Below are 57,671 nucleotides of genomic sequence, written 5' to 3' on the forward strand. Positions count from 1 at the left end.
ATAAATTAAAAGTGTATCTGTGGATATTTTCGTAGAACTACCGATATTCTTTCGTAATTTGCAAGTAAGTTGTTCATTGTAAATGTTTTGTACTTAAAACAATTTACTGATTTTCAATGAAATGAACAACTTTACTATTTAGTAATCAAAATGCACAACGGGTGTCTTATATCTTTTCTTACTACGGAAGTTTTGTTAGGATATCCAATTCTCTTCATAGTCTTATTTTTATAAAATAGGGTAACAAATCTGAACACTATTTTCTATAGAAAAAACGAATGATACATAATTAACATTTTATCCAAATAAGACATACATTGCTTTATTTTTATCAATTATCCATTATTAAATGATTAATAAATCTTTTTTTTATTTTTTTTTATAAAATTAAAATCGATACTCATTAACAGATAATTTTTATTTGAATTTTATACATTTCAGAATGTGAAATCACGTTAAAAAATGAAGAATATTTAGGAATTTATTAACCTAATAAAAACAAAAAAAGGCAACCAATTGGTTGCCTTAGATATTATAGTATTGAAACTGATTAATTAGTCAATTTTGATATTATCGATAACTAAATCATATGCCGATTTTGATCCTACTTTTAATGCAAAAACATCTTGACCTGATGTTTTCATTAAATCAACTCCTGTTAGATCAAGTGTAACTAAAACCCATTCTCCTTTCGTGTCAATAGTTCCTGTATAACTATTTGTACCATTATTACTACTATTTAAAGCAGCTTTTGTTAAAGTTACAGAAGAAGATAAATCTCCTACGTTGTACACATCATAACCTCCTGCAGCTCTATAAACATTTAAAGACAATGATTTCCCAGATGTTCCTTTTACATAAAATGTAATTTTCTTTGGAGTTGCAGGAATTGTATTATTTACAATAGTTGTAAATACGTAATCATTTGCTTTTGGTGTTCCTTTTAAAAGTAATGCATTTGTATTATCTCTACCAACCCCAACTCCGCTAGTTACATAGGTATCTTTCACTAAGCCATAAGAGTTAATAGAAGATAAAAAGTCAGCCCAAACATTGAAATCAGAACCTTTGAACAATAAATTTGCTGCTTCGGAATTATTGCCTCCACCTGGATTTTCTCCTCCTCCAATTTCAAAACGAGGTTGATCAAACTTCACATCATTTGTATCACGAATAAACATTTGATACTCTGAATTATATCTAGAAGCTACAATAGTTATCGAACCACTTTTTGTAGGCAATACATCGTTTGCAAAAGTTGCATAAAAACTATTCCTGATGTAAGTCGCATCTCCCTTTTTATCAATTATAGGAACATTTACTTGTGTTTGATTACCTATTGCTTTTTCTTTATTCGTATAAATCAAGTATTCCTCAGGATTTTCAAACTGCACTCCTTCAATTGTTACTAAAGTATTTAAATTAGTAGACTTAAGAGCTTCTTCAATAGAAGTAACAACTTTTGGTTTAATAACTTGTATTGGTTCACATGTTTTTACCATATACTTTGTCATAACTGTACTTGGGATACGCCCAATTGTATATTTCGGATCTACAGAACCTATTTTCATTACTCCACGATCATTCGCAACTATTAACCCTTTCAAATTAATTTGCACTTGCGCTCCTAATGGATAAGAATTATATAAATTACTTCCGTCAATTTCTATTTGGATACCTATTGTAGGGTTCTCAACTTTATCTTGTAAAGAAATCGTTTTGTAAAAATTCCCCGTTTCGTCACTAGATATCACATATGCTTGTACGATTAAATCTTCTGCTATTGCTTTATTAGCATCTAATTTTATAGATCCAGCAGTTACTTTAGAGACTAAGTCAGCCAAAGAAATATTAGGACTTGGTAAATTACATTCAATTGGAGGTGTTGCATAATCATCATCTTGCACACAAGATTGCGCTGTAAATAAACCTAAGCTTAAAACACCAGCTATTGTTAATTTTGATATTGTATTCATTTTAAATTGTGTTCGTTGTTAATAAAATTAAAATCTGAAATAAATGTTAGCGAAATAAGTTGTTCCCATTCCGTAGAACATTTTTGAACCAAACATACGTTGGTAGTTTTTATCAATTGCATTATTATAATTACCTGTACGCATTTGTTCAAAACCTCCTGTAACATAGTTTTTATTATTCAGTACATTGTTTACTGTTCCTGAAATCCCTGCTGAATATTTACCAATACGGAACGTTTTTCCTAAATTGATATTCAACATAAACTCATCACTAAACTTCTCTTGTTTCAAAACTTCTTTCAATCCTTCTTCTGTTACTCCATTAATTGGAACCCCATTTTGGGTAATAAAATTAATTGTTCTTCTAAAAGGAGCAGGATCTGCATAATTGTTCATTAAATAGTTTCCAGAAACACCAACCCACCAAAATTTAGGATCACGATACTCAGCACCTAAAGTAAATCCTGATTGAGGTCCAGAAGCAAGTTTATAGTTTTCTAAATAAGCAGTTCCATAATTTTTGTAAGGAATTCCATTAATTCCAAATTCATCAGAATATAGGTTATAATCAGGATTGTCTTTGTATACATATTGTCCAATAGCAGCTACGGCAGAAACTGTAAGAACTGGTAAAACTTGCGCTTCTACAGCCAACTCAGTTCCTAAATATTCTTTTCCAACACCTGTCATCACCTCAGAAACAAAAATTTGATCCGAAACACCATCAATATATCCAAAAGCCTTCTCTATCTCATCTTTTGTTCTAGTATAAAAAGCCGTCGCACGAGCTTTGATACGTGGAGCTCTTAAAATATAAGATAAATCACTTGAAAATATTTTAGCACTTTCAATTCCATTAACAGTTACATCATTAAGACGTGCATTTGGAAAAATCTCATCAGAAGTTGGTGCTTCTGTCTGATACATTACATTTGCTTGAATAAAGTTACGTCCATCTAATTTTACTAAAAAGTTAGATTTCACACCAAAGTCTACAAAATCATATGTTTTACTCTTTCCGTAAGAACTGTCTTTATACATTTCATTTTGGAACTTTCCATCACGGTAAAACTTCGTTAAAGCAGCTTTCATCCCAATAGTAACATCTAAGTATTTAGATTTAATTTTAGACTGCGCGAATAAATCTGCATAATCACGATTAATTTCGTAGTAATACTCTTGTTTATCTCCTTTCTTAGCTACATAATCGGGATCTAATAAGTTGAAATTATAAAAATGATTAACAGGTAAATTTGTCGTCACATTAAAATCATCTACATTTAATACATATTGTGCACCTAATAAATCTTGAATCTCACGATACAATTTAGATTTTGTATTTTGATAAGATGCTGCAATTGTTAAATCTATATTTGAAGTTAATTCTGTTTGAAAATTAGTATAAGCCGTAGCTGTTTTATCTTCATTAACATCTGCAGTTAACCAATAAGCCGCTCTTCCTGTCGTACTATTTTCATTCGCACGATACATACTTGCCCAATCTAACTGAGAGATTTGACCACTTCTCCATAATTGCTCTCTTTCTGCGATTGCATCAGCAGACGCTCCATTAAAAGCTAAGTAACTCGGCATATTACGGTAATATGTTGGTGAAGGATTATTTGCTTTAAACCAATCTAAACGAGATCCACTTTCTTTTCCAAATTGATACGAAATAGTTGTCGTTAATTTTGATTTATTATTAATATTCCAATGATGCGTCAACATATTAATAGGCTCAAAAGTTTTCTTTACACGTTCATTACGTTTTTCACCATCTTGCCATCCCCAATAAGAATTATAGTAAATACCTTTCAAATCAACAACTTCTTGCGTATTAGGTGAACCTGTAGAACGACGAGTTGGCGCACCAAAACTTGTAAAGTTTAAGGTATGTTTTTCATTAAACTTTTTCTCAACACCTAAATAGTAAGCATATGCATCATAAAAAGTACCTTCTATAATACCTTCATCTGCCCAACGTCTACTTCCTGAAACCATAAATGCCCAACCGTTATCCATTAATCCTGTATTGTATGTTGCCATTACACGATTTCTGTATGAACGATTTGTATTAGAATAAGCCAAACTTACTCCTTTACGCATTGTTGAAGGTCGAGTATCAAAATTTGTAACTCCTCCTAAATCTCCAAAAGCATAATTAGAAGGTTCGATTCCGTATGTTAACTCATCTGGACGACGAGTTACATCATTCAAACCTCCCCAGTTATTAAAAGTTGCACGACCATTATCCATTTTGTTCATACGAACCCCATTAAATAATACGTCATTATATTTGTTGTCTAAACCTCTTGGTTTAAACCAATACGAACCTAATTCGTACGCAGAAACGCGAGCAAAAACATCGCGTGAAGATTGTAAAAGTCCTGAATTTGAAGCTGTCGAACTTTCATCATCAGATAATTCATCATCTGTTAATGTAATAATTCCAACTTCTGCTGTATTTGGATTAAATGTTAATTTAATATCACCTAAGTCAAGCTCTTTTTGCCCTGCTACAGTGATTTCTTTTTCATATGGGTCATAGCCCACGCCATAAACTTGTAATTTGTACGTTCCATCCGGAATATCTACAAACTGAAAATAACCTATACGATCGGTGATAGCAGCATCGCTTACTGCTCCTCCGTCCAAACGTACAGTGAGGTTATAAACCTCTTCACCTGTAGCAGCATTTTTTGCTACCCCAGTAACCTTTGTTTGCGCCTGCGCCATAGCGACAGTTGCAGCAAAGACTGAAAGACTTAACAATAATTTGTTCATTCAAACGAATTTTTATTTATAAATTAGCTCTCTATTTCCTTCATCGAAAAAAATAGGACAACAAATTTAGTAAATTCATAATTAATAACATATGTTTAAAATTAATAAATCTTTAACTTTATTAATAATTTTTAATTTATTCTTAACGTTAAACGTTAAAGCTCAAAGCAAATATTCAAGTGCAACTGTAGCTTTTTATAATGTCGAGAATCTTTTTGACACCATAAAATCAGTTGGATATGTAAATGGAACTTTACCTTTTAATGACAAAAATTATCACATTCAGATTGCAGAATCTGACATATCGAAGTACGAAACAGAAGAATTCAAACAAAGTTATACGTACGAAAATATAAAAGGAAAGAAAATTATCCGTCCATTAATTCTTCAAGAAGAATTTTTACCAAACGGAAATAAAAGATGGAATACAGAAAAATATTTCCAAAAAGTCAATAATATTTCAAAAGTTATTAGCGAATTAGGCGCAGATATTACAGGCTCTGCTCCAGTAATCGTAGGTATTTGTGAGATCGAGACAAGAGAAACTTTAGAAGATTTAGCAAAAAGCTCTGCTTTGAAAAAATACGATTATGGTGTTGTTCATTTCAATTCGTTTGATGCTCGTGGAGTTGATACAGGTTTATTGTATCAAAAATCTCGTTTCAAGGTTATTGATGCAAGACCTCATCCAATTTTCAATTATGATGCTGAAGGTAAACGCAAATATACGCGTGATATTCTACAAGTTACAGGTTTATTAGACGGTGAAGAAATCACTTTTTTAGTGAATCATTGGCCTTCTCGTAGTGGTGGAGAAAAAGTTTCGATGCCAGCTCGTATGGAAGCAGCAAAGGTGATGAAAGGAATTTTTGATGAGTTAAAATCTAAAAATCCAAATGCAAAAGTAATTGCAATGGGTGATTTTAATGATGATCCTATTTCTCCAAGTATTAAAAACATATTTGATCCGGCTGGAGAAATTGCTAAAGTTTCGGATAACGGATATTACGATCCTATGTTACCTTTATATAAAAAAGGTGTTGGTACTTTAGCTTATCGTGATGCTTGGAATCTATTTGATCAATTTATCTCAACTTCATCATTGGTTACAAAAAATAAAGATTATTCAACGTATAAAATCTTCAAAACTGAAATTTACAACAAAGATTATTTAAAAGCGACAGAAGGTGCATATAAAGGCTTCCCTAACCGTATGTGGAGCGGCGATACTTATCGTGCAAACGGTTATTCTGACCACTTTCCAGTCTATACAATCTTATTAAAACAAGCAAAATAAAAATGAACAAATTAGAGCAATTATTTAGTCAAAAAAATAAAAACCTCATTACAATATACACAACAGCTGGGTATCCGAATTTATCGGATACCCTTGTTATTTTAAAAGAATTAGATCAAAATAATGTTGACATTATCGAAGTCGGTATTCCATATTCTGATCCTTTAGCTGATGGTCCAACAATACAAGCTACAAGTGAAAAAGCGTTAGCAAATGGAATGACATTGGACATTTTGTTTGAGCAATTAAAATCGGTTCAAAATCAAATATCTTCGCCAATTGTTTTGATGGGTTATTACAATCAAGTAATGACATTCGGATTAGAAAAATTCTTACAAAACTGTCAAGAAAGTGGAGTTTCAGGCTTGATTTTACCTGATATGCCGTACGAAATTTACTTGACGCAACACAAAGAATTATTTGAGAAATACGATCAAAAAGTTACATTTTTAATTACACCTTTAACAACAGAAAAACGCATTAAAGAGATTAATGATGCAACTTCTGGATTTGTTTATATCGTTTCGAGTTCAGCTACAACTGGTGCTACACAATCTAATTATAATGAAGATTTTTTGTCAAATGTTAAAAATTTAGGTTTAACAAAACCACATCAAATAGGATTTGGAATTTCGACAAAAGCTGATGTAGAAAAAGCTTGGAATTACGCAGATGGAGCAATTATCGGAAGTGCTTTTTTACGTGTTTTAGAAAATTCGAATGGAAATCTTTCTGGAGCAATTAAAGATTATCTTTCAGAATTGAGATAAAAAAATAGTTTTCAAACCAAAAAAGCAAGCTCTTCTAGCTTGCTTTTTTGGTTTGACTATTTTGTTTTTATTCAACCGAAATTTCATCAATAAATAACCACGCTTTATTTCCTGCCACAGCTTGTCCATCTGGAATTATTCCTAAATTCTCAATCACTAATTTAGGATATTTCGCTTGTTGTTTTTGTAAATCAATCTTCATTATTCCATTTGATTTTTCGATTTCAGAAGATGAAATAGTTTTAATTTCTTTAAAATCTTTTCCATTATCAGAAATCAAAACTTTGACAGATTTTGGGAGATAAATCCAACTTCCTTTGCGATCTAACGTAGAAATTGAATTGTAGAGAACTCCATTTTAGTTCCCACATCTATTGTCACAATCACATCTTTTCCAGAAAAACCTAACCACGATTTCCCATGATTTTTAAGACTTTCTTTTATTCCATCCACCAAAGTAGACGCTCCACCAACCGAATATGCCTCAGCAGGTTGATACTCTAATGTGATTTTTTTGGCTGTTGATTTCGTAATTACAAAATCCTGAGAAGTTGTTGCACTTACTTTTTTACCATCTTCAAAATAGGCTGATTTTACCGTTTGAGATTTCGTAATTTCTAATGGTTTTTGATATACATTCGAATTAATAATTGGCTCTGAACCATCTGTTGTAAAACGAATTCGTGAAGGTTCATTCGCCGAACTCAACTCATATTTTATTTTCCCATTTTGGTCAACAGAAGCCTTTCCATCAACCTCATAAATCGCCGTACTATGTTTGATTCCTTTTTCATCTAAAATCGCAAAATGACGGCAAAAGAGGTTTCTTTCAAGCGCTTCTTTGACACCTCATCATCTCTAATATGTACATTTACATATGGAAAAAGCGCAATTACCTCATCCATGACATCTTGCAAAAATTGAAACGTTTCTTCTTTTGGACAAAAAATATCTTCCGAAACTCCTCTTGTTTTCCATACTTCTAACTTCTCATCTGTAAAACCTAAATTAGGATAAGCTGCCAACGCAGCCTGCGCATGTCCAAGTATTTCGATTTCTGGAATAACATCTATATGCAATTTCGCTGCATACGCCACCACCTCTTTTATCTGCTCTTGCGAGTAAAATCCACCATATTTTTTATCATCAAATTTCATATCCGAATACGCACCAACCTGCGATCCATTTCGCCAAGCACCAACTTCTGTTAACTTTGGATATTTCTTAATCTCGATTATACAACCTTGATCATCAGTCAAATGCCAATGAAATTTATTGTATTTGTAAGCCGCCAAATAATTCAAATAATTTTAGACCACATCTAACGTAAAAAAATGACGAAAAAAGATCTAAATGCATTCCACGATACGTAAATTATAGTTCATCTTTTATTTTGAGATAAGGTAATTTGAGATCCTTTTTATGTTCTTCAATTAATTGTAAAAGTGTTTGTATTCCGAGAAAAATTCCTCGATTTGTAGGCGAAGCAATCAATATCCCGTTTTGATTAATATTCAACTCATAATATTCTTCGTTACTATTTTCTGGAGCAGCCAAGTAAATTATATTAATCGTATTGTCGAAATTGTTAGAAGTAGTTTTCGTTAGATTTTTTCCCGTAATTGATTTGAATTGTTTCATCAAATAATCTATTTCTGGAAAATTTGGATCTGGGTTAATCGTAATTTTATTTCCTAAAACCAAAGTTCCTTTCTTCAATTCTAATTGTTGAGGTTGAGGAATAAAACTATTTTGAGCAGAAACAAAAGTAGAAACAGCTAACTCAGCTAATAAAGAGAAAAACGGAAGATGTTTCATGTGTTATTTTTTGATAATGACTAAGATAAACTTGTTTTATCAAATAATTACGACGCAACGAGCAAAAACATTCAAAATAAAAAAGCAAGCTTAATTCAGCTTGCTTTCTATTTTGGAAATGTTTTATCTAAAAAATTATTCAACAATTAAGATGAAATAATTCTTTTTACCTTTTTGTAATAAAATGTATTTATCTGCGATTAAATTTTCTGTTGTCAACACAAATTCTTCCGCTACTTTTTCTTTGTTTACAGAAATTGCGTTTGCTTTCAATTCGCGACGCGCTTCTGAATTTGATTTTAAGAAACCTGATTTCTCTGCTAAAGCAGTAACAATATCCAATCCTGCTTCGATATCAGCTTTTGCAATTGTTGCTTGAGGTACACCTTCGAAAACTGATAAGAAAGTATCTCCATCTAATTCTTTTAAATCTTCTGAAGTTGATTTTCCGAATAAAACTTGAGATGCTTTTTCTGCTTTGCGTAATTCTTCAACACCATGAACTAAAATTGTAATTTCAGTTGCTAATTTACGTTGTAATTCGCGTAAATGTGGCTCTTGACGATGACGCTCGATTAAATCATCAATCGCTTCTTTTTCTAAAAACGTATAAATTTTGATGTAACGTTCTGCATCAGCATCTGCTTGATTCAACCAAAATTGGTAGAATTTATAAGGAGAAGTACGGTTTTTATCTAACCAAATATTTTCCCCACCTTCTGATTTTCCAAATTTAGTTCCGTCCGCTTTTGTTGTTAATGGACAAGTAAACGCAAACGCTTCTCCTTGAACTGTACGTCGAATTAATTCTGTTCCTGTCGTAATATTTCCCCATTGATCAGAACCTCCCATTTGCAATTTAACACCTAACTCTTTGTATAAATGCAAATAATCGTAACCTTGAATTAATTGGTACGTAAATTCTGTAAACGACATTCCGACATTAGACTCTGATGAAAGACGCGATTTTACTGAATCTTTCGCCATCATGTAGTTAACTGTAATATGTTTCCCTACGTTACGAGCAAAATCAATAAAAGAGAAATTTTTCATCCAATCGTAGTTATTCACCAATAAAGCTGAGTTACCATTGTTCGTATCAAAATCTAAGAAACGAGATAATTGCGCTTTAATTCCAGCTACATATTTATTTAATGTTTCTTCATCTAACAAACTTCTTTCTGCAGCTTTACCAGTAGGATCACCGATAAAACCAGTTGCACCACCAACCAAGGCGATTGGACGATGACCGTGACGTTGCAAATGAACCAATAAGAAAATAGGAACCAAACTTCCCACGTGAAGAGAATCTGCTGTAGGATCGAAACCTACATAACCAGAAGTCATTTCTTTATTTAGTTGTTCTTCTGTCCCTGGCATAATATTGTGAACCAATCCTCTCCAAGTCAATTCTTCAATTAATGGATTCATAGTATTTTAATATATTTTTTATCTAATTTTTACAAGATACAAAGTTATGATTTTTCAGTAGATAATAAATGATCTGCCAAAATAAAACTTATTTGATATATTTATTTAAAATTTGAATAAAAGGAATACATGCAAACACTTTTCGAGAACGAAAAATTTAAATGGATAAACTTACAAAATCCAACAAAAGTTGAGTTGAATGAAATTGCTACAAAATATTGTTTTCAGAAATTAACGATTGAAGATAGTTTGGAGCCTGGACATTTACCTAAATATGAATCAGATGATTCAAAAGTTTCGTTTTTGTTAATTCGTTTTTTTGATAAAGAACACCGTATGTTGAAAAACACTGTTCGAGAATTTAGTCACAAAATCAGTATTTACATCGGTGCAGATTTTATTGTGACTGTTCATCAAAAAGAAACGGATATTTTTGACAAAATTCATAAAAAGTATTTAGCTAATACTGATTCTTCTAAAATCTTAATCAAAGGTATTTTATATCGTATTATTTCCGAAACCATCAAAACTTACGAAGAGCCTGCATATCAAATGGACGAAGAAGTTAATCAACTCGAACATTTGATTTTTACGGATGATTTCAGAAAAATTAAACTTCCTACCTTATATAAAATCAAACGAGAAGCTACAGCTTGCAAAAAAATATTAGATTATACGCTTGAAGCACTGAAAGAATATCGCGCAGATAACAAAAAGACAAGTTCATCGCAGGATTTGTACGAAGAAAACGTAAAAATGTTACACTTACATTCACAAATTGTAGATGACGTACAAAGTTTGTTAACAATTTATCTTTCGTTAAATGGACAGAAATCTAACGAAATCATGCAAACGCTTACCGTTTTTTCTGCATTTTTCTTACCCTTAACCTTTATCGCTGGAATTTATGGAATGAATTTCGATTTCATGCCCGAGTTAAATTACAAATTAGGCTATCCAATTTGTTTACTTGTCATGTTATTAGTGGTAATTTTTATTTACTTTTGGTTCAAGAAAAAAAAATATTTATAATTCAGTATGATTTTCGTAACGGGAGGAACAGGTTTGGTTGGCGCGCATTTGTTGGTAGAATTGGCAAAAAAGCAACAACCTATTCGTGCCTTAAAACGACAAACATCGAACACAGAAGCCATCCAAAATTTCTTTGCGGAACAAAATGCTTCGCAATTTTATCAATTTATTCATTGGATTGATGGTGATTTGTTGGATGTAACTGAACTTCCGAATTTATTAGACGGAATCGAGACAATTTATCACGCTGCGGCTTTTGTTTCATTTGATGAACGTCAAGAAGAAGAAATTTTCAATACGAATATTTTAGGAACTGAATCTTTAGTAAATGAAGCGATTGATTCTGGCGTGAAAGAATTTTTTTTCATCAGTTCTATTGCTTCAATGGACGATTTGAATCCAGCAACTAAAATGATCGATGAGCGCTCTGGTTGGAACAATAGCTTGACGCATTCTTCTTATTCTATCTCAAAATTTAGAGCAGAAATGGAAGTTTGGCGTGCTTCACAAGAAGGGATTAAAGTCATTATTATTAACCCTGGCGTAATCATCGGAACTTTGGACACAAAACGTGCAAGCGAAAGTTTGTTTCAACAAAATTCGTCAAAAAGCGATTATGCTCCTTCGGGTGGAACAGGATTTGTAGATGTACGCGATGTGGTGAAGATTTTTTTAGAATTAATTAATCAACAAGTTTACAATCAAAAATTTGTGGTAATTTCTGAAAATAAAAGTTACCGAGAAGTCTTTGATTATGTTTCAATGAATAGCAAACGTTCAGTCAAAAATGTTTCGAATACAACCTTGAAAATTATTAAAAATCTATCTATTTTCAGTCGAATTTTTGGTGGAAAATATATGACAAAAGCGAATTATTATTCGTTGATAACTTATACCAAATACGACAATTCTAAAGTTAAAAATTTGCTTCAATACGAATTTATTCCAATCAAAGAAGCAATTGATTATCATTATAAACGTTTTCAAAAGCTGAATTCTACAAAATAGTTTACTTTTGTTTTATGGAACAACAATTCATTTCAACACTTTCAATAACTGCTTCGGAATTAAAATCAGGAAGCGTTTCTGCTAAAAGTCCATCAAATATTGCGTTGGTAAAATATTGGGGGAAAAAGAAAAATCAAATTCCAACCAATAGCTCTATCAGCTACACATTAACGAATAGCTACACAGAAACTGAATTAAAATTTTCACCAAAAACGTCGGATAATTTCGAAGTTGAAGTTTATTTGGAAGGTGAACTGAAAGAAAGTTTTGCTCCAAAAATCATTACTTTTTTCGAAAGAATTACAGCATATATTCCATTTTTGAATCAATTCAAATTTGAAGTTCACACACATAATTCGTTTCCACATAGTTCTGGAATTGCTTCTTCTGCTTCTGGAATGTCGGCAATGGCTTTGTGTTTAGTTCAAATTGAGAATATGTTAGGAGCTAATTTATCTGAAGAAGACGCCAAGAAAAAAGCTTCTTTTTTGGCTCGTTTAGGTTCTGGAAGTGCTTGCCGTTCAATTTACAAAGGTTTGGTTGAATGGGGAGAAAATGATTTTATCGAAGGAAGCTCAGATTTATTTGGAACAAAATATCCTGATACCGAAATTCATGATGTTTTCAAAACTTTTCACGACACCATTTTATTGATTCACGAAGGACAAAAATCGGTTTCTTCTACTGTTGGTCACAATTTGATGAACGGACATCCGTATGCAGAACGTCGTTTTGTGGACGCAAATGAAAACTTAAAAGCGTTATTGCCAATTTTAAAATCTGGCGATATCAAAGCGTTTGGAGAATTGGTAGAACATGAAGCATTGACATTACACGCCATGATGATGATGTCGAATCCTGCATTTATTTTGATGAAACCAAATACAGTTGCTGCTTTAGAAAAATTGTGGGAATTCCGCCGCGAAACAGGAAATCATTTGTATTTTACATTAGATGCTGGCGCAAATGTACATTTATTGTATCCTTCGCAAAATGCGGAAGCTATTGAAATCTTCATCGAAAATGAATTAAAACAATTCTGTCAAAACGGAAATTACATAAAAGATAAAGTGAGTTTTTAATCACTTCTAAAACTAAAAAAGCAAGCTACAAGAGCTTGCTTATTTAGTTTAACTATTTTTGTCATGTTGAATTCATTTCAACATCGCATATTTTATGAGAATCTGAAACAAGTTCAGATTGACAACGATGATATTTTCTAAAGAAATTTCGATTTCAAATAAAAAAGTCATCGAAAACTGAATGACTTTATGACTATTTTTAATATGTTTCTTCGATTGATTTTACCATATTATAAATGAACTCGTTGTAAGGTGTCGGAATATTATATTGCTTTCCTAAACTAATAATTTCGCCTGCAAATTCATCTACTTCAGAATATCGTTTTGCTTCTCGATCTTGTAACATCGAAGTTTTACCAAATTCATCCACAATTTTCATCGTTGATTTCATTCGATCCACTTCTTCTTGACCAATTGCAACTCCGTGTGCATTCCCAACCGCAAGAACTTCGTTAGAAATCATATCCATTAATATCTCAAGATGCTGATTGGTACTAAATTGTCCATATGGAAATTCCAACAAAAACGTCAATTGATTTCCGACAACATTTACCAAATATTTCGCCCACTGTGCTTTCTGAATATCATCCGATAATTGATTTGGAATTTCAGCAACATTCATCAATTCATGTAAATCGACTAATTTATCATGATTTATTGAATCCATTTTCCCAAAAATAATTTTTCCTATACTCGAAAACGTCACGCGATTATCAACTTTTACAGCATCCATATATGCAACTGCATTCACCACACGATCCCATCCAAAATGATCTGCCAAAACACGTTCAGAAGAAATTCCGTTCATCAAACTTACAATCATTGTATTTTCACCAACAAAAGGCTTCATATCTTCTATCGCTTGCTGTAAATGCGAACTTTTAACGACTAAAAATATATAATCTGGATAATTATTCTCCTCGATTTTTGTGACATAATTAAAATCATACGCTTTATCATTCACAAAAATTTGCGATTTTTCGTATCGATTTTTTCGCTCCTCATCTACAATTACACTTACAATTTCTGGATTATATTCATAAAAACTCGCTGCATATTTTGCTCCTAAAGCTCCCAATCCAAGAAAATAAATTGATTTCATTTTTTTGTTATTTAGAAGATAAATTTAAAATAAAATCTACAACATTTACGAATTTAAGTCTTTGAAAAAATTTAATATTTCGGTTATAATTAGTTTTGATAAACTTTTGACAATTCTTTTGGATTGAGATACAAATAATAAATCAAATTACGCAAATCATCAAGATTTGAGCTAGAATCTACAGCTATTTCATTCTCTTTTTGAAAATTCTTTTTCAACACATCATACAATTGATTTATTTTCTTCCAATTATCTTTTGCAGCAATTTTTTCAACAGATTTATTATTCGCAGATTTCGCTAATTGTGAGGGCGTTTTCTGAATCGCTTCAAATAAAACATATAGATTGTTGAAATGATTGATATAATTGTATGTTTCATTTACAACAAAATAATTCAGAAGAGTTTTCTCTTCATCCGAAATTTTCAAGCTAGAAATTAACTTCATCTCCTCGCCCAACCATTCGTAAGCCGACATTCCTATTTGAGAAGCATTTAGCGTTACAACCATTCTTGGAATTGGTTCTGCATTTGCAATTTTATTTAATGTAAATTCTGTTCTTTGATTCAAAATATTCAATCGATTATTTGCTGGAGCAAGACATTTCAAAGCATAATCGCAATTATATCCTAACGTAATTATCTCCTCAAGTTCAGAAAAAATATCGGCAGAAGTATCACTGTTGAAACTCTCAAAATTTTGCAAACAATTATCTTGGTATTTCTCTTTAAAATCATTCATAGAAGAATAATCTTTTTTCTCAATATCCCAAATAAGATTAAAATTATAAGCAAAAACATTCACAAATTGCATCGTTTTACTTTGAGGATTTTCATCAACAAATTTTTGATACACTTCTACTTTCGGAGATTCTGTATCGTAATCATCCATCAACGCAATTAAAAATCGTTCGTTAAGCGGAGTTTTCGTTCCAAATTTCTTTCCAACAGATTTTTTAAATTTCTCTTTATAATCAACAAAATATGATTTCTGATTATCATTCAACATAAAATAAACTTCGAGTTCAGAAAGAAGTCCAACTTTCTTACCTAATTCGATATTATTATCCAACAAATATTTTTCAAAAGTAGAATAATCAATTCCTTTTTCTTTCGTTTTTTCTAAAATCGTTTCATCAGGATAAGCTCTCGAACCAAAAGGCAAAGAATACAAAAAAGGTCCTTCTGCAAAAAGTTGAACAGAGGTAAATAGAGTCAATAGAAAAGTAAAAAGTAGTTTTTTCATAAGGTTGATTTTTATAAAATTAGAAATTTTATTGAATATTTTTTCAAGTTTTAGATGATTTAACATGAATAAAAAAGCGTTACAAATCATTTTCTTAATATTAATTCAAACAAGACAATTCTTCAAATTGTTCTTTTTAAAAATAGTTTTTACATATATTTAACAAATTAATACATCACACGTGAGTCAAATAAAAAATACCGAGGAAAAAGAATTGCAAAGAGGTCTTACAAACCGACATATTCAATTGATTGCTTTAGGTGGCGCGATTGGAACTGGTTTGTTTTTAGGAATTGGACCCGCTGCTGTTTTAGCTGGACCATCTGTTATTTTAGGTTATGCAATTGCAGGAATCATAGCCTTCTTCATCATGCGTCAATTAGGAGAAATGGTTGTAAACGAACCTGTTTCTGGAAGTTTCAGTCATTTTGCTTATAAATATTGGGGATCTTTTGCCGGATTTGCGTCTGGTTGGAATTATTGGATTCTTTATGTTTTGGTGAGTATGTCCGAGTTGACTGCAATCGGAATTTATGTACAATTTTGGTGGCCAGAAATCCCATTATGGGCATCAAGTTTATTCTTTTTTATTGTGATTAATGCATTGAACTTAGGCTCAGTAAAAATGTTTGGTGAAGCTGAATTTTGGTTTTCTATCATCAAAGTAATTGCAATTATTGCGATGATTATTTTTGGAGCTTACCTGTTGATAAGCGGAACTGGAGGTGAACAAGCAACAATACAAAACCTTTGGAACAATGGAGGTTTTTTCCCTAAAGGTTGGTTATCTGGTAATAGTGAAGGTGGTTTTAGCGGATTGTTTGCCGCAATGGCTCTTATTATGTTCTCTTTTGGAGGTTTAGAATTGATTGGAATTACTGCTGCTGAAGCTAAAAATCCTGAAAAAACAATTCCAAAAGCAACCAATCAAGTAATTTATAGAATTTTAATCTTCTATGTAGGAGCATTGATTATCTTATTTTCGTTAGCTCCGTGGGAAACGATTACGGACAAAAGTAGTCCTTTTGTAATGGTTTTTGAGAATTTGAATCATTTGAAACTAAATATTTTTGGTAACACAATTGATTTTTCAAAATTAATTGCAAACGCACTAAATATTATCGTTTTGACAGCCGCTTTATCAGTTTACAATAGCTCTGTTTACAGTAATAGTAGAATGTTGTATGGTTTAGCAGAACAAGGAAATGCGCCTAAATTCTTAAAAAAATTAAACAAAAATCATGTGCCTGTTATGGCGATTTTAGTTTCATCTTTTTTCGCTGCAATTTGTATTTTGATTAATAAAATAATTCCAGAAAACGCCTTCCATGTATTGATGTCTTTAGTGGTTTCTTCGTTGGTAATTAACTGGATTATGATTTCGATAACACATCTTAAATACAAAAAACAAAAGAATTTAGAGAACACAAAAACATTTTTTCCATCTTTCTTGTATCCTATCAGTAATTACATTTGTCTAATTTTCTTATTTGGAATTTTAGTAATTATGTGGTTTACAGGACTTAAAATTTCAGTAGAATTAATTCCAGTCTGGTTGATCTTCCTTTACATCGCTTATCGAATTGTAAAAGAAAATAAAAAGAAAAATTCTTTATAAGGAGAAACAAAAAATCCGCTCATTGAGCGGATTTTTTAATCGACTTTGGTTGCAAAGCAAACCTATTTTTAAATATATTTTTTGATTTCTGTAACCAATTGTTCTTTTGGTCGTGCTCCACTTTGTTTCCATAATAATTCACCATTTTTGAAAATGGCAAAAGTCGGAACTCCTTGCACTTGATACCGTGCAGCTAAATCTTGATATTTATCAACATCCACTTTTAGGATTTTGACATCATCTCCCAATTCTTCTTTCACTTGTTGCAAAACTGGGCCCATCATTTGACAAGGACCACACCAAGTTGCAAAAAAATCTAACAAAACTGGTTTATCTGAATTAATAATTTCTTCGAAAGTCATCGTTTTTGATTCTTCTTTGTTATTTGATTGATTTTTATTTCGGTTGAATAAATTTTTAAACATCTTTATTTTTTCTTCTTAAATATACTAAAAAAAGCACTTCCGAAGAAGTGCTTCATAATTAGCTTTACTAATTATTAACCTAACCTATGAAAAATTTATTCTACTGTTAGTGCTACTAACATTTAGATATGATCAAAACAAATACCAAGTTTAAAATACTAACAATCTGTTTTTTACATTTAACATAATTTAAGAAATAGGTTAACGTAAATATGTTTTATTTTAGAAATTCTACTATAATTCACACACAAATTTTGGATTAACTGACTTTATTTCAGCTATCACTGACATTATTTCTTCTTTAGCTGAATTATCTTCCAATCTTTTCAATTGTTCCGAATTCAAACCAATCATTTGTATAAATGTAACTTTTCCATGCGGCGTATCAATTTCATCTAAATCATCATCCTTGATAAAAGCCAAACCAACAATGTTCGTTTCCGAATCTGTACGAATTGGACCTCCTAAGGGTAAAAATTGGTATTCATCAAACCAAACTTTTGTTTCGTTCACGAATCGTCCCAAATTATTCATTAATTGAACCACCCAAAAAGGATCTTCACCATTATCATCTTTAACAGGTTTCACACGGAAAGAAAACTCAAATCCCCACTTACTAAAATCCGCTCCTACACTTTCCTCAGAATAGTATAAATGCGACATTCCGTAACTCACCAAATGATAATAACCATTGACATCAAAAACCGCAACTCCATCAATTGGATCATCTCCACCTTGAAAAGACATCACCTGCGGCGAATAAAAGCGCGGTTCTAAAGTCCCATAAACTTCTTTTAAGCGATTTTCGATCGCAATTGCACCAACCGCTTGATCTGATTTATATTGTTTTTTGTATTCTTCTAAATTCATGATGCAAAAATAGTTTATCCAATCTTAATTCTCAGTTAAAGACATAAAAAAAGAGAGCTTCTTGTTAGAAACTCTCTTTTAAAAAATTATTAATTTAATTAATAAACATTTCATTTGATAATTCTTCACCTTCATCATTCCTTATACTATCTAAGAAAAATGTATATCTACTTGAAGTATGTCGTGGTAAGTTTGAGAAATCAGTAATTTTTTTTGAAGTTACAATTATGTACATTGTATTCTTATCACTTTTATCTTTACTTGTTCCTAGTACAGAACAAAATCCTTCTGGAAATGATATAATTTCTTCTTTATGAGAGTTTAATTCGTATACTAAACTATAACCTATTTCTTCTAATAACTTTTCTTCAGAAATACCATTATGAAATTTTTCACCTACCAGAGCAGATAAATCAAAAAACTCTTCTGTTAATTGATATTGAAATTTTCGAGGTTCATATTCTTCTTTTAATACAAAACCCTTATTCCCAGATTCAAACAAAGTATAATAGTATTCATCTTTTTTAGGATTGTTATTTAACAAGTTGTCTGCCATTTGTTTACATATTGAAGCTATTCATATATAGTGAGTCTCAAAAAAAATAATCATTTGAAAAAACCTACCAACTTTTTCTATTTTTTCTTACACTTTTATAATTAATCATTTGGCTTTTAATATAATTAGTCATGATTATATTAAGAACTTCGGATTCTTCATCTTTATTCTCAAATAATAATTTAAGATTTATCCTAGAAGATTTGCTTAGATTTTTAGCATTTTCCAACATTAAAAAAGCAACTTCATCACAAATAGTAAAATCTTCTATTTCCTTAACACACCAACACAAATAACCAAAATCATTATCTAGTATATATTTAATATTTTTTCCGTTATATTTTCCAAAATTAACAGAACTATTTAATTGATACTCCATTCTAATCTAAATTCCAAAATACATCGTTCATAGTTTCAAAATCATTTGTACCTGAAACATCTCTCAACCAATCATTACGGTTGTAATGATCATTATCATCAAAACAATTTTCTTCTTCTATTGGTTTATTATATTCTTTTATATAATTGTATATATTCTTAAAATTTGCTTTATTAGAAAATACTATTTCGTAAGTTATTTCATCATTTAATAAATAATTCAAAAAAGAATCTTTTACTATGTTTTTAAATGTGAAGCAGTTTTCTTCAGAATTATACATAATATTAATTTTATCTAAATTTAGATTAAAGTATTCCTCTTCTAAATAATCACTAATTTTAATCTTCTCATCTAAATAATTATAATCAAACAAAAAATTTCTATAATTATTAGTAATCTCAATTGATTTAAATACTTTATATTGAGAATGGAAAAAAGAAGGAGGAAGTACAAACCAATTTAATTCCCGTAAAGCCCATTTTATATATTCAAAATCTATTTTATTTTTAACAATCTTAATCTTGTTTGAACCAAAAATAAAATTTGTTGATCTATCCACAGACTCATTTATATAATTTACATAATATTCAAAAACTCTTGCTGAAATTATATTATATAAATCATCTCCAAAGTTAAAATATATATAACCTGATCCATTAATAAAATTAATATCATTTGTTATTATTTCATGAATAGACCCTCCATTTTGAAAAAAATCAAAGGATGGTAATCCATTCTTAGAACTATATGATGATATTACCTCTTTTAATTCTTTAATTATTTTTTTTAACCACTTATCCTCAGTATTTAAATTAGGATTTTGTAAAAACGAAACTATTTCTTCTAATTTTGGAATGGAGTAACTTGGTACAATTTCATTCTTTTTAACAAAAAAAGTAGAACTTTCATCTACATAAATTGAAATAAATTTATTTTTTATAATCCCATTCTCAATTTTTATATTGAATTTAGAATATCTATCAATATAATCTGAAAAATATTGGCTATCACTGATTTTAAAAATTAGAATAGCATCAACCCAGTCAGCATAAATAATTTCATTATCATACTTAAAAAATAAATTATCATTAATTATCTCCCAATAATAATTTGTTACATTATTAATCGGTTGTAGTTCTTCATTCTGTAAATTGAGATCAATTCCTTTATATTTTACAAGCATTAATTAATCTTTTCTTTAAATATACAACTATAAGAAATCAAATACAATTAAATTCTTTATCTAAAAACTTAAAGTCTTTTTTAAATCAATTCTAAGTTAAAGACATAAAAAAAGAGAGCTTCTTATTAGAAACTCTCTTTTGTAGTAGCGAGGACCGGACTCGAACCGATGACCTTCGGGTTATGAGCCCGACGAGCTACCTACTGCTCCACCTCGCGATTTAGTAGCGAGAACAGGACTCGAACCTGTGACCTTCGGGTTATGAGCCCGACGAGCTACCTACTGCTCCATCTCGCGTTATTGGACTGCAAATATACGTTCATTATTTAAAATACCAAACATTATTCGAAATTATTTTATTTTATTCGGACAGAAAACAAATAAAAACTACATAAATCACTATAATAAAGTAATTTATGCAGTTTTAAATATTTTAAAATTATTTTTAATAATCTTCTAAAATAATTTTAAATCGCTTTGATTGGTGGATGATTTTCGATAAAATCAATTGCTAAATCAGCACTATCTGTTAAAAATAATAACTCTTTATATGGTCTTCCTGTTGCTAATTGATGCAAAACCGAATAAATCGCTGTATCTTCTACATATCTTTTCTTACTCAAAAAAATCATTGGACTGTAATATCCGGAAGTTCCATAATGATTTTGAGCTGCTTCCTGAAAAATTTCTTGTGTCGTTCCTGCACTTCCAGGCGCATAAACTAAACCAAATAAGCTAATTGTTAACAACATATCTTCACGAATACTATTAGAAAAATATTTCGCAATATTCGTGGCAAATAAATTACTCGGTTCGTGACCATAAAACCAAGTAGGAATAGCCAAACTTTCTGCACCATTTGGGTAAATCTCTAAAACCTTCTGTGCATTAGTCATATAATTTTTTGCCAAGTATTCGGTTCTTTGATCATCAATAAAATCTAAATCTGCTAAAATATTAATCGCATTCATCAAATCTTCATCTGCATAGTTTGCCATATAAGCACCTAAGTTTGCTGCTTCCATAATTCCAGGTCCTCCACCAGAAACAACAAAATAACCTTTTTCAGTTGCCAATTTCGCTGCTTTCGCCGTTTCATTATAAAACTCAGAATTGCGCGCAGTAGAATGTCCACCCATAAAACCAATCACTTTTTTCTTCGTCATTCCGTTTTCATCATATTCTAAAATTCGACGCAAACCATCATCAATAGACAAATCGTGTAAACGTTGCGCCAAAGCTTCTGAAACAGACGGATTATATTTATGTTTTTTGAAATGTTTATAAATTTTAAGATCGATACTTTGGTCATTATTTGGATCATAACCATCCATCAACTCTTGCCAAGTATACAATTTTCCACGATATGGATTATAGGGAACTGATTCAAATTTTGGATAAACGAATGCTCCTTTTTCGATTAAATAGATTGCTTCATATTGTTTAAACTTACAACCCAAAAACGATGTATTACATAAATTATACTCTTCCCAATTGATTTCTTGACGCAAAAAATTAACATCTTGAACTACTTTATCGGTTAAATCTTTGGTTTGAGAAACTAATTCATTCCATTCTGATAGATTATGAACTAAATCTTTGATTGGTTTTATTTTCATTCTTATTTCTTACTTCATTAAAAATTCGAAAAAATGAATTTACACGAATTATTCCATACCTACGAATTCGGGACAATAAATCTGCTAATTTTCATTTTTCTAATTTATATTTGCATCAAATTCGTGCTCAACTTAATGGGGAATCGTATGCAAATCACGAACTGTCGCGCAACTGTAAATCAATATTTTTGACAAGTCAGAATGCCACTAAATTGAGTTAATAATTAACCAAAAACTTTCGCGAAAAAAGTAAAATTATGTTCTATGAAATCATCAAACCACCACAAAAAAACATTATCAACTCAAAAATTAATGAAGAAAAGTAACGTGTAAATATATGATAATGGAAGTGGAAAAAACACCAAGAGAAGAGTTGATTGAACAACGTATCATCAATTCTGAAACTCGCATTTTCAAAGCTGTTTTTCCTGGAGATACAAACCACCACAACACAATGTTTGGAGGATCAGTAATGTATTTAATGGATGAAATTGCTTTTATGACAGCAACTCGTTTTTGTCGCAAACCTATTGTTACAGTAAGTAGTGACAAAATTGATTTTAAACACTCAATTCCTGCAGGAACTATCGTAGAAATGGTAGGGAAAGTGGTACGTGTAGGACGCTCAAGTTTGGATGTACAAATTGATGTTTTTATCGAAAGTATGTATCGTGACGGACGTGATAAAGCGATTTCGGGAACGTTTACATTAGTTGCAATTAACGAAAACAAACGACCAGTTCCTGTTATTGACTAACACGAGCTATAGAAAATTTTTAATCCTTTATCTTTTTGATAGAGGATTTTTTTATGATTTTCAATTAATAATTGATAATATTCTAAAGGTTTCTTAGTTTTACATTAAACACAAGAAAAATGGAATTACCTTTTGCCGAACCATTTCGCATAAAAATGGTCGAAGAAATTTATCAATCTACTCGAGAAGAACGCGAAAAGTGGATCGAAGAAAAAGATTACAACCTATTTAACCTAGAAAGCCACAAAGTATTTATTGATTTATTAACTGATTCGGGAACTGGAGCAATGTCCGACAAACAGTGGTCTGCAATGATGACTGGAGACGAAAGCTATGCTGGTTCTCAATCTTTCTTAAAACTGAAAGAAACCATTAATACCATTACTGGATTTGAGTTTCTTCTACCTACGCATCAAGGTCGTGCAGCGGAAAATGTATTGTTTTCAGCTCTTGTAAAAGAAGGTCATGTTGTTCCTGGAAATTCGCATTTTGATACGACAAAAGGTCACATCGAATTTAGAAAAGCGCACGCAATTGATTGTACTATTGATGAGGCTTTTGACAGCGAATTGATTCATCCTTTCAAAGGAAATATCGATTTACAAAAGTTAGAAAATGTCTACAAAGAATACGGAAAAGAACAAATTCCATTTACATTAATCACTGTTACATGTAATTCTTCTGGTGGCCAACCTGTATCAATCGAAAATATTCGTCAAGTTCGTGAATTGTCTAATCAATATGGAATTCCAGTCTTTTTTGATGGCGCTCGTTTTGCAGAAAACGCTTATTTCATCAAAGAAAGAGAAGAAGAATTCAAGACAAAAACGATTAAAGAAATTGTTTTAGAAATGTTTTCTTACGGTGATGGAATGACAATGTCTGCGAAAAAAGATGGTTTGGTAAATATTGGTGGATTTATTGCACTGAATAATGAAGAGCTATATAAAATTTGTGGAAATTTCGGAATTATTTACGAAGGATATTTAAGTTATGGCGGATTAGCTGGACGTGATTTAGCAGCTTTAGCACAAGGTTTACAAGAATCGACAGAATATTCTTATTTACAATCGCGCATCAAACAAATTGAATATTTAGGGAATAAATTAATTGAGTTTGGAATTCCAATTCAGCAACCAATTGGTGGACACGCCATCTTTGTTGATACTGTAAAGTTTTTACCAAATGTAACACGTGAAGAATTTCCTGCGCAAACATTGGGAATCGAATTGTACAAAGAAGCTGGAATTCGTGGTGTAGAAATCGGAACTATTTTGGCAGATCGTGATCCTGAAACACGAGAAAATCGTTATCCAAAATTAGAATTATTGCGTTTGGCAATTCCAAGAAGAACTTACTTCCAAAGTCATATGGATTATATTGCAGTAGCTTTGAAAAATATTTTTGATCGCAGAAACGAGATTAATTCAGGTTATGAAATTTCGTGGGAATCTGAAATTTTAAGACATTTCACCGTAAAATTGAAAAAGAAATAAATAAAAAATCCTTCAGAAATTCTGAAGGATTTTTTTGATATTACCATCTCCAATCGCCCGAAATACGAAGTGGAGTTTCTAAATTTCCTTTGATTAAGGCTTCTTTTATTTCTTGCTCGTTCCAACGTTTTGAAGGAATTTCTTTCAAATTACTCAAACTATACAACAAATACGTTTCTAAAATCACATTGTTTTTCAAACCAACTTCTTCCACATAATCAAATGTATCGCAATTTGCATGATAACAATTTAACGCTCCTTTTGTAAATTGACTATCCGAAAGCCCGATAATAGGCACGCCTTGCAACATAAACGGTTGATGATCTGAATGTAAATCTACACTCGCAAATGTTTTCAATTTAAAATCTGGAATCACTTTTTGAACATCATTCGCATAATCAGTTAAAATAGGCAAATTACTTTCCATTGTCGAGTAATACGACTTTGGATTTGTTGTCATATCCATATTCGACATTGCTTTGATTTGATTGATAGAACCATCTTTCAACGCTTGATTGACATAATATTTAGAACCTATCAAACCAACTTCTTCGCCCATAAATAAAACAAATTCTATTGTTCGATCATTTTGAAGATTTAACTTTTTATACGTTCTCGCAATATCCATTACAGAAAAACTTCCAACGCCGTTATCAATTGCTCCTGTAGCCAAATCCCAACTATCTAAATGTCCTCCAAGAACTATTTTTTCGTTTGGAAATTTAGAACCGATTTTCTTTGCAATAATGTTGCGACCTTTCATTTGTCCAACATCATTTTTCATTTCGATTTTAGCAATTTCTTTTCCTTTTGATAGATTTTCTTTAATTTTCAATCCATCTTCTAAACTAATATTAATCGCAGGAATTTTAATAATTTCTCCCGTTACAGAAGCCGTTCCTGTCAATAGAATTCCTCCAGCAGGGCGATTAAACAAGATAATTCCTTTCGCTCCGTACTTTTCTGCTAAAGCTGTTTTTTCGGAACGATGTAGATTTTCTATTTCTTTTGGCGTTCCATCCAACAAACCAAGCGCAGCAAAAACAATCTTTCCTTTTACTTTATCACCAATCTTTTTGTAATCTTCTTCAAGTCCATTTCCTAAATCAATCAATTCTCCCGAAAGACTAACATTTTCTGGCGAATGCGCCAAAGCAACGGCTTTTATAGGTTGATTATTGATTTTTAAATCTAAACTTCTACGATTCCATCCGCTAAATGTAAACTCTTGAAAAGACACATCATAACCATACGAACGCAACAAATTTGCTGCATATTCTTCTGCTATTCGTCCATTTTCTGTTCCTGTTGCACGATGTCCGATTGTTTCGGTTGCTTTTTTTAATTGTTGATAAGCTTCAGAATTTTGTTGTACTTCTTTGTTAATCAAGTCTAAAACTTGTTGATTAGTTTGAGCAGATAAACTCATGGTTGTAGAGATTAAACCTAGTGTTAATAAAAATTTCGATTTCATGTGTGAGTATTTCTATAAACTTAAAAATGTTTTTGGAAATAGTTGATAGAATGGGAGGAAAATTTAATCAAAAAAAATAGTCCTCAAAAAATGAGGACTATTTATATGAAATTATAAATTATTTCTTAATGAGCTGGTACGAAACGCTCTCTTGCATCTTGCAATAATTTTTCTGCTTCTGCTTTATCACCGTACCCTTCAATTGTTGTTGTTTTATTTTCTAAGTCTTTATAAACTCTGAAAAAGTGCTCAACTTCTTTCAATGTATGAGGATTCATATCAGTGATGTTTTCTAATTGGTTCCATGTTGGATCAGCAACTGGTACACAAATTAATTTTTCATCTTGTCCTTTGTCATCAGACATTTTAAGAACACCGATTGTTTTTACTTCGATTACACATCCAGGAACAGTAGGTTCTGTTAAGAAAACTAATACGTCAATTGGATCTCCGTCTAATCCTAATGTATTTTCTACGAAACCGTAATCAGCTGGGTAGAACATTGGAGAGTATAAAACACGATCAAAACGGATTCTTCCTGTTTCGTGATCCATTTCATATTTATTGCGAGATCCTCTTGGGATTTCAATGATTGCATCAAAAGTCATTGTAATATTCTTTTTTTTATTATGTATTTTCTAAAAATTCCAATCTAAACCGATTGTGATGCCAAATTTACGAACATCTGGCAAATTATTATAATTTCCGCGCCAATTAAAATCAACACGTATTGGTCTAATGTTTCCAAAACCAATGTTTTCGATCCCAAACCCGTATTCGTAGTAGATTTGTTGATTTGGTGCAAAATATTCTATTGTCGAACGATTAATAGCTTTACTTTTCTCCGAAATGTCTCCGTAAGCCGCTCTCAAGAATCCTACTTCTCTTAATTTTAATTTTTTGATTAACGGAACTTTGTTCAAAATCCAACCGTTAAAATGATGTTCCCAGTTCATCGTTACATATTCGTCTGTTACAAATTCATAATAATCTAATTGTGAAAATGTACCATAAACTTGTCCGTAACTCTCATTTCCAGGTAACGCACTCATTAATGATAAAGGAACACCTTGAAATGTTTTTCCTGCTTCTACAGTTACCAATGATTTACCAAAAGATCCAATCAAAATTGGTTGTGTATATAAAAATTGTAATTTATCATATTCAAAATCTGAATTAATAACGCCTTTCAATCCTTTTGTATAGCGCAACATTAACGTGGGTGCAAGTGTTGTCATTTCGTAACGATCAATCCCGTATTGCGAATATTTTGCACCTGGACGAGCAATTACCGAAACACTTACACTTGAGTTTGTTAAAGTTTCTTTAATCTGACCATTTTTTTCATAACCAATCGAGAAATGTTCTGTATCTGCTGGTTTGATTAATTGATAATTTCCATCAACACGAAACGTTACATTTTTCCAAGGTTCAATCGATGTATACACATTTGTCAAATTATTATTACTCAAAAATGTATTATCTCCTTGATTGATGATTGATGACGAAGCAAAACTACGGGTCATAATTCCATCAGAAGCCGTTAACGTTGCAGCCAATTGTTCTACATCACGTTTTGTTCCGATACCGACTTGAAAACGATTATATTTATTGAACATGTAACGAAAATCTGCTCCATATTTGAATTTATCATCTCGAAAACCATATGCCAAGAAACCTTGCGCACGCCACATATCATTTTGCGAAAAATATGTACGAGCTCCAGCTCTCAAACGGAATCCTTCGATTTGGTTGTATCCAAAAGATGAATATAAATTCCCGATATCAATTGCATTTCCGACATTGTAATATCCAGAACCAAAAATCTCGATTGCTTTCACAATATTATTGAATTTTGGTACTTTATTTAATTGCTCTAATGTTTCGTAAATACCTTCTTGATCTTTCGTTAAAGCTTCAGGACGATTTTCTGTCCAAAACTGATTATCTTTTTCGTTAAGCGCAGCTTTTGCTGGATCTAATTTCTCGTAATAAAAAGCTTCGGGATGTGTTGTATCGAAATCGTAATTGTAATAATTCACCGTTTTATGCGCAAAAATTCCTTTCGCACTTTCCTTTTTACTCAACAACGACATATCCAACATCGCATATTCTTTTTTCGGATAGAAAATAGAATCGTTTGGAATATCATATTCTAGATTCATGAAAATATTACGCACAAAATTCACGTTCATTTCTTTCGTCGTTTCCATCACAACCTCTTTCACCGCATAAGCATCTTTCGAAATATATAATTCTCCTTTAAATGTCAATTCACCTTCGCGACGTGGATAATATTTGATTCGATAAGATTCTATTCCATCTACATCAATAGTATCTTTCAATTCGTAATCATAAACCGCGAAACCATCTGTAGCAATTGGACTCACAAATTTAATATCTAAAATATTGACACGATTATCATAAATATCAATATCACGGAAAAGATTTTTTACCGTAGAAGCCACCACTTCATTTTTCTCGAAACCTGATGTTTTATTTGCAATTAATTCTCGACGTTCTTTTGTAGAAGGTTTATTAATTCCTGCAACATTGTAAATTGACTCATTCAAGAAAGCTGGTAAATATGTTTTTCCATTAATAGAAGAAGTATCTACTTTCTCGAAAACAAACTCCATTCCTTTAAAAATCTTACGTTTCATAAAAGTAGAATCGATATTACTAATATCAAATTGCAACTTTTCGTATTCATCATATTGGTAATGTGGTGCTAATTTTAGCCCATTTTTCTTTTTACGTTTCCATACTTCACGCAAAATAGCATAAGCTGGATTTTCTTTCTTTTTAAGACGTTTTTTCTTTGCTGAAACAACCGCAGTTTGTAAATCTACCGTTCCGTCATCTTCTTCTGAAGTATTGTCTTCTGCTAAAAATAATTGAGCAATAAAATTATAATCAATTTTATTTTCAATTACATAATCAGACGTTTCATATCCATTTTTTGATACGACAATTTTATTTGTATTCGAACTAGATTCGATATAAAAAGTGCCATCAGAGTTTGATGTTGCACTTACTTTAAGTTCTGGTAAACGAATATCTGCGTAAGGAATAGGCTTCTGAGTTTCAGAATCGATTACCTTTCCTTGAATTTTTACTTGCGCGTGCACAGACGCTAAAACAACTATAAAAAAAGCTGTTATATAACTTTTCATCAATAAGATTTGGTTAAAAAAAAATAAAGTCTAGCAAAATGTATGCTAGACTTTACAAATATAGTTTATAAATCTTAATTATTTATACATCACAGCTTTTACAGCTTCAACTACATCTTTTGCATTAGGAATCCAAGTCTCATACAAGTTTGGAGCATAAGGTGCTGATGTATCTTTTGTTGTGATACGTTTGATTGGTGCATCTAAATAATCGAATGCTTTTTGTTGAACCATATACGTAATTTCTGAAGCAACTGAAGCGAAAGGCCAAGCTTCTTCTAAAACTACTAAACGATTTGTTTTCTTAACAGATTTGAAAATTGTATCGTAATCTAATGGACGAACTGTACGTAAGTCAATTACTTCTACAGAAATTCCTTCTTTAGCTAATTCATCAGCAGCAATGTAAGCTTGCTTAATGATTTTCCCGAAAGAAACTAACGTTACATCTGTACCTTCACGTTTGATTTCTGCTTTACCAATTTCGATTGTGTATTCTTCATCTGGCATTTCCATTTTATCTCCATACATCTGTTCAGATTCCATGAAAATTACTGGATCGTTATCACGAATTGCAGATTTTAATAAACCTTTTGCATCATAAGGATTTGAAGGAACAATTACTTTAAGACCTGGTACATTTGCATACCAATTCTCAAAAGCTTGTGAGTGTGTTGCACCTAATTGTCCTGCAGAAGCAGTAGGTCCTCTAAATACAATTGGACAGTTGAATTGTCCTCCTGACATTTGATAAATTTTTGCAGCGTTATTGATAATTTGGTCAATAGACACTAATGAGAAGTTGAATGTCATGTATTCTACGATTGGGCGACATCCCGTCATTGTAGATCCAATTGCGATTCCAGAAAAACCAGCCTCTGCGATTGGTGCATCAATTACACGTTCTGCTCCAAATTCGTCTAACATTCCTTTCGAAGCTTTGTACGCTCCGTTGTATTCTGCTACTTCTTCTCCAATTAAAAATATAGATTCATCGCGACGCATTTCTTCACTCATTGCCTCTGCGATTACTTCTCTAAATGTTTTTATAGCCATTTTATGCGATTTCGTTCTTTATTATATTTTTTCCTAAAGCAAATGTAATAAAAAACTTGCGAATTATTTAAAACGAATTCATTCAATAAAAAATCCCAAAATAATCTAAAGTTATTTTGGGATCGAAAAATAGTTGAAAAAGAATGTAATCTCTGTTTTTAGAACCAGCCTTTGTGACCTTTTACATAAGTTTCATCAAACTCTTCATCAGATTTTGTTAAATACATAATTCCTTCGATTAATCCAATAAGTCCTCCTGCTCCACATGTCACAAGACCAATAATTAATTGAATAACACCTTCTTTAGTGTAGCCTAAATAAAATTTGTGAACTCCTAAAGTTCCTAATACTATCGCTAAAATTCCGGCAATAAGTTTTTTCTCTGATTTGTACGGTTGATTGTTTTCCATAATTTTTAAAGTTTAACTAAATAATTGTTTTTGTTGGTTACAAATTTAATTTGTCCATCTTTCTTAAAAATCACTAGATATAATGATTTTGAATATTGTACAAATAATATAAATCTGATCTTAATTTAAGGTTAACGATTTAACAATCTACTTTTTATAAAATCAATTGCTTTTCTTTACATTTGCATAAAATGGTGCTCAACGAGTGAGTTAAAAGGGAATTTGGTTCAATTCCAAAACTGTCCCCGCAACTGTAAATTCTAACATACTTTTTGTAAAAGAATAAGTCAGGAAACCTGCCATTGCTAACAAATTAATAGAAAATGTTTTCGGAGGAAAAACAGATTTTAATATGAAAAAACTTTTTCTTTGTTTTAATCTTATCGCTGGAATTGCTTTTGCACAGACGGATACCATCAATTTGAAACCTTTGATTTTGAACGATGCTTTTCTTAAAAATCATTACAAATCTCAAAGTATTATCAAACTTAATGATAGTATTTTAGAGCAAAATCCTAATCAACTGACGCAAGTTTTACAAGAGCAAACGCCAATTTATTTTAAAGAAAATGGACGAGGAATGGTTTCTTCACCTTCGTTTCGAGGAACTTTAGCTTCGCACACAGCCGTAATTTGGAACGGAATTAATGTCAATTCGCAAACAACAGGACAAACGGATTTTAATTTATTTGCAAGTAATTCGTTTGACGGAATTTTAGTGAAACCAGGCGGCGGAAGTATTGCGTATGGAACAGGTTCTATCGGCGGTACAATTCATTTGTTGAATAAATTTGAGTATGACAAAGGTTTACAGCAAAAAATAAATTTAGGATACGGAAGTTACGATACATGGTCGGGAAAATATCAATTGAAATATAGTACAGAAAAATTTAGTTCTTCAATCGATTACGAACGAAATCAATCTGATAATGATTATAAAATTCCGAATCACATGAAGAAGAATTTGAATGGAAAATATTATTTCAATACAATTAATGGAAATTTTGGCTATAAAATTAATCCTGAAAACGAATTGAAACTTTATTCAATGTTCAATTTTGGAAAGCGCGAATTTCCTTTGGTTGACATTGGTTCAACGCCTTCTGGATACGAAAATCAGGATTACCGTTTGATGACAGAATGGAATTTCAATCCAAATGAAAAGTGGCAATCGCAGTTAAAATTAGCTTATATCCGAGAAGAAAGCAGTTATTTCAACAATATTCACAAATCTTATTCGGACGATTTACAGGTGGATAATTATGTTTTAAAATATTATCTGAATCATCAATTGACTAATAATTTCGAGCTTTCATTTTTATCTGAAGCTAATTATAATCAAGGAAGTGGAAATAATTTGAATAAAAGCGATCAAAACTCAATCAATTTTGCCTTAATCGCGAAGCATAAATTATCAGATGTTTTGGAATACGAAGCGAGTATTCGTCAAGATTTTTCTGATACGTACCAAAATCCATTTATTTATTCATTGGGTTTTAATTTTCGTCCGATTCATTCGTATCAATTGAGAGGAAATGTTTCGAAAAATTTCAGAAATCCAACCTACAATGATTTATTTTGGAAAACTGGTGGAAATCCAGATTTGAAATCAGAATCAGCTTATCAATTTGAACTTGGAAATGATTTTATCAACAAAAATTTAAACATTCAAACCAATATTTTTTATAATAAGTTGAGTGATATGATTCAATGGATTCCGAGTTCGCAAAACACTTCTTATTGGGTTCCTGTGAACATCAACAAAGCTGAAACCTATGGTTTTGAAATAATTGGAAGCTACAAATGGAATGCATTTAGTTTCAATACAACTTATGCATACACCAAAACAAAAGATAAATTTAAAAATAAGGAATTGATGTATTCCCCAAATCATAAATGGACGGCGAGCGCACAATACACTTACAAACGTTTATCTGCTTTTGTACAAAATATTTATACAAGTAAAGTTTTTACCGATTCGGAAGAAGAAAGAACACTTGATGGTTTTTGGCTAACGAATTTAGGTTTAAATTATACGATTTCACCACTTTATAGCGTTTCTATGAGTGTGAATAATGTGTTTAACCAAGAATATCAAACGCAAGAAAATCGTTGGCAACCCGGCACAAATTATAACATACAAATACAAATAAAATTTTAAAAAACTATGACTAAATTTAAATCAATCGCACTTATAGCCTTGGCAGGAGTATTTTTACAATCTTGTTCAAATGACGATGATGGGCCAAATAATGATCCTGAAAAAGGAAACTACTCGAAAGGAGTTTTTATTTTGAATGAAGGAGGTTTCAATTCAGCTAACGCAGAAATCACTTATTTTGATCCAACAAAAGATGTAAGTACAACAAATCCTATTCAAGAAATTTTCAAGACTGCGAACGCTGGTGCACAATTGGGTTCTGTAGGACAAAGCATGTATTTCAAAGGAAACAAAGCTTATATTGTTCTTAATGTTTCTAATAAAGTAGAAGTTGTAGACAACACAACTTTCAAAAAAATTAGTACAATTCCATCATCAGATAATATGAGCAACCCTCGTTATATCGTTTCTGATGATCAATTTTTGTATATCTCAAACTGGGGAGATCCTAATGTAACGACAGATGATTTTATTGCAAAATACAAAATCAGTGATTTAACATTTGTAGAAAAATATAAAGTAGATGAAGGTCCAGAAAAAATGATTCTTGACAATAACAAACTTTATGTTGCACAAAAAGGTGGCTGGGGAACAGGTAAAACAGTTACAATTATTGACCTTAAAACAAATGATAAAAAAAGTATAAATGTTGGTGATGTTCCGACAGATTTAACAATTCAAAACGGAAATTTATTTGTGCTTTCTCAAGGTGTTAATTGGGGAACTACTACAAAAGGAAAATTGGTTCGTTATAATTTAACTTCAGAAGATAAATTAGAAATGAATTTTCCTGATGGACAACATCCTAATTTCTTAGTTGCGGAGAATAGTAAATTGTACTACATCGTTAATAATTCTGTTTATTCTATGGCTACAAATGCAACTGCATTACCTACAAAAGCAGATTATATAACAGGTGCTGATAATGTTTATGGATTTAATGTAAAAGGTGATACTTTTTACGTTTTAGATTCTAAAGATAATAAATCGAGTGGGCGATTATTAATTCAGAATGCACAAGGAGGTCTTAAAAATCCAGCAATTACAACTGGAGTTTCACCAAATTCTGTTTACATCAAATAATATTTCCTGAAAAATCAACATAAAAAATCTGAACTTTAAACTTCAGATTTTTTTATGTTTTTCATTTTGAAAATTGTTTGTGAATTAAACACTACAATCGCGAGTAAAATCAAACTATAACCGATCATTTGCATTGGAGAAACGGCTTCTTTGTAATAGAAAATTGCTAAAACAAAATTCATAATTGGATTCAAATAAATTAAAATTCCAACGGTTGAAGAGTCAATTCCTTTTAAAGCAAAATTGTTTAAGAACATTGGAATGATAGTGAACAAAATCACAATCATCATGATACATTGATAGAAAATTGTTTCGGTCGGAATTGGTCCTGAAAAGATGAAAACCAATGGTAACATCAGAATCGCTACAATTAATAATTGTGTCATCAACAAATTAAAACTATCATAAAAATTCAAGCTTCTCTGAATAATTATATAGAGTGCAAATGTACACGCTACAATCAAACTATAAACCAAGTCTATAAGATGACCTATAGAAAGAACCAAACATGCTAAAAAACTAATACCAACTGCAATCCATTTTATTTTGGTCAAATGTTCTTTCAGAATAATGAAAGCCAAAACGGTGGTGATAATCGGACAAACCAAGTATGACAGCGACGCAGCTTGCACACTAATATGATTCATCACGATAATAAACATCAACCAATTTGTCATCAAAACCAATGATCCGCCAACAATTAAACTTCCTAATTCTTTCTGTTTCTTTTTATCAAATGATTTAAACAAATCAAAATCAGCTTTCATCTTATTGCGTCGAAATCCAACATTAATGACCACTAAAAAGAAAACGGAAACGTACAATCTAAAAAATAGAATATCCAAAGGTGGATAACCAGCGATTGGTTTCAATCCGAAACTGAAAAATCCCCACATAAAGTAGGTTATAATGGCTGCTATGATATATTTTGATTGATTCATAAAAGAGGCGTCAATTTGTACAAATGTATCGAATATCCAATTTGGAAATGATTATTTTTGCCTTAAATTTTATAGAAATGGAAAATCTTTTTACAGACGAATATTTTATGCGAATCGCCTTTAACGAAGCAATTACAGCTTTCGAGCGAGACGAAATTCCAGTTGGAGCTGTGATTGTTTGCAACAACAAAATTATCGCGAAAGCACATAATCTAACGGAAACGTTGACTGATGTTACCGCGCACGCTGAAATGCAAGCGATTACGTCAGCAGCAAATTATTTGGGTGGAAAATACTTACAAGATTGTACATTGTATGTAACTTTAGAACCTTGTGTGATGTGCGGCGGAGCATTGTATTGGAGCCAAATCTCGAAAGTGGTTTATGGTGCTTCGGATGAAAAACGTGGTTTTAAAGCAAAAATTGGCGAGTTACATCCAAAAACTGAAATTGTTTCGGGAATTATGGAAGATGAATGTGGTCTATTAATGAAAGAATTTTTTCAACGCAAGCGTTAAATCGATTTCAAAATCGATAAAACTTCGTCATAATTTTCTATAAAAGCCATGTGTCCTCCATCAAATTTATACAAATGAATATTAGGTAAATCTGGAATTAAGGTTAAAAATAATTCAGGATTAACTGTTTCATCATTCATTCCAACAATAATATAAATTCCACCTTTGAAATCATACAAAATCGACGAACGATCTGGACGCTCTCGCATTCCTTTCAAAGCTGCACAAACGCCTTCGATTGGAGTTTCTAAAGCAATTTCTTTTACAAATTTCAACTCATCTTTGAATTGATCTCGATGATGCGCTGCAAATAAAGTAGGCATACTAAAACTCACCAACGCATTGAAATTTTTACGAGCAGTTTCACACGCTTTCAAACGTTGATTTTTCTTCGCTTCATCATCTGGTAAAGTCGAGGAGTTAATCAAAACAATATTTTCTACTCGTTCAGGAAAAAGATCAGCCAACGCACACGTCACATATCCTCCCATCGAATGTCCTACAAAAGCTACTTTTTCAAGATTTAATTCATCCAGAACTTCAATCACTTTTTCTGCCATTTCTTCCATCGTATTCACCTCTTGAAAATTTTCAGAATTTCCATGTCCAGGTAAATCAATTGTAATAATTTGATTGTGATGAAATAAATCATTCTGTAAACGATTCCATATTTTATGATTTTCCAAAAAACCATGTAAGAAAACTATAGGTTTCCCAACTCCAATACTTTCGTAGAACAACATATTTTGGTTCAGAATTTGTAATTAATTAAATACAAATTTACAATAATGAAAAAATATAATCCCATAATAATACTCACAATAGCTATTGGTGCTATTATCATTTATTGTATGACAAGTAATCAAACAATATCAATAGGAGAAACGACTCAAAAAGTAGTCAAAAAAGATTCTTCTATTCAAGAAATTGCTTTTGCTTCTCCAAAGACTATGAATAATTCTGAATTGAAATTAATTCAAGGAAAAGGCGAATTTGAGATTGAAAAAGAAGCGAAAGAACAACAAACTTTTAGTTTTAGGAATGATTCTTCTTCCTCTGTTTTTATTCAAATTATTCCTCAAAATAAACTCGGAAACATCAGAATTAATCAACTTATCTCTCCAAATAACGAGAAAGATGGTCCTTTTGGACAAGAAATCAATTATGATTTAACCGAAAAAGGCTTGTATCAAATCCGAATTGGCGAAAGTTTGATGCAAGGAGATACATTTGAAGGAAAATATACCTTGAAATTGCAGTTAAAATAGTTACTTTTACAACAGAATTTTTCTGTTATGAAATGGACTTTTATCGCTTTTATTACATTGATTACGCTTTATAATTGTGAAGACAAATCTACACCAACCATTTATCCAAGCAAGATTGGAGTTGATTCTGCGTACAAGGATTTGGTAAAAAAAGATAAACCAACAACAGAAGATGTAATGAAAGAAGAAGTGGTAAAAACAGCTTCTCCTCAGAAAAAAGTTGTGATAAAACCTCAGCAAAAAGTTATATCTAATACAGATAAAATTGTTCCTTTAAGCGCTAATAACACTACAGAGAATCTTGAAGTAAGTTATGCAAAAGCAAAAGCGGAACCGACTAAAATAGCGGGACAAACCAATACGTTTACGTTTAATGCAGATTCTGCAAAGAAAGTTTGGATCAAAATTTCTGCACAAGATTCTACAGCGAATATTAGAATTAATCACATCAAAGGACCTGCGGATTCTATAAAAGGTGGTCCTTTTGGCAAAGAAACCATTTTCGAATTACCTGCGCGTGGCGTGTATCAATTCTCGATTTCGGAGAAACCAACAACCCCAAAACCATACGCTGGGAAATATAAAGTTGAATTGAAATTATTGTGGAAATAAATCTATTTGTAATAGATTTTGTAGTTAAGTGAATGATTTTTCAAAATATCTTGTTTAATCATTTCACCATTAATTTCATTGTAATATTCGACTGATTTTTTTGTTACAATCAAATCAAAATAGCCATTTCCTTCGGGACAAAAAGGATTTTCGTAAGAAGTTTCTAAACCAATAAAATAGTTTTTGGCTTCGGAAGGTTTAAGTTTTAAATGAATCGGAAAAATATATTTTCCTTGATAATCTTTATCCACTTCAAACCATTTTTCTTCAATCAAACTTTGTTTATCCTCAATCGATTTTAGAATCATTGGTTTGAAATAATAATATTCGTTGCAATAATTTTTCTTTTTCACTTTTGATTCGAATAAAATTTCAATTGCGACAATTTCAATTTCTTTCTCGTTTGGAAGTAATAAATTCGAAAATATTTTAAGTCCGAAACTTGTGTTATCCGTTAATCGAACCACTTGTTTAAACTTTGGACGAAATTGTTTGTAATTGGAATAATTCATAACCTCAACTTGATTGAGATTAATCGTATCCAACTTTTGAGCAAAATTCATCACAGAAAGTAAGAAAAGAATTAGAAACTTCATTTTATAAAAATAGAAAAAAATTTCAGTAAATGATTTTCTCAATTCATCCTAAAAAATCAACAATTCGTAAACATATATTTATACAAGTCTTTTGATAACTATAGTTTTGATAAAAATTAACAACATGAAAACACTTATCAAAATCCTAAAAATCTTCTTTATAACTCTAATTTCAATAATTACACTTATTTTTTTATATTTATTTATTAGTAATAAAATTTTCTTAGCTTCTAAAAATGAAACAAATATTGGCTATCTAAAAAATAATAAAACAACAATTGACAGCAACTTTGATTCTCAGATTTTTGATAATAATTTCAACACTTCAAATGTTATTCTATTAGGTGAAATTCATGGTTTTGCTGACAATCAAAAATTAGATGAATTTATGTTTAAATATCTGAATAAGAATCTTGGATTCAACTATTACATTGCCGAAATGGACAGTTTAAATTCTAAAAAATTAAACACATTTCTAAGCTCCGATGTTAAAAATGAAAAATTATTAAAAGAAGTTGTTTTAGCTATTAAAAAAAGAATTCCTCAACAATCAAGTCAAGAGTTACTAAAAAAATGGAACAACTTGTATGATTACAATAAAACATTAAATAATTCATCTAAAATTGTTGTTTTGGGTATTGATACAAACTTTGATGATTCTAACAACAAAATTTCAAGAGATTCTGCAATGATTGAAAATTTTAATCATATCATTTCAAAGAATCATCTACAAAATGAAAAATTCTATGGATTATTTGGTCTTTTTCATACACTTCAAAAAAGTATGAATGATAAAGAAAAACCTTTTGCTGAAAGACTTTTAGACAATAAATATAACGTAACAAGCATCGTAAGTTATACATTGGATAGTGAGATGTATTTACCTAAAAATGATCAATTTCCTACTCCAGAAAATGAAAAAATAAACTGGATAAATGCTGATGGACCGATGATGTTAATAAAAGGTATCCTTGATTTTAAAGAACTTGCAAAGTCTAATTCTATTTCAATTTTTAATCTTAATGCGAAAAATTCACCATACAAATCTTCTCAAAATTTAATTCAAATAAAGTCAAGATTATTTGGAGAAAACATTACGCCAAAAGAAAATTTAAAAACAACTGATTATTTTCAATACGTTGCAATTCTTCGTAATTCTGAAGCATTAACTCCAATTCAATAAAAAAAACGGAATCTTATAGATTCCGTTTTTTTTATTTTCCTTATATCGATTAAATCAAATTCAAAACTTGTTCTAAATCTTCTAATAAGTCATCTATATCTTCGATACCAACAGACAAACGAATTAAATCATCTGTAATACCAATTTCAGCACGTTTCTCAGCAGGAATAGACGCATGTGTCATCGTAGCTGGGTGATTTGCTAATGATTCAACACCACCTAAAGATTCAGCCAAAGTGAAAACTTTTAAGTTTTCTAAAATTTTGAAAGCATCTTCTTTCTTCCCAGAAGTCAACGTAAACGTTACCATTCCTCCGAAATCTTTCATTTGTTTTTTCGCAATTTCGTGTTGTGGATGATTTTCTAAACCTGGATAATACGTGTGCGCAACTTTTGGATGAGCCTCTAAAAATTGTGCGATCTTCATTCCGTTTGAACAGTGACGATCCATACGAACAGCCAAAGTTTTGATTCCACGTAAAACTAAGTAAGAATCTTGTGGTCCTAAAATTCCTCCTGTTGCAAATAAATTGAAGTGAACATCAGTTGCCAATTGCTCTGAATTAACCACAATTGCTCCAGCAACTAAATCTGAGTGACCTCCTAAATATTTTGTTGCAGAATGCATCACTATATCTGCTCCCAACTCAATTGGTCGTTGTAAATAAGGCGAAGCAAATGTATTATCAACAGCGACTAAAATATCAGATTTTTTTGCTTTTACAGCATCATTTACAGCTTTGATATCAACCACTTTCATCAATGGATTTGTAGGTGTTTCAACCCAAACCATTTTTGTATTATCATTGATTAAAGCAACAACAGCCTCAACATTTGTCATATCTACGAAATGGAATTTCAACCCAAATTTTTCATAAACACGTGTAAACAAACGGTAAGAACCTCCATATAAATCGTCCATCGCGATGATTTCATCACCTGGTTTAAATAATTTTAATACACCATCGATTGCAGCCAAACCAGAACCAAATGCAAAACCTGCAATTCCTCCTTCGATAGATGCTAATGCATTTTCTAAAGCAGTTCTTGTTGGGTTTGCACCACGAGAATATTCGTATCCTTTGTAATCTCCTGGTGATTTTTGTGCGAATGTTGATGTTTGGTAAATTGGAGTCATTACAGCTCCTGTAGAAGGGTCATGTTGTTGACCTCCGTGTATAGCTTTTGTATTGAATTTCATTGTAAATGCTTTTAACTATAGCAAATATATGGAGTTTTATTTATTCTTTGTTTTAAAGATTTGTTAGAATTTATTTCAGGAGAATTTTGGATTCAATAAGAACATTCTCCACTATATAAATATCAAAAATAGAAGGTCTAACTTTTATAATTGCATGATTTTTTGTCAAACTAACTTTTTCAAGCTGTTGATATAAGTTTTTATCTAAATCTATTGTTTCTTTATTTCCTTTAAAATTAACTTTCAGCTTATAATAATCTCCACCTCTTCTATGTCTTCCTTTTTTAACTTCTAAAATTTCACAATTTTCTGTAATTATTTGATCTTTTGCTAAATCATTAACAATATGTTTCGATCCATAATAAAAAGATATTGAGAGAAAAATCGAGTAATAAATGGAAATTAAAACAATATCTTTCCAATATCCCGTTTCTACTAATTTACGTTTAAATATTGGTATATTTAATATTAAAAAAACGAAAATCAGTGAAAATATAAATAATACAATATAAGACCACCATCCTACATTAAATAATATTAATTCATCTTTCTTATAGAGGACAAATGCAATAACTAATAATACAATTGAAATAAAATTTGATGTCTTGGTAGAAACAAACTCTTTTTTTGTAGTATTTTTTGCTATATCTTTCTTTTTTGATTTTTTATTCTTTCTTCCCATTAACTAAACAATTCGTGTAAGACTTGTAATGATTTTGGCTTCTTGAAATTATTGGTATGAATTTGATAATACTTCACTAGAATCTCGAGTAAGAGAGAACGTTGTGATTGATTGAATGTATTTTTAGAATCTTCAGAAAAGTGTAATTCTAACAATTTTTTGAACAAAACAGTTTCATCTGCTTTCAACATATTGATGGATGAATTCGAATTCGTAAAAAAACCATTTTCTAAATCAAATAGATTTCCGTCAGTTTCTAAATTTGGATAAAAACCAAGAAAATGAGATAATTGAATCAAAAAAATCAAATGAAAATCTGCAAAATCGTCTTTCTTTTGATCAAATTCTTTTAGCGAATGTTCGATGTAAAAGTATAATTCAGGATTATCAGCTTCTTCTTTCAACACTAAATTTAAGATTTCAGCTAAGAAAAAAACAATCGCCGATTTGATGGGATGAAAATGCAACGATTCGTAATAATACGACGTTTGCACTGATTTTAAGAAAACCAATTGTTGCTCATTTGATTTCGGTTGAAAACTCAAATCTATTTCTGCTAGCGGAAAATACAACGAAGTATTTCGCTTTTTTTTGGAGAAAACTCCTTTTGCTATAAATGATTTTAAGCCAAAATCTTGTGTATAACAACGAATAATTAAACTCGTGTCACCATATTTTAAGCTTGAAAGTACAATGGCTTTGGTTTCTAAAATTTTCATTAACGGACAACTGCAATTTTCAATGTTTTGGTTTCTGTACCATCTGCATTTGTCATCAAAACTAAGTAAATTCCAGAAGCTACTGGCTTTCCTTTTGCATTATTTGTATTCCATTCTACAATTCCTCCTTCGGCTTTTTTCTCAAAAAGTAAATTTCCAACAATATCTGTAATCTTAACCAACGCACGATTTGGAAGATTTTTTATCGTAACATTCCCTTTATATTCTGGTCGATAAGGATTTGGATACGCAATTGCATTGTTAAAATTATTCGCTTCTGTCGACACATCTCCATTATACGAAACCACACCTTTTTCTGTTGCAAAATATACTTTTCCTGTCGATTCATCAATCGAAACATCGTACACAACATCCGAAGGTAAAGGTGAATTTTTAGACGTAAAATGTAATTTCGTCGTTTCTCCACTATCCGAAACATAATAAACTCCTGCCCCATTTGTTGCAATCCATTTATTATTTGCGTTATCTACTTTTATAGCGTAAATCCCAACATCAGTTAACAACGCTTCCGGAATTCCATCTTGAATAATAACAACAGGCTCGGCAATTATATTATTAGAACTTACAGCATTATCAGCTCCGTACAACACAACTAAACCTTGCCCTGTTCCGATCCAAAGATTTCCACTTTTATCAAGTGAAACTGTATGTACATCATCACTTGGTAAGTCTCCATTTGCAACTTTTATATTTACAATCTCTTTAAAATTTGAGTTATCCACAACAGAGATTCCACCATAACGTGCATTAGGAAAAAAAGTATATTGGCTACCTGCTATAGGTTTTACAGCAGTAGAAGCTATATTTTTTTCAGATCCAATAATTTCCCAAGAAGTATTTCCATTCTTTCTTCTTGCATAATAATTAAATTTTGAATCAGGATATCCAGCACCTGCCGCTTTATCTACAGGAAAAGAAGCTGCAACATATAGATTTCCTAAAAGATCGTAATTAAGACCTGCTATTCTTGAACTAGAAAAATCATTTTTTTGTAAAATTATTTTTGGCTCATCGTTATCTGCTAAATTAAACTCTAACACATCTCGTCGTCCATCTACATCTCTATCATAATAATTATAAGATCCTACTACAAATTTATTATCATCTAATGGATTCACTTCTACTTGTACTATATCTTTTGCTTTAATTTTTGAGAAAGAAAAATGTTTCCAATTTTTACTATCGTAATATGAAAAACCATCTACATTTTCAGCTGGAGTATTATAAACATCTCCCATTCCTCCTGGTGCAATCCAGACTTTACTCTTAGCTGTTGATACAGACCAAGCTTTATTATTGAAAGGTCCATCGGGATAAAATTCTTTATGATTAGATAAATTAATAATTCCATGATTTACTGAACCTCCATAAACAATATTATCAATTGAAATTGCAGTATTAAAATTAATTTCAGATTTAGAATAATCACCACTTCCTAAAACAGATATCTGATTATTTTGAGTAATGATTAATTTTTCATTTGATAATTTTAAATCTTCAATAAAATTAAAAGCTCCAGAAACAGGAGTTCCAGAAATTGTTTTTAATTCATTGTTTACTGAATAATAAATCTCATTGTTAAAAAGCTCTATATTCGAAACATTACCTGAAACTAATGTTGTCCATAATTTTATATTTGGATTATTTAATTTCTTGTCCGATAAATCGCTGGAATAAATACCTTTATCTGTAGCAATATATAAAACATCTTCTTTAATCCTTGCATCATTTACAACTTCAGAATTTATACGTGTTGTTTCTTTAAATTCTTCATCTTTAAGACTGTAGGAAACAATCCCAAAAGCACCAGAAATAAACGCAATTCCATCATTTATAAAAATATGATTGATTTTTTTAACTCCGTTAAATCCATTCCATTTAATATCCAGCACCATCGTCGATTCTCCAGATTTCAATAAATCTAAACCTCCATTTTCATACCCAACTAAAAACGAATCCGAATCTTTATCATAAGCCATTGCAGAAACCCCAACATTGTTCAAAAAATTGGTTTTATTTAGTTTAATCCAATCACTTGTTGGATTTAGAGGATTGAACAAGAAAATTCCGTTTTCAGTTCCACAATAAATCACACCATTTACTTCTTCCAACAATTTCACATTATTGTAAGAAAAAAGATCAGTCCAACGCACTTTATCATTTTGAGCGTTTAAACTTGTGAAAATCATGGTGATGAAAATGAACAATTTTGTCTTCATAATGCACAAAAATACTGTAATTTATAACAAAATAACTTGCTAAAAATTGTATTGCTTGTTACAATAAATCATAAAATTTACCTGGAAGAGTAGAAATTATTTGTTTCAATTCTAAATCTAATAAAACTGGCATCAATTCGTAGGATTTCAAATTTAAGTCAAAAGACATTTTATCAATATGTTGTTTTCCATTGGTTTTGAGATAATTTACAATTAAATTTTCATCATTAGAAAACTCAATAAACAAATCTATTTGTTTTGGTTTCTTCTTCGAATTGAAGTTAAAATAATCAATAATATCTTTCGAATTTTCGACCAAATAAGCCTGATGAGATTTTATCAAATAATTACACCCAATACTCAACGCATCCGTTGATTTCCCTGGCAAAGCAAACACTTCTCGATTATATTCATTTGCAAATTTTGCAGTCACCAAACTTCCACCTTTAAAAGCAGATTCTACCACAATTGTAACATCTGATAAGCCTGCAATAATCCGATTTCGTTGCAAAAAAGCTTCAGGTGTAGCAATTTTAAAACTTGGTTGCTCCGTTATCCAACCTCCTTTTTGTAAAATTTCAATCGCAATTTTTTTGTGAGTAGCAGGATAAATTCGTTCAAAATTTGTTCCCATTACCGACCATGTTGCAACATTATTTTTGAGCGCATTTGTATGTGCTTCTATATCGCAACCATACGCCAATCCACTCACAATTGTAACATCAAAATCTGCTAAACCTTCGATTAATTCAGTAATAAAATTTCGTCCATAATTAGTCATTTTTCGCGTACCAACAATCGAAATCTTTTTGTTATTGAATTGATTAAATTCTAAACTTCCTTTACAAAAAATCACCAAAGGTGCATCAATACATTCTTTTAAGAATTGTGGATAAGCTTCATCATAAAAAGTTAAAATATTGATTTGATTATTTTTACAATATTCTATTTCGTTAAAAGCTAAATCTAACCATTTTTTATTCCCAAAATCTTTGCTTATTTGCTGTCCAATCCCCGAAATTTGCAGCAAATCTTTTGGTTTACAATTCCAAGCAGCCTGTGCTGAACCAAAAAATTGAATAATTTTTCGAGCTGTGATATCGCCAATTCCTTTCTGAAAAGAAAGTGCTAAAATATATGGTAAATCGGTTTGCATTTTGTTAAATTACTAATATTAAACCAACTAAGCAGAATTTTAAGTATTTATTTTTTGCTAAATCTAAAAAAAATGTTAATTTCGTAGTATGAGGTTAGAAGAGCATATTAGTCAATTATTATTTCAGCACGATTGTGTAATCGTTCCAAACTTTGGAGCGTTTATCTCAAACAATGCTAATGTGGCGTTTGACGAGCAAACAAACACATTTATTCCACCAAGAAAAGAGCTTTCTTTCAATACAACTTTAACAAAAAGTGATGGTGTTTTGGTGAATAAAATTGTAGAAGATGAGCCAATGTCTTTTGAAAATGCGCAAACATTTTTGAATGAACAAGTTTATTTTTGGCAAGAACATTTGAAAAATGGAAAAGTTTTAACCTTACAAAATATCGGATCATTACAATTTAATGACACTGGAAAAATTGACTTCAAACCAGAAAATGCTCAAAATTATTTCATCGCCGCTTATGGTCTTTCAAATTTACAAGCCAATTACATTTTAGATTCGTCTAAAACTAAAACCTCTAACAAACACATGTCAAAATTTTTAGCCGCAGCCTCATTAATTCCCATTATTGTTGGTGGCTTCCTATATTTTAATACGCCGCAACCCGTACAAGAATTCGTAACAGAACAATGGAGCGGTTTGGTTTTACCAATGATTGGTAAAGATGACGCAACCAAAACTGAAAAACCTACAGTGCAATACGATGTGTATAATATGCCGCAAACGATTGCTGAGCCTTCTTTAGTTGAATATCAGATTGCCGAAACGGTAACGAAAACAGATACAATTGAAACGCCTAAAAAAGTTGAAATTACAGTTGTAAAGGAAACGAAACTGAATGAAACTGAAAAGGAGATTACGGCAATTGTAAAGGAAAAGCCTTCGACAAAAGAAATTGTAAAAACAGAAACAAAAAAATTAACGAAAGTTGAAGCTCCTAAAACAGCTGAAAAGAAAGTTGAGGACAAAAAAGAAGTTGCAACTAAAACAACTTCAAAATCTAACAATAAAAAATATCAAGTAATTGCGGCTTCGCTTAAACGTCAAGAAGATGCTGATCGTTTGGTTGGAGAATTGAAAAAACAAGGTTACAAAGATGCAGGAGTTTCTTATGTAAAAGGTCGCTATTATTATGTTACATATAGCAGCTTCAATAACATAGAAGACGCGCAAAAATATATGAATGATGTGAATAAAAAGTCTCCTGGAACTTGGGTTAGAACTGAAAATTAAATCATTTTTTAATACAATATAAATCGAAATAAGCTGCCCAAAAGGCAGCTTATTTCTTTGTTAGAATGAATATGAAAACTACTTCCAGCCACCACCTAAACTTTTGTATATAGCGACAACTGTACTTAATTGTTTTTCTTTTGTTTCGATTAATTCCATTTTTGCATCCAATAAATCACGTTGAGTTGTTAACACTTCTAGATAATCTGCACTATTATTTTTGAACAACTGATTCGCAATATCAATAGATTCTACAAGTGCTTTCGCCTGTTTATCTTTGTACGAATAACTTTGTTCTAAGTTATTAATCTTCGACATTTGATTTGACACTTCTAAATAAGCATTTAAAATCGTTTTATCATATTCGTACAACGCTTGTATTTGATGAGCATTTGCTGTATTAAACTCCGCTTTTATCGCACTTTTATTGATTAAAGGCGCAGCTAATTCTCCAGCCAACGAATATAAAATAGACTCTGGCATTTTTACCAAATAAGATGGTTTGAACGCATTTAGTCCTAAAGCCGCAGAAATATTAAGTGACGGATAAAACTCTGCACGAGCCACTTTCACATCTAAAGCAGAAGCTTTTAACTCTAATTCTGCTTGTTTGATATCAGGACGATTTGATAATAATTCAGAAGGAATTCCTGCATGTACTGTTTGTGGAATCAAATCCATAAATGACGAACCATCACGTTTTATCTTTTGCGGATATCTTCCCAATAAAGCATTAATCCTATTCTCGGTTTCCGTAATATCTTGTTTAATATTAAACTCTTCGCTTTCTGATTTTAATAATTCTGCTTCAAATTTCTTCACCGCTAATTCAGTTTCACGCGCTGCTTCCTTTTGAATTTTAACTACACGAAGTGATTCTTTCTGTAACTCAATATTTCGATGAATTAACTCCAATTGACTATCTAAAGACAATAATTCATAATAAGACGATGCGATCTCTGAAATTAAATTTGTCAAAACAAAATTCTTTCCTTCTACCGTTGATAAATATCGCGCAATCGAAGCATCTTTCGAATTACGTAATTTTTTCCAAATATCAACTTCCCAATCAGCGCTCAATCCAATCGCATAATCCATCAAAGGATCAGGCATTTCTTTCCCGGGTTTTATCTCAGTCGAAGCATCACCAGCACCTTGACTTGTATAACGACCAACTTTCTCAACTCCAATTCCTGCATTTGCTGAAACATTTGGCGATAATTTTCCGTTTTTGTACAACACTTCATTTTTAGAAATCTCAATTTCTTGAAGTGTAATCATCAATTCTTGGTTATTTTTTAACGCTTCTTCAATCAAAACGACCAAATTTGGATCAGTAAAAAATTGTTTCCAAGGCGTCAACCCAGAACTTGGTGCATCATCATTTTGCACATTTTGATAAGCTTCTGGAATTTTTGGTGCTTGATGATTTTCAATCTCTTTGCTTACCGCAGGAGCTTTACAGCTCCAAATCATCGGTCCAAAAAGACTTATTGCAATTATATTTTTTAAACTATTTTTATTCATCTTCCGTGATTTCTTCTGTTAAAGGATTTTCATCTTCATATTTCACCAATTGCATTTTATCCGCCAAAGCGCCAAACGCAACATATAAACCGGGTACAATAAACAACCCGAAAATAGTTCCGAACAACATTCCGCCTGCAGCAGCAGTACCAATTGTTCTATTTCCTACTGCTCCCGGACCAGAAGCAATAACCAACGGAATAAGACCTGCAATAAACGCAAATGATGTCATCAAAATTGGACGGAAACGAACACCCGCACCTTCAATCGCTGATTTTACAATTGATAAACCTTCGTTATGTTTTTGTACTGCAAACTCAATAATCAACACCGCATTTTTACCGAGAAGTCCAATCAACATCACCATTGCAACTTGTGCATAAATATTATTTTCTAATCCTAATAATTTCAAGAAGAAAAATGCTCCGAAAATCCCTGTTGGTAGTGAAATGATAACTGGTAAAGGCAAAATAAAACTTTCGTATTGTGCTGCTAAAATCATGTAAACGAAAATTAAACAAATGGCGAAAATAATCACCGCTTCATTTCCACGAGAAACCTCATCTTTCGAGATTCCTGCCCAATCAATTCCAAAGCCGCGAGGCAATGTATTTTTAGCTACTTCATTAATCGCTGCAATCGCTTGTCCACTACTATAACCTGGTGCTGGCGTACCACTAATTTCTGCTGCATTATACATATTGTGACGCGTAATTTCTGATAATCCATATACTTTTTCAATTTTCATGAAAGCTGAATATGGAACCATTTCACCTTGATCATTTTTCACATACAATTTCAATAAATCTTCTGGTAACGCACGATATTCTGGCGAAGCTTGTACCATCACTTTATAAGGTCGGTCAAATTTGATGAAACTTGTTTCGTAATTAGAACCAACTAATGTTGATAAATTATCCATCGCATTTTCGATCGAAACTCCTTTTTGTTCGGCAATATCATTGTCAATTTTCAAGACATATTGAGGGAAAGAAGCACTATAAAATGTAAATACAGAACTCAATTCTGGACGACGAGTTAATTCTTTTACAAAATCACGGCTCACTTCTTCCATTTTATGATAATCTCCACTACCCGCTTTATCTAACAATCTCAACTCGAAACCTCCTGCAGCACCATATCCAGGAACAGATGGTGGTTGAAAATATTCGATATTTGCACCATTAATATTCCCAGTTTTTTCTTCTAATTCTTTGATGATTTCTTCAGCAGATTTAGAACGTTCGTCCCAACTTTTCAAGTTAATCAAACAAGTTCCAGAGTTTGCTCCTGTTCCTTCTGTCAAAATCTCATAACCAGCCAAAGATGAAACTGATGAAACGCCATCAATTCCTTCCGCTATTTTTTGTAATTTTTGAGAAACTTCATTTGTTCTTTCTAACGTAGAACCTGGAGGTGTTTGAATAATCGCATAAAACATTCCTTGATCTTCGTTTGGAATAAATCCAGAAGGCAAACTATTATTCAAAAAGAAAACTCCAGCACAAAATGCTAGTAAAAATCCGAATGTAACAGTGCGTTTGTTAACTGTTTTGGTTAAAACTTTTTCATATTTAAAAGATCCTTTGTTGAACAAATTATTAAACTTCAACAAAAATTTATTTAGCATCGTTTTCTTTCTTGGTTGATTATGATTATTTTTCAAAATCATTGCACATAAAGCTGGTGTAAGCGTTAAGGCAACAATTCCTGATAAAATAATTGATGTCGCCATCGTAATCGAAAATTGACGATAAAAAATACCAACAGGGCCAGACATAAACGCAACTGGGATAAACACGGCTGCCATTACAAATGTTATTGCGATAATTGCTCCACTAATTTCACGCATTGCTTCTTCCGTCGCTCGTAAAGGCGAAAGATTTTTCTCTTCCATCTTCGCGTGAACAGCCTCTATCACCACAATCGCATCATCGACAACAACTCCAATCGCCATAACTAAAGCAAAGAGAGAAATCAAGTTTAATGTAATTCCAAAGAAACTCATTAAAGCAAAAGTTCCTATCAAAGAAACAGGAACCGCCAACGCAGGAATTAATGTAGAACGCCAGTCACCTAAGAATAAAAACACAACAATCCCAACTAAAACGAAAGCTTCAAAAAGTGTATGTACCACTTTTTCCATTGAAGCATCTAAGAATTTCGAAACGTCATATGAAATCTCGTAATCCATTCCTTTTGGCAAATTATTCTCTTTAAGATCAGCCATTAATTCTTTGATGTTTTTAATCACTTCACTCGCATTACTTCCGTACGATTGTTTTATCACAATTGCGGCAGAAGGTTTTCCGTTCAATGTTGAGTAAATATCATACATCGAACTTCCAAATTCTATATCAGCAACATCTTTTAAACGTAAGATTTCTCCATCAGGATTTGCTCTTAAAATGATGTTTCCATATTGCTCTTTTGTGTTGTATCGACCTGAATATTTTAATACATATTCAAAAGCTTCTGAACGTTTACCAGAACTTTCCCCTGTTTTCCCTGGCGAAGCTTCAATACTTTGTTCATCCAACGCTTTCATCACATCATCCGCAGAAATATTATAGGCTTGCATTCTATCTGGTTTCAACCACACACGCATTGCATATTCTCGGTTTCCTAAAATATCTGCATCTCCAACTCCATTTATACGTTTCAACTCAGATAAAATATTGATATCTGCATAATTATATAAAAATTGTTGATCTGCTTTTGGATCATTACTATACAAGTTAATGTACATCAACATATTTGATTCTTCTCGCGTAATTTTCACACCTTCTCGAACTACTAAAGGCGGAAGTTTATTGACAACCGAAGAAACACGGTTTTGCACATTTACAGCTGCAATATTTGGATCAGTTCCTAAATCAAAAATGACTTGAATAGACGCTTCACCATCATTTCCGGCATCAGATGTAATATATTTCATTCCAGGAACACCATTTAGCGCGCGTTCTAATGGAATTACAACCGACTTGATCAATAATTCATTATTCGCACCAGGATATTCTGCTGTAATATTCACCTTTGGAGGCGAAATTGATGGGAATTGCGTTACAGGTAATTTGACTAATGATAGAATTCCTAAGAAAACTATAATCAACGAAATGACAATCGAAAGAACGGGTCTTCGAATAAATTTATCAAACATAACTTTGAATTTTTTAGATTAGTTTGATTTTAATTTTAACGATGAAAGAACTTTTCTTGGTGCAATAAATTTCGTTTTGATTTTATCATCATCTTTCACTTTCTGAACACCTTCTAACAGAATATTATCTTTCTCCGAAAGTCCACTTTCTACCACATAAACATCAGGCATTTCTAAACCAATCGTGATGTTTCTTGATTTCACAACACCATTTTTATCTACTACAAAAACGTAGGTTTTATCTTGAATTTCGTAAGTTGCTTTTTGTGGAATTAATAAAGCATCATGTAACGGAACTGTCATTTTTACTTTCCCTGTTTCACCATTTCTTAACAGATGATTTGGATTTGCAAAACGTGCACGAAACGCAATATTTCCTGTTTCGTTGTTAAATTCTCCTTCTATCGTTTCTACCAAACCTTTTTCTGGTAAAGGTTTATTATTCGCCATAATCAACGAAACTTGTTTATTCGCTCTATCTTGAATATTTGTTTGATAATCTAAATATTCAGGCTCAGAAACGTTGAAATAAGCAAACATTGATGAGTTATCAGACAAATTTGTCAATAACATTCCTTCGTCAATCAAGCTTCCCAATTTCATCGGAATTCGATCTATAACACCAGAAAATGGCGCACGAATATCTGTAAATGATAAATGTAATTGAGCCAATTGCATTTCTGCTTTCGATTTTTCTAACCGTGCTTGCGCAATGGCTTTTTCGTTCTTAGAAACGACATTATTATCAGCCAAAGTTGCTGAATTTTGCAATTCAATTTGTGCCTCTTTTACCTCAGCTTTCGATTTCAAATATTCGGCTTGATACATCGAAGGCATAATGCGAAACAACAATTGACCAGCTTGTACATGTTGACCTTCATCCACAAAAACTTTTTGTAAATAACCTTTTTCTTGCGCACGAATTTCGATGTTTCGTACCGACTGAATTTGGGCAACATAATCCTTATCTACAATCGTATCCATTTTGATTGGCGTTGTGATTGGATAATCTTTCACTTCTTCTTTTTCCTGTTTTTTTGATGAACAACTTGTTGTCAACAATACAGTACTCAGAGCAACAAATAATGCGACTCTTTTCATAATTCTTCTAACTATTAAATGTAAAATTTGATTAAATGGATTTCTTGGCAGAAGTAGTTTTACCAAAAAATATTACATACAAAAATTGGCTAACATTCAGCTATTCATGGACTGAACACTAATTTTTAGTGTAATTATTAAATTTAAGAAATCAATCAAATTCTAATTGTACGTAACAAAATGTACTTACAACTCGAAAATTTGATGGTTTTATTGTAGAAGATGTGTTTCTTTCTTAAACCTTGAATTATAAAGTTTAAAACCAGAACGACACTTAATAGTTTGATACAAGTTTCTAAATCGATTTTGTTTGATGTCTGAAAATCATCATCAATCGTTTCGATACTTGGATTAAATTCTTGAAATTGATTTGAATTTGAAGTTTTAGAAAATTTCGTCTCAACAATTTTACTTGCGTGATAAATATGTGTATTATCATTAACAACCGTCTGTGAAGTTAAATTTCCTTGAAAATGTTGAGTACCCGCAAACACTTTAGTTTCCGCAAAAAATAGCAGAAACAAAGCAGATAGCAAGTATGTGATAAACATTTTCATAATTCTGTTCAAATGTAAGACTTGAAATAATACAATAATCTATATTAACATTTTTTAACTATAAAATTTTATTGATTTAATAAAAAACTCAATTACAAACACTTAACACAACGATAATAACTGTTTCAAAACTCGAATATTTTGTTGAAATTTGCATCCAACAAACAAAAGTTTATGGCGAAAGCAAAAACAGCAAAAGAGTCGTTAGCAGTAATGACAAACTTGGTTTTACCGAATGAAACCAACAATTTAGGAAACATGTTCGGAGGCGAATTATTGGCTTCTATGGACAGAATTTCTTCTATTTCTGCGAAAATGCATGGTGGAAGTTTTTTGGTTGTAACAGCAAGTGTCAATCACGTTGCGTTTAACATTCCGATTCCGATGGGAAGTACGGTGAAGTTAGAATCTAAGGTAACTCGCGCATTTAATTCTTCGATGGAAGTTTATGTTGATGTTTACGTTTACGATTATGAAAATTGTGTTTATAACCAAACAAATAGCGGTATTTACACATTTGTAGCCGTTGATAATGACAATAAACCTGTTCAAGTTCCTGAATTAATTCCAGAATCTGAACAAGAGATCGAACGTTATGAAGCTGCTTTGCGTCGTAAACAATTAAGTTTGATTTTAGCTGGAAGAATGAATCCTGCTGATGCACACGAATTGAAATCGTTATTTATAGCAGAATAAATTCTTTTTTATAATATCATCTAAATCGTTGAATTTATTTAATTAAAATTCTGCGATTTTTTATGTTTTAAATTTTTCATTAACTTTATCTTATTCTAAAACAAAACAATATGAGTATTTCTGATTTAAAATTGGAACTAATTTTACAAATTTCAAATCTGAATGATAAAATGAAATTAGAAGAAATTTTAGAATTATTGAAATTTCAAACCGAAAGTTCTATTTATGAAGTTTCTGAAGAAGAAGAACTTGCTATAAAAGAAGCTAAAAATCAGATTTCGAGTAACAATGTTTTGTCAAATTCTGTTGTTAACGAAGAAATGAATGAATGGTTGAAAAAATAATTTGGACAACTCAAGCAAAAAATGAATTATTCGACATTCTTGATTATTGGAAAAATCGAAATAAATCAACTATTTATAGTCAAAAACTTTTTCAATTAATTCAAAATCAAATCAATCTAATTATCTTATTTCCTGAAATTGGAAGAAAAACAAATTTTGAAGATGTTAGAGTCAAAATTATTAAAGAATATCTTCTATTTTATGAAGTAAAAGATTCAAATCTCTATATTTTAACGATAAAAAGTTCAAAACAAAAGCCGAATAAATTCAGAATAAAATAAAAAAGTCGAAACATTGTTTCGACTTTTTTATTGATATAATTTTTTAACCTTTCCCAGCTAAACGATCCACCACATATTCTATTTGTGTTTTCCCGTGCGGTTTTGGTTTTCCTTCTGCATCTAAATTAACCATCGTAATTCGATCGACTGTAATAATGGTTTCATGCGTCATTTTGTTACGTACTTCACATTGTAAAACCAATGAAGTTGTTCCAAATTTCACCACCTCAATTCCTATTTCTACAATATCACCTTCACGCGCCGAAGCCATAAAGTTGATTTCCGACATATATTTAGTTACAACATGTGAATTTTCTAATTGCACAATGCTATATAACGCCGCTTCTTCATCAATCCAAGCCAAAAGTTTTCCTCCAAAAAGTGTTTTATTTGGATTAAGATCTTCGGGTTTTACCCATTTACGAGTGTGAAATTTCATAGTTCTCTGTTTTAAGTTCTTGTTTATTTTCTGTTGCCAAATGATTCGCATCCGAAATAAACTTAACTAAATTTACAGCATATTTTCCATCTAACAAAGATTCATTGTGACGAATTAACGCATCAGAAATCTCGGTAATGGCGTTGGGATGAAAATTCTTTTGTTCAGTAGAAATTTTGTTTGAACAACACACATTTTTTAAATCAGAATAAATCATTTGATTAAGATATTGATCTCCAATCTTAATTGTTCCTTTCTCCGCAATAAGCGTGATATTACTTTCGAAATTTTTATTGAAAACTGACGTTGTATAAATCATATGTCCGATTGCTCCATCAGCCGTAAAATCAACACAACCCGAATCATCAAATTCTGTCACTTCTTGATGTGTAAAATTGAAACTTTTAGAATTTGTACAAATTACCTCATCAAACCAAAAATTCATGATATCAACAAAATGTGAAAATTGAGTAAACAAAACACCTCCGTCCATTTCTTGGTTTCCGTGCCATTCGCGCAACTTGTAATAATTCTTGTTACGATTCCAATAGCAATTAATATTCACCATGAAAACTTTTCCTAACGAATTATTGTCAATCAAATTCTTTACATATTGCACAACTGGAGAAAAACGAAGTTGCATCGACGTAAAAACTCTAAGATTTTTCTCTTCCGCAACTTTCAATATTTCCTTTGCATCTTCTACAGTTAATGCAATTGGTTTTTCAATCAAAACATTTTTCCCAGCTTTTAAACAACGAATCGCATGTTCGCGGTGCAAACCATTTGGCGTAGCAATCACAACAACATCAGTTTCTTGATCTTCGTTCAAAAAACTTTCAAGTGTTGAATAACCTTTGAAAGGTAAATCTTCTGGTAAATTAAAATCAATCACCGAAATTAAATGTGCGTTTTCCGTTTCCTCTATCGCTTGTTGATGTACACGTCCAATATGACCGTAGCCTAAAATGGAAAAATTCTTCATTGAATTTATTTAATAATTTTTTCTAATATCTTTTGTGTGATTAGATAAGTTGGTTTTACACCTGTTAATCCTAAACCTCCAGAAGCCAATGTACTTCCTGTTTCTAACGGATTATCAGAAGCGTAATAAGCATACATTACTTTAACATCTTTATCGATGTGATGTCTAATTTTTGACGCAACCTGAATCGCTTTTTGATAATGCGCACCTTCCATTTCTAATCCAATCGCTTGGAAAGACGAATTTTTGAAATACTCTAAAACGTCTTTATTTTGTAATGATGTTCCTAAAACCGAAATCATTGGTCCTTCATAAACACCTAAACCTTGTCCTTCGAAATCTGCAGCGGTTAATTCGTTATCAAAAACATAATTATCTGTTGTTCCTTCGAAAACATGCGCTGTAGCAATCATTATATCACCTTTTATTCCTTCAAGAATACCAGCTTTACCCATAATCGCAACAGATTTTACATTCATTTTGAATTTTACATCTCCTACTTTGTATGGTTTCAACAACTCATCCATCGCCTCAAATGCTTGCTCACCAAAGGCATAATCCATCACAATAATCACCTCATTGTTCTTATCTTTTGCGTAAGAAAACGCAGAATTGGCAATGTTTACTTTAGATAAATCAATAATTTGAATATCGATATTTGTTCCTGATTGATCTTTGATGTAAACTAAACCATTTTGTTGAGTGTATTCATTTAACGAATCACGCAACATTTTGTTGTTTGCCGCACTCAAATCTTCGTAAATTTCTACACCATCATTTTTGTATTTTCTTTTTAATCCATCATAGGCATACAACATATTAGACACACTATGCATATTAGCAGAAATGATGTGAATGTTTTTATCTTGAAGATTATTTTCGAATAATACACGTTTGATTTCATTCGCCCATTTTTCTCCAATCATGTGATGACCAATCGATTCACGTAAAGTAGACGTAAATGTAATTTCACGTTTCTTTGTTCCGATACGATCTTGTTGGCTAGTATATCCCATCCAATAAACTACACGGAAAAAATAATCTTTGTCGTCTGCTTTACTGAAATAATGATGAATTTCTTGTGTTTCTTCAAACGTTCTTCCTAAAATCGTCGATAAATGCATCAAAGCAACTTCGCGTTCTTTACGAGAAATTTCAACTTCATTGAATACAACATTTTCGATAAATTCCCACGCTCTACTTTTAGAAAGTGTTTCGTTACTGAATGCTCTATTTCTGATTTTATCCGCCTCATTGTATAAAAACGTTAAGTGCGTCAACACATCATAAATATCAGAACGACCGCGAGAAATTTCGATATTCATCTGGTCATCATCAATTCTATAGCAAAAACGACGACGTTTTGCTGGAATAATTGGCGTAAAAATAGAACGATCATATCCTTCGTCAGATGTAAAAGACACATAAGGTGTTTCTACGATTCCTTCTGGTAAACGATCTAAAACGTACATTAATCCGCTTAATTCTACTTTGTTTGGATCTGTCATTGATCCGTAAATTTCAGGATTGATTTCGAATAATAAATTTCTTAATATTTTTCCAGGCGCACCAGATGGACGGTACACTCCTCTATGAAATAAATGACGCATAGAGATATATAATCTTTCAATAGCGTCAGTAGATCTTCTTGCTCTTGTTATTGACATAATAATTTTTTTTACTTTTTTTGGTTGTTCAATTCTTGTTGAATGGCCATTAATTCATCGTACCATTCTTGTCCAAATTTTCGGACCAACGAATCTTTTGCAAATGTTGCAACATTCACTTTCAATTCTTTTCCTAAGGTACAAGCATCTGAGCAGATATCCCATACATCATAGTTCACAGAAGTGAAATTTGAATATTCCTTAACACGAACTGGATATAAATGACAAGAAATTGGTTTTTTGTAATCGACCTTTCCATCTTCGTATGCTTTTTCAATACCGCATTTTGAAAAACCATTTTCTTCGAAAACTAAATAGGCACATTCACGATTATTGACTAATGGAGTTACCCAATCGCCGTCAGTATCCATTGTGTACTTACCTTCTTGCTCAATCACCGCAATTCCTTCTGGACGCAAATAAGGTTTTACATCTTCATAAATATCGTCTAATACAATTAGTTCGTCATCATTCAAAGGCGCTCCTGCGTCACCTTCTACACAACAAATCCCTTTACATTTGTTCAGATTACAAACAAAATCTTCATTTAGTAGTTCTTCAGATACAAGGGTTTTTCCTATTTGGAACATGTTACATTAAATTTTGTAACATGCAAAGGTACGGAATTTTCCTCAGAAAAATGTAATTTTGTAAAAGAATAATGGATAATCTACTTTCAAAAATCAATCATCCTAAGGAACTTAGGACTTTTGAAGCGTCTCAATTAACTGCTTTAGCTCACGAGATG

55 protein-coding genes, 2 tRNA genes and 1 riboswitch (1 of these 58 running past the window's edge) are annotated in these 57,671 nt (G+C 31.4%); of the genes, 19 read left to right on the forward strand and 38 right to left on the reverse strand.

Translation table 11 applies throughout. The annotated features are described in order from the left end of the window. Positions 1 to 554: 554 nt before the first annotated feature. Together B4E95_RS05825 and B4E95_RS05830 are read right to left on the reverse strand one after the other, a co-directional pair. Positions 555 to 1,976, reverse strand: coding sequence for a DUF5689 domain-containing protein (locus tag B4E95_RS05825; RefSeq protein WP_291090644.1), 1,422 nt, complete (start codon positions 1,974 to 1,976; stop codon positions 555 to 557). A 27-nt stretch (positions 1,977 to 2,003) separates the two neighbouring features. Further along, a complete protein-coding gene (locus tag B4E95_RS05830; protein WP_291090646.1) occupies positions 2,004 to 4,760 on the reverse strand; it encodes a carboxypeptidase regulatory-like domain-containing protein in 2,757 nt (918 codons plus the stop codon). A 91-nt stretch (positions 4,761 to 4,851) separates the two neighbouring features. Here B4E95_RS05830 and B4E95_RS05835 point away from each other — a divergent pair, with 91 nt between their 5' ends. Both B4E95_RS05835 and trpA read left to right on the forward strand, forming a co-directional pair. Then, positions 4,852 to 6,057 (forward strand): endonuclease, encoded by a 1,206-nt coding sequence (locus B4E95_RS05835; RefSeq protein ID WP_291090648.1) that lies wholly within the window; start codon positions 4,852 to 4,854, stop codon positions 6,055 to 6,057. 2 nt (positions 6,058 to 6,059) lie between these two features. Then, positions 6,060 to 6,827 carry a tryptophan synthase subunit alpha gene (gene trpA / locus B4E95_RS05840; RefSeq protein ID WP_291059698.1) on the forward strand — a complete coding sequence of 256 codons (768 nt, stop codon included), beginning with the start codon at positions 6,060 to 6,062 and terminating at the stop codon, positions 6,825 to 6,827. A 67-nt stretch (positions 6,828 to 6,894) separates the two neighbouring features. Here the strand turns inward: trpA and B4E95_RS05845 are convergent, their stop codons facing one another. From B4E95_RS05845 to tyrS, 5 genes are all read right to left on the reverse strand, one after another. Continuing rightward, positions 6,895 to 7,107: a hypothetical protein gene (locus tag B4E95_RS05845; RefSeq protein WP_291059700.1), complete on the reverse strand. Its 213-nt coding sequence runs from the start codon at positions 7,105 to 7,107 to the stop codon at positions 6,895 to 6,897. Positions 7,108 to 7,151: 44 nt separating this feature from the next. Next, positions 7,152 to 7,535 carry an FN3 associated domain-containing protein gene (locus B4E95_RS05850; protein WP_291059702.1) on the reverse strand — a complete coding sequence of 128 codons (384 nt, stop codon included), beginning with the start codon at positions 7,533 to 7,535 and terminating at the stop codon, positions 7,152 to 7,154. A gap of 86 nt (positions 7,536 to 7,621) precedes the next feature. Further along, positions 7,622 to 8,131: a family 20 glycosylhydrolase gene (locus B4E95_RS05855; protein ID WP_291090650.1), complete on the reverse strand. Its 510-nt coding sequence runs from the start codon at positions 8,129 to 8,131 to the stop codon at positions 7,622 to 7,624. Positions 8,132 to 8,201: 70 nt separating this feature from the next. Then, the gene (locus B4E95_RS05860; RefSeq protein WP_291059706.1) at positions 8,202 to 8,645 is read right to left on the reverse strand and encodes a glycoside hydrolase family 20 zincin-like fold domain-containing protein; all 444 of its coding nucleotides are present in this window, start codon (positions 8,643 to 8,645) and stop codon (positions 8,202 to 8,204) included. 135 nt (positions 8,646 to 8,780) lie between these two features. Continuing rightward, complete coding sequence (gene tyrS, locus B4E95_RS05865) at positions 8,781 to 10,076, reverse strand: tyrosine--tRNA ligase (RefSeq protein WP_291090652.1); 1,296 nt, start codon at positions 10,074 to 10,076, stop codon at positions 8,781 to 8,783. 129 nt (positions 10,077 to 10,205) lie between these two features. Here tyrS and B4E95_RS05870 point away from each other — a divergent pair, with 129 nt between their 5' ends. The 3 genes from B4E95_RS05870 to B4E95_RS05880 are packed head-to-tail and all read left to right on the forward strand — an operon-like array spanning position 10,206 to position 13,198. Continuing rightward, positions 10,206 to 11,108, forward strand: coding sequence for a CorA family divalent cation transporter (locus tag B4E95_RS05870; RefSeq protein WP_038337151.1), 903 nt, complete (start codon positions 10,206 to 10,208; stop codon positions 11,106 to 11,108). Between the two features lie 6 nt (positions 11,109 to 11,114). Next, positions 11,115 to 12,116 (forward strand): NAD-dependent epimerase/dehydratase family protein, encoded by a 1,002-nt coding sequence (locus tag B4E95_RS05875; protein WP_291090655.1) that lies wholly within the window; start codon positions 11,115 to 11,117, stop codon positions 12,114 to 12,116. A 14-nt stretch (positions 12,117 to 12,130) separates the two neighbouring features. Then, the gene (locus B4E95_RS05880; RefSeq protein WP_291073823.1) at positions 12,131 to 13,198 is read left to right on the forward strand and encodes a diphosphomevalonate/mevalonate 3,5-bisphosphate decarboxylase family protein; all 1,068 of its coding nucleotides are present in this window, start codon (positions 12,131 to 12,133) and stop codon (positions 13,196 to 13,198) included. Positions 13,199 to 13,397: 199 nt separating this feature from the next. On the opposite strand, the gene B4E95_RS05885 is transcribed toward B4E95_RS05880, so the two are convergent. Together B4E95_RS05885 and B4E95_RS05890 are read right to left on the reverse strand one after the other, a co-directional pair. After that, positions 13,398 to 14,300 carry a ketopantoate reductase family protein gene (locus tag B4E95_RS05885; protein ID WP_291090656.1) on the reverse strand — a complete coding sequence of 301 codons (903 nt, stop codon included), beginning with the start codon at positions 14,298 to 14,300 and terminating at the stop codon, positions 13,398 to 13,400. Between the two features lie 89 nt (positions 14,301 to 14,389). Further along, positions 14,390 to 15,544 (reverse strand): hypothetical protein, encoded by a 1,155-nt coding sequence (locus tag B4E95_RS05890; RefSeq protein ID WP_291090658.1) that lies wholly within the window; start codon positions 15,542 to 15,544, stop codon positions 14,390 to 14,392. A 190-nt stretch (positions 15,545 to 15,734) separates the two neighbouring features. Between B4E95_RS05890 and B4E95_RS05895 the strand changes: the two genes are divergently transcribed. Then, the gene (locus B4E95_RS05895) at positions 15,735 to 17,162 is read left to right on the forward strand and encodes an amino acid permease (protein WP_291090806.1); all 1,428 of its coding nucleotides are present in this window, start codon (positions 15,735 to 15,737) and stop codon (positions 17,160 to 17,162) included. Positions 17,163 to 17,230: 68 nt separating this feature from the next. Here B4E95_RS05895 and trxA read toward each other — a convergent pair whose 3' ends face one another. The 8 genes from trxA to B4E95_RS05935 all read right to left on the reverse strand — a co-directional run bounded on the left by trxA (position 17,231) and on the right by B4E95_RS05935 (position 22,194). Continuing rightward, complete coding sequence (gene trxA, locus B4E95_RS05900; protein WP_084106970.1) at positions 17,231 to 17,587, reverse strand: thioredoxin; 357 nt, start codon at positions 17,585 to 17,587, stop codon at positions 17,231 to 17,233. 234 nt (positions 17,588 to 17,821) lie between these two features. After that, a complete protein-coding gene (locus tag B4E95_RS05905; RefSeq protein WP_291090660.1) occupies positions 17,822 to 18,457 on the reverse strand; it encodes a suppressor of fused domain protein in 636 nt (211 codons plus the stop codon). A gap of 94 nt (positions 18,458 to 18,551) precedes the next feature. After that, positions 18,552 to 19,013, reverse strand: a complete 462-nt coding sequence (locus B4E95_RS05910; protein ID WP_291090662.1) for a hypothetical protein — start codon at positions 19,011 to 19,013, stop codon at positions 18,552 to 18,554. A gap of 64 nt (positions 19,014 to 19,077) precedes the next feature. Then, positions 19,078 to 19,392, reverse strand: a complete 315-nt coding sequence (locus B4E95_RS05915; RefSeq protein WP_280037148.1) for a hypothetical protein — start codon at positions 19,390 to 19,392, stop codon at positions 19,078 to 19,080. A gap of 1 nt (position 19,393) precedes the next feature. Further along, positions 19,394 to 20,575 (reverse strand): hypothetical protein, encoded by a 1,182-nt coding sequence (locus tag B4E95_RS05920; RefSeq protein ID WP_291090664.1) that lies wholly within the window; start codon positions 20,573 to 20,575, stop codon positions 19,394 to 19,396. A 145-nt stretch (positions 20,576 to 20,720) separates the two neighbouring features. After that, positions 20,721 to 20,793: transfer RNA gene (locus B4E95_RS05925), tRNA-Met, on the reverse strand. A 6-nt stretch (positions 20,794 to 20,799) separates the two neighbouring features. Further along, positions 20,800 to 20,872 (reverse strand) — tRNA-Met (locus tag B4E95_RS05930). A gap of 170 nt (positions 20,873 to 21,042) precedes the next feature. Beyond that, complete coding sequence (locus B4E95_RS05935) at positions 21,043 to 22,194, reverse strand: LOG family protein (protein WP_291090666.1); 1,152 nt, start codon at positions 22,192 to 22,194, stop codon at positions 21,043 to 21,045. Between the two features lie 343 nt (positions 22,195 to 22,537). Here B4E95_RS05935 and B4E95_RS05940 point away from each other — a divergent pair, with 343 nt between their 5' ends. Both B4E95_RS05940 and B4E95_RS05945 read left to right on the forward strand, forming a co-directional pair. Beyond that, entirely contained in the window at positions 22,538 to 22,951 is a 414-nt protein-coding gene (locus B4E95_RS05940; RefSeq protein WP_114998110.1) for an acyl-CoA thioesterase, read from the forward strand. Positions 22,952 to 23,070: 119 nt separating this feature from the next. Continuing rightward, positions 23,071 to 24,447, forward strand: coding sequence for a tryptophanase (locus B4E95_RS05945; protein ID WP_291090668.1), 1,377 nt, complete (start codon positions 23,071 to 23,073; stop codon positions 24,445 to 24,447). A 40-nt stretch (positions 24,448 to 24,487) separates the two neighbouring features. On the opposite strand, the gene B4E95_RS05950 is transcribed toward B4E95_RS05945, so the two are convergent. From B4E95_RS05950 to B4E95_RS05970, 5 genes are all read right to left on the reverse strand, one after another. Then, positions 24,488 to 25,921 carry a M28 family peptidase gene (locus tag B4E95_RS05950; RefSeq protein WP_291090669.1) on the reverse strand — a complete coding sequence of 478 codons (1,434 nt, stop codon included), beginning with the start codon at positions 25,919 to 25,921 and terminating at the stop codon, positions 24,488 to 24,490. A 125-nt stretch (positions 25,922 to 26,046) separates the two neighbouring features. Then, on the reverse strand, positions 26,047 to 26,529 hold the full coding sequence (locus B4E95_RS05955) for an inorganic diphosphatase (protein ID WP_291047917.1): 483 nt from the start codon (positions 26,527 to 26,529) through the stop codon (positions 26,047 to 26,049). A gap of 30 nt (positions 26,530 to 26,559) precedes the next feature. Beyond that, a complete protein-coding gene (locus B4E95_RS05960; protein WP_291090671.1) occupies positions 26,560 to 29,097 on the reverse strand; it encodes a DUF5686 family protein in 2,538 nt (845 codons plus the stop codon). Positions 29,098 to 29,175: 78 nt separating this feature from the next. Next, a complete protein-coding gene (locus B4E95_RS05965) occupies positions 29,176 to 30,153 on the reverse strand; it encodes a pyruvate dehydrogenase complex E1 component subunit beta (protein ID WP_114998120.1) in 978 nt (325 codons plus the stop codon). Positions 30,154 to 30,311: 158 nt separating this feature from the next. After that, complete coding sequence (locus tag B4E95_RS05970; RefSeq protein WP_125349960.1) at positions 30,312 to 30,563, reverse strand: TM2 domain-containing protein; 252 nt, start codon at positions 30,561 to 30,563, stop codon at positions 30,312 to 30,314. Between the two features lie 175 nt (positions 30,564 to 30,738). Next, positions 30,739 to 30,881: riboswitch (cobalamin riboswitch) on the forward strand. A gap of 34 nt (positions 30,882 to 30,915) precedes the next feature. Here B4E95_RS05970 and B4E95_RS05975 point away from each other — a divergent pair. Continuing rightward, on the forward strand, positions 30,916 to 32,724 hold the full coding sequence (locus tag B4E95_RS05975) for a TonB-dependent receptor plug domain-containing protein (protein WP_291090673.1): 1,809 nt from the start codon (positions 30,916 to 30,918) through the stop codon (positions 32,722 to 32,724). Positions 32,725 to 32,730: 6 nt separating this feature from the next. Further along, complete coding sequence (locus B4E95_RS05980) at positions 32,731 to 33,807, forward strand: DUF5074 domain-containing protein (RefSeq protein WP_291090675.1); 1,077 nt, start codon at positions 32,731 to 32,733, stop codon at positions 33,805 to 33,807. A gap of 35 nt (positions 33,808 to 33,842) precedes the next feature. On the opposite strand, the gene B4E95_RS05985 is transcribed toward B4E95_RS05980, so the two are convergent. Continuing rightward, entirely contained in the window at positions 33,843 to 34,748 is a 906-nt protein-coding gene (locus tag B4E95_RS05985; RefSeq protein WP_291090677.1) for an EamA family transporter, read from the reverse strand. Positions 34,749 to 34,825: 77 nt separating this feature from the next. Here B4E95_RS05985 and B4E95_RS05990 point away from each other — a divergent pair, with 77 nt between their 5' ends. Beyond that, entirely contained in the window at positions 34,826 to 35,266 is a 441-nt protein-coding gene (locus B4E95_RS05990) for a nucleoside deaminase (RefSeq protein ID WP_286495275.1), read from the forward strand. On the opposite strand, the gene B4E95_RS05995 is transcribed toward B4E95_RS05990, so the two are convergent. Then, positions 35,263 to 36,009, reverse strand: a complete 747-nt coding sequence (locus tag B4E95_RS05995; RefSeq protein ID WP_291090680.1) for an alpha/beta fold hydrolase — start codon at positions 36,007 to 36,009, stop codon at positions 35,263 to 35,265. The genes B4E95_RS05990 and B4E95_RS05995 overlap by 4 nt on opposite strands. Positions 36,010 to 36,054: 45 nt before the next feature. Between B4E95_RS05995 and B4E95_RS06000 the strand changes: the two genes are divergently transcribed. Both B4E95_RS06000 and B4E95_RS06005 read left to right on the forward strand, forming a co-directional pair. Next, a complete protein-coding gene (locus B4E95_RS06000; RefSeq protein ID WP_291090682.1) occupies positions 36,055 to 36,534 on the forward strand; it encodes a hypothetical protein in 480 nt (159 codons plus the stop codon). 27 nt (positions 36,535 to 36,561) lie between these two features. Further along, positions 36,562 to 37,146: a hypothetical protein gene (locus B4E95_RS06005; RefSeq protein ID WP_291090684.1), complete on the forward strand. Its 585-nt coding sequence runs from the start codon at positions 36,562 to 36,564 to the stop codon at positions 37,144 to 37,146. A 2-nt stretch (positions 37,147 to 37,148) separates the two neighbouring features. Here B4E95_RS06005 and B4E95_RS06010 read toward each other — a convergent pair whose 3' ends face one another. Then, a complete protein-coding gene (locus B4E95_RS06010; protein WP_291090686.1) occupies positions 37,149 to 37,742 on the reverse strand; it encodes a hypothetical protein in 594 nt (197 codons plus the stop codon). A gap of 124 nt (positions 37,743 to 37,866) precedes the next feature. Here B4E95_RS06010 and B4E95_RS06015 point away from each other — a divergent pair, with 124 nt between their 5' ends. Further along, positions 37,867 to 38,925, forward strand: a complete 1,059-nt coding sequence (locus tag B4E95_RS06015; protein WP_291090688.1) for a hypothetical protein — start codon at positions 37,867 to 37,869, stop codon at positions 38,923 to 38,925. A 49-nt stretch (positions 38,926 to 38,974) separates the two neighbouring features. On the opposite strand, the gene B4E95_RS06020 is transcribed toward B4E95_RS06015, so the two are convergent. From B4E95_RS06020 to dprA, 5 genes are all read right to left on the reverse strand, one after another. Further along, positions 38,975 to 40,126: a cystathionine gamma-synthase gene (locus B4E95_RS06020; RefSeq protein WP_291062847.1), complete on the reverse strand. Its 1,152-nt coding sequence runs from the start codon at positions 40,124 to 40,126 to the stop codon at positions 38,975 to 38,977. A gap of 70 nt (positions 40,127 to 40,196) precedes the next feature. Beyond that, entirely contained in the window at positions 40,197 to 40,808 is a 612-nt protein-coding gene (locus B4E95_RS06025; RefSeq protein WP_291090690.1) for a hypothetical protein, read from the reverse strand. After that, positions 40,808 to 41,527 carry a DNA repair protein RecO gene (recO, locus tag B4E95_RS06030; RefSeq protein WP_291090692.1) on the reverse strand — a complete coding sequence of 240 codons (720 nt, stop codon included), beginning with the start codon at positions 41,525 to 41,527 and terminating at the stop codon, positions 40,808 to 40,810. Before recO ends, B4E95_RS06025 begins: the two co-directional genes overlap by 1 nt. Next, on the reverse strand, positions 41,527 to 43,767 hold the full coding sequence (locus B4E95_RS06035; protein ID WP_291090694.1) for a two-component regulator propeller domain-containing protein: 2,241 nt from the start codon (positions 43,765 to 43,767) through the stop codon (positions 41,527 to 41,529). The genes recO and B4E95_RS06035 overlap by 1 nt, the downstream gene beginning before the upstream one ends. A 58-nt stretch (positions 43,768 to 43,825) precedes the next feature. Then, a complete protein-coding gene (dprA, locus tag B4E95_RS06040) occupies positions 43,826 to 44,923 on the reverse strand; it encodes a DNA-processing protein DprA (RefSeq protein WP_286495283.1) in 1,098 nt (365 codons plus the stop codon). Positions 44,924 to 45,011: 88 nt separating this feature from the next. Here dprA and B4E95_RS06045 point away from each other — a divergent pair, with 88 nt between their 5' ends. Next, positions 45,012 to 46,166 carry an SPOR domain-containing protein gene (locus B4E95_RS06045; RefSeq protein WP_291090696.1) on the forward strand — a complete coding sequence of 385 codons (1,155 nt, stop codon included), beginning with the start codon at positions 45,012 to 45,014 and terminating at the stop codon, positions 46,164 to 46,166. 78 nt (positions 46,167 to 46,244) lie between these two features. Here B4E95_RS06045 and B4E95_RS06050 read toward each other — a convergent pair whose 3' ends face one another. The 4 genes from B4E95_RS06050 to B4E95_RS06065 all read right to left on the reverse strand — a co-directional run bounded on the left by B4E95_RS06050 (position 46,245) and on the right by B4E95_RS06065 (position 52,505). Next, on the reverse strand, positions 46,245 to 47,693 hold the full coding sequence (locus tag B4E95_RS06050; protein ID WP_291090698.1) for a TolC family protein: 1,449 nt from the start codon (positions 47,691 to 47,693) through the stop codon (positions 46,245 to 46,247). After that, entirely contained in the window at positions 47,686 to 50,853 is a 3,168-nt protein-coding gene (locus B4E95_RS06055; protein WP_291090700.1) for an efflux RND transporter permease subunit, read from the reverse strand. The genes B4E95_RS06050 and B4E95_RS06055 overlap by 8 nt, the downstream gene beginning before the upstream one ends. A gap of 18 nt (positions 50,854 to 50,871) precedes the next feature. Then, a complete protein-coding gene (locus tag B4E95_RS06060; RefSeq protein ID WP_219034048.1) occupies positions 50,872 to 51,954 on the reverse strand; it encodes an efflux RND transporter periplasmic adaptor subunit in 1,083 nt (360 codons plus the stop codon). Between the two features lie 155 nt (positions 51,955 to 52,109). Then, on the reverse strand, positions 52,110 to 52,505 hold the full coding sequence (locus tag B4E95_RS06065; RefSeq protein WP_180905720.1) for a hypothetical protein: 396 nt from the start codon (positions 52,503 to 52,505) through the stop codon (positions 52,110 to 52,112). Between the two features lie 180 nt (positions 52,506 to 52,685). Between B4E95_RS06065 and B4E95_RS06070 the strand changes: the two genes are divergently transcribed. From B4E95_RS06070 to B4E95_RS06080, 3 genes are all read left to right on the forward strand, one after another. Then, positions 52,686 to 53,207 (forward strand): acyl-CoA thioesterase, encoded by a 522-nt coding sequence (locus B4E95_RS06070; RefSeq protein ID WP_180905719.1) that lies wholly within the window; start codon positions 52,686 to 52,688, stop codon positions 53,205 to 53,207. 110 nt (positions 53,208 to 53,317) lie between these two features. Then, the gene (locus B4E95_RS06075) at positions 53,318 to 53,551 is read left to right on the forward strand and encodes a hypothetical protein (RefSeq protein WP_280062188.1); all 234 of its coding nucleotides are present in this window, start codon (positions 53,318 to 53,320) and stop codon (positions 53,549 to 53,551) included. Further along, on the forward strand, positions 53,536 to 53,832 hold the full coding sequence (locus B4E95_RS06080; protein WP_280049943.1) for a type II toxin-antitoxin system RelE/ParE family toxin: 297 nt from the start codon (positions 53,536 to 53,538) through the stop codon (positions 53,830 to 53,832). The genes B4E95_RS06075 and B4E95_RS06080 overlap by 16 nt, the downstream gene beginning before the upstream one ends. A 43-nt stretch (positions 53,833 to 53,875) precedes the next feature. On the opposite strand, the gene B4E95_RS06085 is transcribed toward B4E95_RS06080, so the two are convergent. The 4 genes from B4E95_RS06085 to B4E95_RS06100 are packed head-to-tail and all read right to left on the reverse strand — an operon-like array spanning position 53,876 to position 57,513. Continuing rightward, positions 53,876 to 54,271, reverse strand: coding sequence for an acyl-CoA thioesterase (locus B4E95_RS06085; RefSeq protein WP_038336752.1), 396 nt, complete (start codon positions 54,269 to 54,271; stop codon positions 53,876 to 53,878). Continuing rightward, on the reverse strand, positions 54,252 to 55,256 hold the full coding sequence (locus tag B4E95_RS06090; protein WP_291052149.1) for a Gfo/Idh/MocA family protein: 1,005 nt from the start codon (positions 55,254 to 55,256) through the stop codon (positions 54,252 to 54,254). Before B4E95_RS06090 ends, B4E95_RS06085 begins: the two co-directional genes overlap by 20 nt. Before the next feature lie 5 nt (positions 55,257 to 55,261). Next, on the reverse strand, positions 55,262 to 56,923 hold the full coding sequence (locus B4E95_RS06095) for a DUF6909 family protein (RefSeq protein ID WP_291090703.1): 1,662 nt from the start codon (positions 56,921 to 56,923) through the stop codon (positions 55,262 to 55,264). An 11-nt stretch (positions 56,924 to 56,934) separates the two neighbouring features. After that, positions 56,935 to 57,513, reverse strand: coding sequence for a DUF3109 family protein (locus B4E95_RS06100; protein WP_280037310.1), 579 nt, complete (start codon positions 57,511 to 57,513; stop codon positions 56,935 to 56,937). A gap of 71 nt (positions 57,514 to 57,584) precedes the next feature. Here B4E95_RS06100 and B4E95_RS06105 point away from each other — a divergent pair, with 71 nt between their 5' ends. Then, positions 57,585 to 57,671: the start of a 1-deoxy-D-xylulose-5-phosphate synthase gene (locus B4E95_RS06105; protein ID WP_291090705.1), read on the forward strand. Its footprint extends 1,665 nt past the window's final position; the window shows 87 of its 1,752 coding nt (coding positions 1–87); it begins with the start codon at positions 57,585 to 57,587; the stop codon falls past the right edge of the window.

It is taken from the genome of Empedobacter sp. UBA7494, from assembly GCF_002478465.1.
Taxonomy (GTDB): domain Bacteria; phylum Bacteroidota; class Bacteroidia; order Flavobacteriales; family Weeksellaceae; genus Empedobacter; species Empedobacter falsenii_B.

Bases quoted from the DNA above. Each gene is read 5' to 3' on its own strand.
- B4E95_RS05825 (WP_291090644.1), bottom strand. From the start codon at position 1,976: ATGAATACAATATCAAAATTAACAATAGCTGGTGTTTTAAGCTTAGGT.
- B4E95_RS05830 (WP_291090646.1), bottom strand. From the start codon at position 4,760: ATGAACAAATTATTGTTAAGTCTTTCAGTCTTTGCTGCAACTGTCGCT.
- B4E95_RS05835 (WP_291090648.1), top strand. From the start codon at position 4,852: ATGTTTAAAATTAATAAATCTTTAACTTTATTAATAATTTTTAATTTA.
- trpA (WP_291059698.1), top strand. From the start codon at position 6,060: ATGAACAAATTAGAGCAATTATTTAGTCAAAAAAATAAAAACCTCATT.
- B4E95_RS05860 (WP_291059706.1), bottom strand. From the start codon at position 8,645: ATGAAACATCTTCCGTTTTTCTCTTTATTAGCTGAGTTAGCTGTTTCT.
- tyrS (WP_291090652.1), bottom strand. From the start codon at position 10,076: ATGAATCCATTAATTGAAGAATTGACTTGGAGAGGATTGGTTCACAAT.
- B4E95_RS05870 (WP_038337151.1), top strand. From the start codon at position 10,206: ATGCAAACACTTTTCGAGAACGAAAAATTTAAATGGATAAACTTACAA.
- B4E95_RS05875 (WP_291090655.1), top strand. From the start codon at position 11,115: ATGATTTTCGTAACGGGAGGAACAGGTTTGGTTGGCGCGCATTTGTTG.
- B4E95_RS05880 (WP_291073823.1), top strand. From the start codon at position 12,131: ATGGAACAACAATTCATTTCAACACTTTCAATAACTGCTTCGGAATTA.
- B4E95_RS05885 (WP_291090656.1), bottom strand. From the start codon at position 14,300: ATGAAATCAATTTATTTTCTTGGATTGGGAGCTTTAGGAGCAAAATAT.
- B4E95_RS05890 (WP_291090658.1), bottom strand. From the start codon at position 15,544: ATGAAAAAACTACTTTTTACTTTTCTATTGACTCTATTTACCTCTGTT.
- trxA (WP_084106970.1), bottom strand. From the start codon at position 17,587: ATGTTTAAAAATTTATTCAACCGAAATAAAAATCAATCAAATAACAAA.
- B4E95_RS05905 (WP_291090660.1), bottom strand. From the start codon at position 18,457: ATGAATTTAGAAGAATACAAAAAACAATATAAATCAGATCAAGCGGTT.
- B4E95_RS05910 (WP_291090662.1), bottom strand. From the start codon at position 19,013: ATGGCAGACAACTTGTTAAATAACAATCCTAAAAAAGATGAATACTAT.
- B4E95_RS05915 (WP_280037148.1), bottom strand. From the start codon at position 19,392: ATGGAGTATCAATTAAATAGTTCTGTTAATTTTGGAAAATATAACGGA.
- B4E95_RS05920 (WP_291090664.1), bottom strand. From the start codon at position 20,575: ATGCTTGTAAAATATAAAGGAATTGATCTCAATTTACAGAATGAAGAA.
- B4E95_RS05935 (WP_291090666.1), bottom strand. From the start codon at position 22,194: ATGAAAATAAAACCAATCAAAGATTTAGTTCATAATCTATCAGAATGG.
- B4E95_RS05940 (WP_114998110.1), top strand. From the start codon at position 22,538: ATGGAAGTGGAAAAAACACCAAGAGAAGAGTTGATTGAACAACGTATC.
- B4E95_RS05945 (WP_291090668.1), top strand. From the start codon at position 23,071: ATGGAATTACCTTTTGCCGAACCATTTCGCATAAAAATGGTCGAAGAA.
- B4E95_RS05950 (WP_291090669.1), bottom strand. From the start codon at position 25,921: ATGAAATCGAAATTTTTATTAACACTAGGTTTAATCTCTACAACCATG.
- B4E95_RS05955 (WP_291047917.1), bottom strand. From the start codon at position 26,529: ATGACTTTTGATGCAATCATTGAAATCCCAAGAGGATCTCGCAATAAA.
- B4E95_RS05960 (WP_291090671.1), bottom strand. From the start codon at position 29,097: ATGAAAAGTTATATAACAGCTTTTTTTATAGTTGTTTTAGCGTCTGTG.
- B4E95_RS05965 (WP_114998120.1), bottom strand. From the start codon at position 30,153: ATGGCTATAAAAACATTTAGAGAAGTAATCGCAGAGGCAATGAGTGAA.
- B4E95_RS05970 (WP_125349960.1), bottom strand. From the start codon at position 30,563: ATGGAAAACAATCAACCGTACAAATCAGAGAAAAAACTTATTGCCGGA.
- B4E95_RS05975 (WP_291090673.1), top strand. From the start codon at position 30,916: ATGAAAAAACTTTTTCTTTGTTTTAATCTTATCGCTGGAATTGCTTTT.
- B4E95_RS05980 (WP_291090675.1), top strand. From the start codon at position 32,731: ATGACTAAATTTAAATCAATCGCACTTATAGCCTTGGCAGGAGTATTT.
- B4E95_RS05985 (WP_291090677.1), bottom strand. From the start codon at position 34,748: ATGAATCAATCAAAATATATCATAGCAGCCATTATAACCTACTTTATG.
- B4E95_RS05990 (WP_286495275.1), top strand. From the start codon at position 34,826: ATGGAAAATCTTTTTACAGACGAATATTTTATGCGAATCGCCTTTAAC.
- B4E95_RS05995 (WP_291090680.1), bottom strand. From the start codon at position 36,009: ATGTTGTTCTACGAAAGTATTGGAGTTGGGAAACCTATAGTTTTCTTA.
- B4E95_RS06000 (WP_291090682.1), top strand. From the start codon at position 36,055: ATGAAAAAATATAATCCCATAATAATACTCACAATAGCTATTGGTGCT.
- B4E95_RS06005 (WP_291090684.1), top strand. From the start codon at position 36,562: ATGAAATGGACTTTTATCGCTTTTATTACATTGATTACGCTTTATAAT.
- B4E95_RS06010 (WP_291090686.1), bottom strand. From the start codon at position 37,742: ATGAAGTTTCTAATTCTTTTCTTACTTTCTGTGATGAATTTTGCTCAA.
- B4E95_RS06015 (WP_291090688.1), top strand. From the start codon at position 37,867: ATGAAAACACTTATCAAAATCCTAAAAATCTTCTTTATAACTCTAATT.
- B4E95_RS06020 (WP_291062847.1), bottom strand. From the start codon at position 40,126: ATGAAATTCAATACAAAAGCTATACACGGAGGTCAACAACATGACCCT.
- B4E95_RS06025 (WP_291090690.1), bottom strand. From the start codon at position 40,808: ATGGGAAGAAAGAATAAAAAATCAAAAAAGAAAGATATAGCAAAAAAT.
- recO (WP_291090692.1), bottom strand. From the start codon at position 41,527: ATGAAAATTTTAGAAACCAAAGCCATTGTACTTTCAAGCTTAAAATAT.
- B4E95_RS06035 (WP_291090694.1), bottom strand. From the start codon at position 43,767: ATGAAGACAAAATTGTTCATTTTCATCACCATGATTTTCACAAGTTTA.
- dprA (WP_286495283.1), bottom strand. From the start codon at position 44,923: ATGCAAACCGATTTACCATATATTTTAGCACTTTCTTTTCAGAAAGGA.
- B4E95_RS06045 (WP_291090696.1), top strand. From the start codon at position 45,012: ATGAGGTTAGAAGAGCATATTAGTCAATTATTATTTCAGCACGATTGT.
- B4E95_RS06050 (WP_291090698.1), bottom strand. From the start codon at position 47,693: ATGAATAAAAATAGTTTAAAAAATATAATTGCAATAAGTCTTTTTGGA.
- B4E95_RS06055 (WP_291090700.1), bottom strand. From the start codon at position 50,853: ATGTTTGATAAATTTATTCGAAGACCCGTTCTTTCGATTGTCATTTCG.
- B4E95_RS06060 (WP_219034048.1), bottom strand. From the start codon at position 51,954: ATGAAAAGAGTCGCATTATTTGTTGCTCTGAGTACTGTATTGTTGACA.
- B4E95_RS06065 (WP_180905720.1), bottom strand. From the start codon at position 52,505: ATGTTTATCACATACTTGCTATCTGCTTTGTTTCTGCTATTTTTTGCG.
- B4E95_RS06070 (WP_180905719.1), top strand. From the start codon at position 52,686: ATGGCGAAAGCAAAAACAGCAAAAGAGTCGTTAGCAGTAATGACAAAC.
- B4E95_RS06075 (WP_280062188.1), top strand. From the start codon at position 53,318: ATGAGTATTTCTGATTTAAAATTGGAACTAATTTTACAAATTTCAAAT.
- B4E95_RS06080 (WP_280049943.1), top strand. From the start codon at position 53,536: ATGGTTGAAAAAATAATTTGGACAACTCAAGCAAAAAATGAATTATTC.
- B4E95_RS06085 (WP_038336752.1), bottom strand. From the start codon at position 54,271: ATGAAATTTCACACTCGTAAATGGGTAAAACCCGAAGATCTTAATCCA.
- B4E95_RS06090 (WP_291052149.1), bottom strand. From the start codon at position 55,256: ATGAAGAATTTTTCCATTTTAGGCTACGGTCATATTGGACGTGTACAT.
- B4E95_RS06095 (WP_291090703.1), bottom strand. From the start codon at position 56,923: ATGTCAATAACAAGAGCAAGAAGATCTACTGACGCTATTGAAAGATTA.
- B4E95_RS06100 (WP_280037310.1), bottom strand. From the start codon at position 57,513: ATGTTCCAAATAGGAAAAACCCTTGTATCTGAAGAACTACTAAATGAA.